Consider the following 56250-nt stretch of genomic DNA (forward strand, 5'->3'; position numbering starts at 1 on the left):
GCTCGCCCTCAGCGTAGAACAAAAAAAGCCGGCGCAAGGCCGGCTCTTTCAGCGCATCGCAGACCGCGATCAGGCAGCCGCTGCAGCGGCCACCGGCCGCGCGTTGATATAAGAAATGGGCAGCGCTTCGTCGTCCCGGTAAGAGACTGCCTCCCACGCGCGATCCTGAGCCAACAGGGCACGCACCAGCTTGTTGTTCAACGCGTGCCCCGACTTGTAGCCGGAATAGCTGCCGATCAGCCCACTGCCCAGAAGATAAAGATCGCCGATGGCGTCCAGGATCTTGTGGCGCACGAACTCGTTGTCGTAGCGCAGACCATCCGCATTGAGCACGCGATAATCATCGAGCACCACCGCGTTGTCCATCGAGCCGCCGCGCGCCAGATTGTTCGACCGCAGATATTCGATATCGCGCATAAAGCCAAACGTACGCGCACGGCTGACTTCACGCACGAACGATGTCGTCGAGAAATCGACGCTGGCCGACTGCATCTCCTCGGCGAACGCCGGGTGATCAAAGTCGATCGCAAAGCTGACTTTGAACCCATCGAAGGGATCGAATCGCGCCCATTTGTCGCCGTCGGTCACTTCGACCGCTCGCCTTACGCGGATGAAACGCTTAGGTGCGTTAAGCTCTTGAATACCGGCCGATTGGATCAGAAATACGAACGGGCCGGCGCTGCCGTCCATGATAGGCAATTCGTCCGCTGACAATTCGACGATGGCATTATCGATTCCGAGGCCCGCCATGGCTGATAGTAGATGCTCGACGGTCTTGACCCGAACACCGTCATCATTGACCAGCGTGGTAGCGAGCGTGGTATCGCCAACGGCAAAGGCATCGGCCTTGATGTCTACTGCCGGCTTGAGATCGACACGCCGGAACACGATGCCCTGATCGACCGCCGCCGGGCGCATTGTCATATAGACCTTCTGGCCTGTATGCAGCCCAACGCCAGTGGCGCGAATCGGGTTTTTGAGCGTACGCTGCTGCAGCATGGGCGTTTTCCCTGGCGGTTATACGGCGGGTTGCTCAGACGTGTCTGTCATCCGCCCGTCATAATGACTTGTTATAGTGCTAACAAGTATAGAAACAGTGCATTAACTCGGACTTAATCCGGCTGTTTCTGCTTACACGTTCTCGAAAAGCCGGCCAGTATAACACTCGGTAGCGCCGCCACCGATGTGACTCGGTGGCGGCGCTCTCTCCCTGGCAACGCAATAGAGTCCGACTGGAGGTGTGTCAGTCGGCCTGGTTGCGGAGAAACGCCGGCACGTCGAAGTAATCCATGTCGACGGCGGTGCTCTCTCGGTTGCCCTGACGCGGCGACTGCCGGATCACCGTCGGACGATCGAGATCTTCGTAGCGCATCTGGCCGGCCGCATCGCGCTTGATCGCCTGCGGCGCTTCACGCTGTTCGATCTGCTGCTGGCCCAGGCCGGTGGCGACCACAGTCACCGTGATCTCATCGCCAGCGTCCGGATCTTCGGCCATGCCGATGATGACTTCGGCATTGTCGCCGCCCATCTCGGCCACGACTTCGTTGACGATCTGGAATTCGTGGATGCCCAAGTTCTCATCGCCGGTCACGTTGACCAGCAGACCCTGTGCGCCATGGAGCGACAGATCGTCGAGCAACGGGCTGGCGAGCGCCGCTTCGGCGGCTTCACGCGCCCGATCTTCGCCCTTGGCCGAAGCCCGGCCCATCATCGCCATGCCCTGCACGCTCATGACCTTACGCACGTCGGCGAAGTCCACGTTGAGCATGCCCGGACGGGTGATCAGGTCGGAAATACCCTGAACGGCGTTGTGCAGCACATTGTTGGCGGCCTGGAACGCATTTTTGAGGGTGATCGACTTGCCCAGGGCGGTGAGCAGCTTCTCGTTGGGAATCACGATCAGCGAATCGACGAAGCCGCTCAACTCGTCGATGCCCTGCTGCGCGACTTCCATACGCTTGCCGCGTTCGAACGGAAACGGCTTGGTGACCACAGCCAGCGTGAGAATGCCCATTTCGCGCGCGATCTCGGCAACCACCGGGGCCGCGCCAGTGCCCGTACCGCCGCCCATGCCCGCGGTGATGAACAGCATATCCGCGCCTTCAATGGATTCGCGGATACGATCACGATCTTCCTCGGCAGCCTGCCGACCCACCGCCGGGTCGGCGCCTGCGCCCAGGCCACGCGTAACGTTCATGCCGAGCTGAACCAGCACATCGGCGTCACAGCGCTCGAGGTGCTGGGCGTCGGTGTTGGCGCAGATGAAATCCACGCCCTTGATGCCACCGGCCACCATCTGGTTGACCGTGTTGCCGCCACCGCCGCCGACGCCGATGACTTTGATGACGGCCTGTGTATTGGTCTGATCCGCGAACTCGAATACTTCTGGCATGTTGCACCTCTTGCGTTGCCCTGCTTTTCCTTGCGGAAAACTGTTTGCGTCCCTCGCGCCCCGAACGGATAGCCCCGGAATCGTGTGTCCTAAAAATTGCCCTGGAACCAGGCCTTCATGCGTTCCCAGACCTGGGCAAACGTATTGTCCTGTGTCGGCACCGACATGCCGGTGCTCTTGGATTGCGTGCGATGGCCGAATTCGAGCAGCCCGACCCCGGTCGCATGAATCGGATTACGCACGACATCGGACAGCCCCTGCACTTTCTGCGGGGTACCCAGCCGTACCGACATGTGGAAGACCTCTTCGGCCAGATCGGTCAGCCCTTCCATCTTGGACGAACCACCGGTAATCACGACCCCGCCGGCCAGTAGATCTTCGAAACCGGACCGTACCAGTTCCTTGTGAATCAGCATGAACAGTTCTTCGTAGCGCGGCTTGATCACCTCGGCCAACGTATAGCGCGACAGCCGCCGCGGCGGGCGCTCGCCGACGCTCGGCACCTCGATGGCGTCGTCATCGGTGATCAGTTCGGGCAGGGCGCAACCGTAACGGATCTTGATCTGCTCGGCGTGCTGGGTCGGGGTCCGCAGGGCGACCGCGATGTCGTTGGTGACTTGATCGCCGGCGATCGGGATAACGGCCGTATGACGGATCGAACCGTTGACGAATACCGCGATGTCCGAGGTGCCGCCGCCGATATCCACGAGCGCCACACCGAGATCCTTCTCGTCTTCGGTGAGCACGGCATACGACGACGCCAGCTGCTCGAGCGACAGCTTGGAGACTTCCAGCCCACAGCGCGCCACGCACTTCTGGATATTGTGCGCCGACGTCACCGCGCCGGTGACGATATGTACCTTGGCCTCAAGCCGCACGCCGGACATGCCGACGGGCTCCTGAATGCCTTCGTTGTCGTCGACCGCAAATTCCTGCGGCAGCACGTGCAGAATCTTCTGATCGGCCGGGATCGCGACCGCGCAGGCGGCGTCGATCACCCGTTCGATGTCGGACTCGGTGACTTCCTTGTTGCGTACCGCCACGATGCCGTGCGAGTTCAGCGAGCGTACGTGCGCGCCGGAAATGCCGCAGTGCACCGACTGGATACGGCAACCGGCCATCAGCTCGGCTTCCTCGACCGCGCGCCGAATCGAGTCGGTGGTCGACTCGATATTGACCACCATCCCCTTTTTCATGCCCTTGGAAGGGGCGCTGCCCAGACCGATGATCTCGAGTTCGCCGTCATTGGACTCGGCGACGATGCACGCCACCTTCGAGGTCCCGATATCCAGACCGACGATGAGATTCTGTTCGGGCCGTTTACTCATCCGACTGACTCCTCATGACTCGCCGAAGCGGTCTTCTGGCGACTGCCGCCCACCGCAAAACCGTCGCTGTAACGCAGGTCGACATAGCCGGCGTCGGCCAGCGCGCGGCGCGCCTGCGGACGCGTCAGCGCATATTGAACGAAACGCTGCATCCGGGCCGCCAGCTGGTCACGCCCGAGCCTGAGCTCGAGGCCATCGTCCAGCCGCGCCGTCCAATCGCCGCGCTTATTCAATTCAAGCGACGCAAGATGTACACCATGACCGGCGAGGATACCGGATAGATGGCGATATTGTGCATAGACTTTAGCGCTGTCCTTTGCGGGGCCGTTCAGCTGGATCAGCCCCTTGGGAAGCGTATCCGGCGTGAATACTTGGCCGTCGGCCGCCAGCACACTCTTGTTACCCCAGACGGCCACCGGCTTGTGATCGGCAACGTGTACCACCACGCCGTCCGGCCAATGCCGCGAAACGCGCACATCAGTCAGCCAGGGCTGGCGCCCTAACCGCGATTTGAGGGCATCGGTGTCGACATCGAAGAACGAAGCCTTGAGATAAGGCGCGGCGATTCGCGCGATTTCCTTATCCGAGACATGACTCGACTTGCCACTGATATACAGCCGTCGCGGCCCGGCGCTATCCGGCTTGATGCCCTGCCAAGTACAGGCGGCCACGCCGAGCAGCACGACCACACCAATGGCGCCATCCCGCAGGCGCCGCGCATTAATCCAGCTCATGTCGTTCCTCCCCGATCGTCTGTCCGAGACCGAGCACTTCAATCTCTACCGCAGCACGCACGGCCACGGCTGCTTGTTCATTCGGTCGGCGGCTCATCGCGCCGTCTCCCGGCCCCGTGCCACCAGGCCCTGGGCCACCGCGCCGATATCTCCGGCACCGAGCGTGAGTACGACATCGCCGTCTGCCACCACGCCGTCGAGCACCGTCGGCAGCGCCTTCACATCGTCGACGAATACCGGGTCGACCCGCCCGCGGGCGCGTACCGCACGCGCCAGCGCCCGGCCGTCGGCTCCGGTAATCGGGGCTTCGCCGGCGGGATAGACGTCGCACAGCACCAGCACGTCGAGATCGGCCAGCACCTTGGCGAAGTCGTCGAACAGGTCGCGCGTGCGGCTATAGCGATGCGGCTGAAAGACCACAACCAGACGCCGATCCGGCCAGGCGGTCCGCGCAGCGGCGATGGTGGACGACAGTTCGCGCGGGTGATGGCCGTAGTCGTCGACCAGAAGCGCCGACTTGCCGTTGAAGTCGATCTCGCCGTGGACTTCGCAGCGCCGACCAATGCCGGCGAAATTCGACAGGCTGGCCCCAATCGAGGCCATGTCCACACCGAGCTCGTGTGCGACCGCGGCCGCCGCGAGCGCGTTGAGCACGTTGTGCCGCCCGGGCAGGTTCAGATGCACCTCGAACCCGTCGTCGCCGTTGTGGCGCAGCGTAAAGCGCGTGCCCGTACCGTCGAAGCGCAGATTCTCGGCCCGGAAATCGGCGTCGTGATCGATGCCGTAAGTTGTAATCGGGCGGCCCACGTCGGGCAGGATCTGGCGCACGACGGGATCGTCGACACACAGCACCGCCAAGCCGTAAAACGGCAAGTGATGCAGAAACTCCACGAACGTCTCGGTGAGCTTCGAGAACTCGCCGCCGTAGGTTTCCAGATGATCGGCGTCGATATTAGTGACGATCGCCATCATCGGCGTCAGAAACAGGAACGAAGCATCCGATTCATCGGCCTCGGCCACCAGATACGGCCCCTCGCCCAGACGCGCGTTCGAACCCGCCCCCAGTACCTTGCCGCCGACGATGAAGGTCGGGTCCAAATGGCCGTCGGCCAGTAGCGAAGCCACCAAGCTGGTGGTCGTGGTCTTGCCGTGCGTGCCCGCCACCGCGATGCCGTAGCGAAAACGCATCAGCTCGGCCAGCATTTCGGCCCGGCGCACGACCGGCACCAGACGCTCGTGAGCCGCCACCACTTCGGGGTTGTCCTTGGCCACGGCGGTCGACACAACCACGACATCGGCCTTGGCGACGTTCTCGGCACTGTGGCCGAGATAGATGGTCGCGCCGAGCGCGGCCAGCGACTGCGTGGTCGCGCTGTCTTTCACGTCGCTGCCGGTCACGTCGTAACCGAGATTGATCAACACCCGGGCGATGCCGGCCATGCCGACGCCACCGATGCCGACCATATGGACCGTGCGCACGCGACGCATCGGCCGATGCATCAACGGCTCGAAATTCTGATTGATGCCGGGTCCGTCCAGCGCCATTACGCGGCCTCCAGCGTCTGATAACAGGCATCCACGATGTCGCGGGTCGAATTGCGCCACGCCACCGCGCGCGCCGCTTCCGCGCGCGCGAGCAAGCCGGCGCGGTCGGATGTGAGTTCGGTCAGTTCCTTGGCCAGGCGGTCGGCGGTCAGCTCGCTCTGAGCGATCAGCCGGGCCGCACCGGCCTTGACCAGATACTGGCCATTGGCCCGCTGGTGATCGTCGACCGCGTGCGGATACGGCACCAGCACTGCGCCCACGCCGGCCGCGGCCAGCTCGGCCACGGTCAGCGCACCGGAACGGCAGACCACCAGATCGGCCCAGCCGTACGCTTCGGCCATGTCGTCAATAAACGCTTCCACGCGTCCCGCCACCCCGTGCTCGGCATAGGCGGACTCGGCGGCCTCGAGCGTACGACCGGCCTGATGCCAGATCTGCGGCCGCCGGGCTTCGTCCAGCTGGGCTAGCGCTGCCGGCACGCGCTCGTTGATCGCCAGCGCACCGCCGCTGCCACCCAGCACGAGCAATCGCACCGGGCCGTCCCGGCCGGACCAGCGCTCGGCGGGCGCGGGCAGCGCGAGAATATTGGCGCGTACCGGATTGCCGACGGTGCGCGCATGCCGTGCGGCGTCGAAAGTGTTCGGAAACGCCTGCAGCACGGTACGCGCCATGCGCGCGAGCACGCGGTTGGTCAGCCCGGCCGCGGCGTTCTGTTCGTGGATGAGCAACGGCACGCCGGTCAACCGCGCCATCAGCCCGCCCGGGCCCGAGGCAAAGCCGCCCATGCCGATCACCAGCGCCGGGCGCACGGCCTTGAGCACGCGCCGCGCCTGCCACAGCGCGCGCGTCATGCTCGTCGGCGCGGCCAGCAACGTGGTGAGATGCTTGCCGCGAAGACCGCCGACATCGATGGTGTGCAGCGTCAGACCTTCGGCCGGCACCAGACGGGCCTCGATGCCCGCCGACGTACCCAGCCAGGACACGCTCGCACCGCGCGCGATCAGTTCGCGCGCCACGGCCAGCGCCGGAAACACGTGGCCCCCCGTACCGCCGGCCATGATCAGGATATGCGGGCTCGATGCGTTCATCGGCTCTGCTCCCGCACTGCGGCAGCGCTTTCCAGATCCACGCGCAGAATCAGCGCACAAAGCGCGCACATCATCACCAGCGAGGAGCCGCCATAGCTCATCAACGGCAGCGTCAAACCCTTGGTGGGCAGCAGCCCCATGTTCACCGCCATGTTCACGAAGGCCTGCAGCGAGAGCCAGCCGGACAGGCCATAGGCCAGAAAGCCGCCAAAGAACTGACCGACATCGATCGCCCGCCGCGCGACCACGAAGCCCCGCCAGACCACAATCGAGAACAGCCCGACCAGCACCAGCGAGCCCAGCAGCCCGAACTCCTCCGCATAGATGGCAAACAGGAAGTCGGTATGCGTTTCCGGGAGATAGGACAGTTTCTGGACCGAGTTGCCGAGGCCCACGCCAAACAGATGCCCACGGCCGATGGCGATCAACGACTGGGTGAGCTGGAAGCCACTGGCAAACGGATGCGCCCACGGATCCGAAAAGCTCACCAGCCGCTCCATACGGTACGGCGATGAAAACACCATCACGGCCAGCGCCACGGCGGCGACCGCGCCTAGCACGGCCAGATTGAACAGGCGGGCGCCGGCAATGAACAGAATGATGCCGGCCACCGCGACCAAGATCGCGCCGGCACCGAAGTCGGGCTCGAGCAGCATCAGAAAACAGGCGATGACCAGAAACACCATCGGCCGGAACAATCCCGCCCAGGTCGTCGCCAGCTCGATCTGGCGGCGCGAGGCATAGCCGGCGATATAGAGCACCAGACACAGACGCGCCGGCTCCGAGACCTGCATCGCCACTGGCCCGACATCGATCCAGCGCTGGGCGCCGTTGACCGAATGACCGATGCCGGGGAGAAGCACGACCACCAGCATGGCCAGGCCGGCCCCCAACATAGTGAAGGTATGAGCCGCGAGTACCCGCGTCGGGATATGCAGCACGACGAAGCCGACGATCAGCCCGATCAGCGCGTAAATGGCCTGACGGTAGAAGAAGTACATCGGATCACCGGACAGGCGATCGGCCACCGCCACCGAGGACGACCCCACCATCACCAGACCGAGACAACCGATGACGACCAGCGTCGACAGCAGCCAGACATCGGGCCGAACACGCGGCAAATAAGCGGCAGCCAGCAGATTCTTCATGCCGCGAGCTCCCGGACGGCGGCGCTGAACGCCTCGCCTCGTGCCATATAGTTGTCAAACTGATCGAAACTGGCGCAGCCCGGCGACAGCAAGACCACGTCGCCAGCCCGAGCGATATCGGCCGCGCGCCGCACGGCCGCCTCAAGAGTCGCAACGCGTTCGACCGGCACATAGGCCGAAACCGCGGCCGCGATCTTGTCGGCGTCCTCACCGAAAACGATCACCGCGCGGGCATGCTGTCCGGCGACCGGACCGAGTTCGGTGAAGTCCGCCCCCTTGCCCTGGCCGCCGGCCAGCAGCACCGCGGGCGCGTCCATCCCGTTCAGCGAGGCCAGCATCGCGCCCACGTTGGTGCCCTTGGAGTCATCGACCCAACGCACGTCGTCGATTTCGGCCACGAGCTGGCAGCGATGTGGCAGCCCCTTGAAGGACTGCAACCCCTCTCGAATCGTGGCGTCGTCGATGCCGAGCGTATCCGTCAGCGCCCAGACGGCGGCGGCGTTGGCGGCGTTATGGCGACCGGCCAGCGGCAACCGGCGCGTTTCTAGCCAGGGCTCGTCGCCACGCGCGAGCCACAGGCCGTCGTGGGCTTCGAGCAGGCGATAATCGGCCGTTTCGGCCGAGCCAAAGCTCGCCACGCGCGCGTTGTGGGTATTCATGGCCGCAACGCGCGCATCGTCGGCGTTGATGAGCGCGGTATCAGCGGCGCGGAAGATACGCGCCTTGAGTTCGGCATAATGCTCAAGACTGCCGTGGCGATCGATATGATCGGCACTGATGTTGAGCACGGTCGCGGCTACACAGGCCAGACGCTCGGTCAATTCCAGCTGGAAACTGGACAGCTCCAGCACATAGAGATCGACGTCGTCGGCCAGCAAGTCGAGCGCCGGCGTACCGAAATTGCCGCCCACGGCGACGCGCCGTCCGCTGGCGACCGCGATCTCGCCGGCCCAGGCCGTAACCGTGGATTTGCCGTTCGACCCGGTGATCGCGATCACCGGCGCGTTGGCTACCCGGGCGAACCATTCGATATCACCGATGATCTCGTGGCCGGCTTCGCGCGCCGCCTCGATCAGCGGCTCACGTAAATCCACGCCCGGCGAAACGACCACGTGGTCGATGCCCATGAGCGTCGCTGGATCCAACCCACCGACCACGATGCCGATTGATGGCCAGTCGCGGGCCAGCGCATCCGCCGCGGGCGGGTTCTCGCGGCTGTCGACCACGCGCACCTTGGCCCCCGCGGCCGCGGCAAAGCGCGCCGCCGACGCCCCGGTCGCGCCGCAGCCCACAACCAGTACGCGGGCATTCGCCAGTTGTGCTTTCCAGTCGCTCATCGGATCTTCAACGTCGACAGACCGATCAACACCAGCACCAGGGTGATGATCCAGAAACGCACGATAATCTTGGGTTCGGCCCAGCCCTTGAGCTCGAAGTGATGATGCAGCGGCGCCATGCGAAATATTCGACGGCCGGTCAGCTTGTAGCCGGCCACCTGGATCATCACGGAAACTGTTTCGGCGACGAAGATGCCGCCCATGACCACCAGAATGAGTTCCTGGCGCACGACCACCGCCACCACGCCGAGCGCAGCCCCCAATGCCAGCGCGCCGACATCGCCCATGAAGACCTGGGCTGGATAGGCATTGAACCAGAGGAACCCGAGCCCGGCACCGGCAATCGCGGTGCAGAAGATCAGCAGTTCGCCGGCGCCCTTGATATAGGTGAAACCGAGGTAGCGCGAGAACTCGGCATGCCCGGTCACGTAGGCGAATACGCCCAGCGCCGAGGCCACGAGCACGCAGGGCATGATGGCCAGACCGTCGAGCCCGTCGGTGAGATTGACCGCGTTGGATGAGCCCACGATGACCAGATAGGTCCAGATGATGTAGCCGGCGCCAAGCGGAATCGCCACGTTCTTGACCATCGGGATCAGCACGCTGGTTTCAGCGCTCGAACCAGCCACGAGATACAGCCAGAGCCCAGCCGCCAGCCCGATAATCGTCTGCGCACCGTACTTCTGTTTGGCGGACAACCCCTTGCTGTTGCCGAACTTGAGCTTCTTGTAGTCGTCGACGAAGCCCACCACGCCAAAGGCAGTGGTCACGAACATCACCAGCCAGACCCAGCCGTCGGTGAGATCGGCCCAGAGCAACGTCGATACCAGCACCGCGGCCAGAATCAGCGTGCCGCCCATGGTCGGCGTCCCCGCCTTGACCAGATGGCTCTGCGGCCCGTCGTCGCGCACGAACTGGCCGATCTGGTGGAACGTCAGCTTGCGGATCAGAATCGGGCCGAACACGAACGAGAACACCATGGCGGTGAGCACGCCGAGAATCGCGCGGAAAGTCAGGAACTGAAATACGCGAAAGCCCGAAAAGGCCGGCTCCAGCAAATGGGCGAGGTACATCAGCATGACGCGCCCACCTTGGTTGGACTGTTGGCACGCAGCGCATCGGCCACGCGATCCATGCGCGCGCTGCGCGAGCCTTTCACCAGCACGATCACATCGCCCGTCGCGGCCCCGAGCGCTTCGGACAGGGCGGCCGTCAGGCTATCGTGATCGGGATACCAGGCCCCGCCGTCACCGAAGGCCGAGACGGTCAGACGGCTGTGCTCGCCAGTGGCGAACAGCCGCTCGACGCCCGCCTCGCGTGCGGCGATACCGGCGTCGCGGTGCGCCGACTCGGTGTAATCGCCGAGCTCACCCATATCACCAAGCACCGCCCAGCGCGCCCCACTCTGCTGGCCGAGCCACGACAACGCCGCCGCGAGCGAACCGGGGTTGGCGTTGTAACTGTCGTCCACCAAGCGCGCGCCGTGGATCGCCGGCTTGATCGCGAGACGCCCGGCAACCGCGGCCGTACGCGCCAGCCCGGCGGCGATGGTCGCGCCTTTCAAACCCACCGCCACAGCAACGGCCGCCGCCGCGAGCGCGTTGGCCACGTTGTGGCGCCCGGCGAGGTCGAGCGCGACCGCGGTGGTCTCGCCCGGTGTGTGCAGGGCAAATCGGACGCCGTCGTGGTCCAGCTCGATATCGTCGGCGTAGACGTCGGCTCCCCGGCCGGGCTCCATCGAAAAAGTGAGCATGCGCCGGCCCTCGGCCAGCTCGCGCCACAGATCGGCGTAGTCGTCGTCGGCGTTGATCACCGCCGTGCCCGACTCAGGCAGACGGATGAACAATTCCCCTTTGGCTCGGGCGATACCTTCGCGAGAACCGAAACCCTCCAGATGCGCCCAGCCCGCGTTGGTAATCACGCCGACATCCGGACGCGCGATCGCCGCCAATTGACCGATCTCGCCGGGATGATTCGCGCCCATCTCGATCACGGCACGCTCGGCCGAGGCGTCGAGACGCATCAGGGTCAGCGGCACGCCGAGATGATTGTTCAGATTGCCTTCGGTGGCCATCGTCGGCCCGGCCACCGAAAAGATGGCCGCGATCATCTGCTTGACCGTGGTCTTGCCATTAGAGCCCGTCACGCCGACCACCGGCCCGGCAAAGCCGGCTCGCGCCAGGCGCGCCGCGCGACCGAGCGCCTCCATGACATCGTCGACCACCAGCTGCGACACGTCGGCGTCCACCGGATGATCGACCACCGCCGCCGCAGCACCGGCCGCGCCGGCCGCCGCCACGAATTCGTGCCCGTCGGCATGCTCGCCGGCCAACGCGAAGAACAAGGCCCCAGGCGTGATGCGACGCGTGTCGATGCTGGCGCCGTCGAACACGGCGTCATCGCCGATCAGACAAGCCCCGAGGGCGAGTGCAAATTCGGACAGCCGGCCCTTCACAGCGCCTCCAGTACGTGGCGGGCGGCCACGCGATCGTCGAAAGAAACCATCTCGGTGCCGTATTGCTGGGTCGTTTCATGACCCTTGCCGGCGATCAGCACCACATCGCCCGGCGCCCCATCCGCGATGGCCGCGGCGATGGCATCGGCGCGCGAATGCACAATTTCGTAGCGCGCCGCAGCCGTAACCGCCTCGGGAATGCCGTCAAGCACATCGGCGACGATCGCCGCCGGGTCCTCGCTGCGCGGGTTGTCGTCGGTGATCCAGAACCGATCCGCATGGCGCGCGGCCACCGCACCCATTAACGGTCGCTTGCCGCGATCGCGATTGCCGCCGCAACCAAAAACACACAGCAACCGGCCTTCGACATGCGCCGAGAGCGCGGACAATGCCGCCTCCAGCGCGCCGGGAGTGTGTGCATAGTCGACGATCACCAGAGGTTGATCGCCGGACACGTCGACGCGCTCCATGCGGCCCGGCACGGTTGGCACCGCGGCCAGCGCTTCGACGGCCTCGACCAGCGACACATCGCGGGCGAGGAGCACCGCCAGAGTGGCGGCGAGGTTCCACGCATTGAAAGTCCCGACCAGGCGACTGGCTAAGGTCGCCGATCCGAGATGCGTGGCGAAATCCACGACCAGACCATCGGCGCGGGCATCCACGCGTGAGATCCGGACGAATCGGGAATAATCAGAAACCGCCGGGCTTTCGCCGTAGGCGATGTACGACACGCCGCGGGATTCACGCGTCAACCAGTCATGGCCGGTGGCGTCGTCGGCGTTGAGTACGGCAACACGCAGATCCGGGCTGTCGAACAGACGTCGCTTGGCGGCGATATAGGCCGTCTCGTCGCCGTGGTAGTCCAAATGATCGCGGCCGATCTGCGTGAGCACCGCGACGTCGAAGGCCACGGCGTCAGTGCGTTGCTGTGCGAGCGCATGTGAGGAGACTTCCATTGCCACGGCTTCATGCTCGGCGGCTGCGAGGCGCGCCAGCCAGCGCTGCAGGCGCGCGGCGTCGGGCGTGGTATGCGTCGCCGCGGCCAGATCGTCGATAGCGCCGAAACCCAGCGTGCCGAGATAGCCACAGCGCGAGCCCAGTGCGGTCAGCGCGCGGGCGATCAGCCAGGCGCAGGAGGTCTTGCCGTCGGTGCCGGTCACACCCGCCACGAACAGCTGCCGCGAGGGGTCGCCGTAAAGCCGTGCCGCGATCGCGCCCACATGCTGCGACAAATTAGGCACCGCGACGGCAGGCAGATCGTCTCCCGGGTCGATACCGGTCGCCGGCTCCCAGAGCATGGCTGCCGCGCCGGCCTCGGCAGCCGCATGGGCATGCATCACGCCGTGCGCACGCGTGCCGGCACAAGCCGCGAACAGCGCGCCCGGCGTCACCTGGCGGCTGTCTAGCACGACGTCCGACACCGCGACATCCGGCACGTCCGAAACGTCGAAACCTGCCAGCAATTGCGGCAGGTTCTGTCTGACTTGCACATCGGCCAGCATCCTAGCCTCCCGCCGTCGACGATTCGGCGGCCGCGGTGAGCACGCTCGGATTGTCGGGTGGCACATGCAGGATGCGCAGCGCGCTCTGCATGATCTTGGAGAACACGGGCGCGGCCACGGTGCCGCCGTAGTAGGAGCCCTTCGTCGGCGCGTCGACCACCACGAGCGTGACCAGCCGCGGGTTCTTGGCCGGCGCCATGCCGACGAACAACGCGCGATGCTGATTGCGATGATAACCGTCGTCGCTGATCTTGCGTGCGGTGCCGGTCTTGCCCGCGACCGTATAACCCGGCACTTTCGCCCGCTCCGCGGTGCCTTCCGGGCTGATCACGCCGCGCAGGAGCTGGCGCATGGTCGCGGCCGTCGACGGCTTGATGGCCTGCTGCGGCGGCGGATGCATGTCGGCGCCCTTGCCCAGAATCAGACGCAGGCTACGCAGCTCGCCATTGTCGGCGATCGCGCCGTAGGCCCGTGCCAGCTGCAGCGGTGTGACCGCGAACCCGTAGCCGTAGGACGCGGTCGCGGTCTCGACGTTGTCCCAGGTGTAGTAGTCGCGCAGGACGCCGAAGCGCTCGCCGGGGAAGCCGCTCCCGGTGGTTTCACCGAAGCCAAAGTTGCGAAAATCCTGCCAGACGGCCTGTGGCCCCATCTTCAGGCCGACATGGGCGGCCCCGACGTTGGAGGATTTCTGCAGAATCTTGGCGAAATCCTCGTTTCCGTAGTTGAGTTCGTCCTTGACCGTGAGCCGGCCGACCTGGAACCAACCTTTGGTATGGATGATGCTCGAGGTGGTGTAGAGCCCTTTGTTGAGCGCGCCCGAGAGCACGATCGGCTTGGCCGTGGACCCCGGCTCCATGACGTCGGTCGCCGCCCGCAGCCGCATCCCGGCCTGATCGATCGTGGAACGATCGTTCGGGTTGAAGCTCGGATACGACGCCACCGCCAACAGCTGGCCGTTGTCCGGGTCGAGCATGACCACGATGCCGTCCTTGGCCTTGTGGCTGAGCACCGCCTCCTTGATATCGCGGTAGGCCAGATACTGCAGGCGCGAATCGATCGTCAGCTTCAGATCGTGGCCCGGGTGCGGGGCCTTGAACTCATCCAGATCGTCGACCACCCGGCCACGACCGTCCTTGACCACCTTGCGCTCGCCCGGCGAGCCCGAGAGGTAGCCGTTGCGCGCCAGCTCCATGCCGGACTGGCCCTTGCCGTCGATGTTGGTGAGCCCGATCAGCTGGGCGGCGGCTTCGCCGGCCGGGTAATACCGCTTGTACTCGCGTTGCAGGAAAATGCCCGGCGCGTCGACCGCCATCACCTGATGCGCGTCATAGGGCGACAGCTGGCGCTTGAGATAAAGAAACTGACGGCTCTTGTGGCGCTCGAGATCACGCTTCAGATCGTGGGTCGACATGCCCAATCGGGAAGCCAGCTTGGCGATCTTGTCCGGCGCCTTGAGCACCGCCGAGGGCACGGCCCAGACCGATTCGGTAGGCGCCGACAGCGCCAACGGCAGGCCGTTGCGATCGAGGATCGCGCCCCGATGCGCCGGCACCTTGACCGTACGCACGTGGCGAATATCGCCCTGATGGGTCAGAAACTGCTCGTCGAAAACCTGTAGATCGACGGCCCGCCAAACCAGCGTAGAACCGAACACGACGAACACGCCCAGAATAAACCACGCCCGCCATCGCGACGGCGTGAAATGCTGCGGCTCGTCGTCGCGGCTCATGGCTTGTTCCCGAGCACGACATAGTCGTGCGGCTGGATCATGCCAAGCTTGTTGCGGGCGACCTGCGATACCCGATCCGGGCTCGCCCAGGCGCTATCCTCGAGCTGAATCTGAGCCCATTCGGTGGTCAGCTGATCCCGGGTCAAGCGTGCGGACTGTAGTTGATGAAACAGCTCCCGCGTCTTCTGGGTGGACTGCACTACCGCGATCGCGCTGACGACGTTGAGCGCCAACAAACAAAGCAGCACCAGCACACGGCGAGTCACGGCGCCACCTCCTCGGCGGTGGTCCGCTCGGCCGCGCGCATGATCGCGCTGCGGGCCCGTGGGTTGGCCGCCAACTCCGACTCACTCGCGGTCACCGGCTTGCCGATCAGACGCAGCGCCGGCTCAACCGCCGGGGCCATCGGCAGCTCCGGCTGCGGCGGGCGCGCCTGATGCCGGAAAAAACGCTTGACGCGACGATCCTCCAGTGAATGAAAGCTGATCACGACGAGCCGCCCGCCGGGCGCCAGCGCCGACAAGCCGGCGGCCAGCCCGGCATCCAGCGCGCCGAGTTCGTCGTTGATGTGCATGCGAAACGCCTGAAACGTACGGGTCGCCGGATGGACGCGCTTGCCGGCGGCTACGCGGGCCGGAATCGCGCTTTTGATTAACGCGGCCAGCGCCGCGGTATCGGTAAGCCGGCCCGCTTCGCGCGCCTCCAGAATCGCGCCAGCGATACGCCCGGCCATCGGCTCTTCGCCGAGTGTCTTGATTACGCGTGCGATCTCGCCGTGCGATGCCGTGGCCAACCATTCCGACAACGGTGCGCCGGCGTCGGGGTTCATGCGCATATCGAGCGGCCCGGCATGCCGGAACGAAAATCCACGCTCGGCGACATCGAACTGCGGCGACGACACGCCCAGATCAAACAGCACGCCGTCCACATCACGGATATCGTGCTGCGCCAGCACGTCGGCCATATCGGCGAACGAGGCGCGCACGAAAACGAGCCGCTCGTCGGCGGCCGCGAGCGCCCGCGCATGACGCTCGGCGTCGGGATCCTGATCGAAAGCAATCACGCGGCCGGCCGGGCCCAGCCGATCCAGCATCGCCGCGGTATGCCCGCCGCGCCCGAAAGTGGCGTCGATATAGGTCCCGTCCGGGCGTACGGCCAGCGCGGCGAGCGCCGCCTCGAGCAGGACCGGTTGATGTTCGTCGGCCATGGCGGTGGCGAACCTCGGCGCGGTGTCGGTAGATGATGGGCGTGCGTTCATAGACTGATGTCCATCAGCACGTCGGGCAGGTCACCGTTGGCGGCGTCATCGGCCAGCGTGTCCGCCGTATCGGCGTTGCGCCGGTTGAAGGTGTCTTCATCCCAGAGCTCGAACAGATTGCCGATACCCGAGAGCACCGCCTTGCTGTCCAGCCCGGCTGCCGCACGCAGCGTGGCCGGCAGCAATAGCCGGCCCTGGCGATCCATGTCGATATCGCGTGCATTGCCAATAAAAAACCGCTGAATGTCGCGCACCTTCGGGTTCAAGCTGCCGCGGGACAGCAACTGCTGCTCGAAGGCCTGAAATTCGGGGCCGGGATAAATCAGCAAGCAGCCATCCCAGTGGCGGGTGATCACAAGACGGCCACTGCAGTCGTCGATCAACGACTGGCGATAAGACGCCGGGATCGCAATACGACCCTTCGCGTCAATCGTGACCGAATGAGACCCCTTGAACACTGAAGGTTCCTGCTCGCCGACTTAAACCACTTTACCCCACTTCTCGCCCCTCGACGCCACTATAGGCAGCGGCAAAACAGAGTGTCAAGTTTGTCGTCAGGGTAAAAAAGCCCGCCAATCAGCGAGTTCCAAGCCATTTCCAGCGTCCACGCGTCAAGCTAAAAAGCAATTCTTTCGACTTTGCGTTCAACCGCTTGGCGCATAGTCATGTACATACATACAGTATTTAAGGTGCAATATGGCGCGAAAGCGGGCCGACAAACACGTCAGCTCGACATTGGTGGGAGAAAGTGGATGGCGCCCGGTCGCGGTGGGTCGCTATCCCACAAGGCGCGCCCCACGCACACGTCATCGGGGCGCGCGAGGCAAAGAATCAAGAATCGGAGTCGGCCTGTAAGCCGGGTTCTGTCGCGCGCAGCCATTCATCTGGGACTGCCGTCACCGGCAGCCTCATGCGACCTACCCGAGGACTGTGCGGGCCGCACGTCGTCCTCCTATTTGGTCTTGCTCCGGACGGGGTTTACCGTGCCGCGAACCGTTGCCGGTCGCGCGGTGCGCTCTTACCGCACCGTTTCACCCTTGCCGGGTTCGCTCACGCGAACCTTAGGCGGTCTGCTCTCTGTTGCACTTTCCGTAGACTCACGCCTCCCAGGGGTTACCTGGCGTCCTGCCCTATGGAGCCCGGACTTTCCTCGACGTCGATGTTTCGACGCCGCGACTGCGTGGCCGACTCCGAGCGGCGGATTCTAGGCGCTTGGCGAGCTCGACGCGAGCCTTGCGTGACAATTGGCGCCCGAGGCGGGGCCTGGGCCGCTCAGCCCGCCAGCTCCAGCGCGCGCTGATAAGCGGCATTGCGCGCCGTGCCGGTTAAACGCGCCGCGATCGTGGCCGCTTTCTTGGTGCCGGCCAGCGGCAACAGTTCGGCAAGCAGCGCATCGAGCGAGATTTCACGCGGGCGGCTCTGCGGCTCGGGCGCGCCGGCAATCACCAGCACGAACTCGCCACGCCGGCGATTGTCATCAGCCGCCAGCCAGGCCGGCAGCTCGGCGGCGGCGAGCGCCACGCTCTGCTCATGCAACTTGGTCAGCTCGCGCGCCAACACCAACTGACGCATACCAAAGCGCTCGGCCAGATCGGCGGCAGTCGCCACGATCCGATGGCTGGACTCGTAGCAGACCACGGTGCGCGGCTCCTCCGCCAGCGCCTCGAGGCGGGCGCGGCGCGCCCCCGGCTTGCTGGGCAGAAACCCCTCGAAGACAAAACGATCCGTCGGCAGCCCGGCCACCGATAGCGCCGCAATGACCGCGCACGGCCCCGGCACCGCCACCACGGCATGGCCCGCCGCACGAACCGCGGCCACCAGTGCATACCCGGGGTCGCTGATGAGCGGGGTACCGGCATCGCTGATCAAAGCGACATGCTCGCCGGCCGCGAGACGTTCGATGATCTGATCGATTCGCGCCGACTCGTTGTGCTCATGCAATGAAATCAGCGGCGTGCCCACGCCCAGATGCGACATCAGCCGCCGGCTATGGCGCGTATCCTCCGCCGCAATGACGTCCGCCGCCGCCAATACCTCACGCGCACGCGCGGACATATCGTCGAGATTGCCGATCGGCGTAGCCACGATCGAGAGCGTTGCCGCTGACGATGGCATGATGACGTCCTTTCCTATGAAACCAGACTAACGGGACCGGAGCGCCGGCTCATCTTTCCACCCGCTTTCCCACGACGCCGCCGCTTTCCCGCTGATATTATGCGGGAACAGTCGCGCGGCGGGGGAAGCGCGTGATACGACGGTCTCTCGGGAGCAATAATTAATGACACTGTTCAAGGCAGGCCTGCGGGCCACAGCAATCGTGGCTGCCGCGCTGGCGATGGCCGGCTGCGCTTCTCAGATGGCCGGCGGGCCCTCTTCCAAGCCGTCCAACCCCGCCGATGCCGCGGCCCAGGCCGCCGAAACCAGCCATTACAAAACGGCGGTGCGCGAATACATGCGTGCAGCCAGCCAAGCCAGCCAGCCGGCCGCCCAGCGTCGCTACCGGCTCGAAGCCGGCCTCGCGGCCGCCCAGGGCGGGGATGCCCAGACAGCACAGCAGTTGCTCGGTGGGATCGATCCGAGCCAGCTCGACCCGACCAATCAAGCGCGCTACAACCTGGCCCAGCGCGAGATATCGATTGCGGGCATGTCGCCCGACCAGGCGCTGACGCATCTGCCAAAACCGGCACGCAATACCGCCCCCGCCGTGGCTCAGCGCGTCTGGGAGAAACGGGCCGATCTGCATTTCGCCAACGACGAGCCGGTTCAGGGCATCGAAGCACTGGTTCAACGCGACGTCTGGCTGATGAACGATCGCGCCATGCGGGCCAACGACAATCGCATCTACGACAAGTCGCTCGACGCGATCGGCCTTGGCATCGGCCCGAACAGCCGGGCCGCGAAAGACGCCGGCAAGACCACCCGCGGCTGGCTGGCGCTCGCCCAGATCGGCCAGCAACCGTTCGCCGACCGCACCGCGCGCGACAAGGCCATCGCGCAATGGCAGAAGCAGTACCCGGGGCATCCGGCAAACCGCACCATCCTCGCCGATCGTTTTCACTATAAGAACGCGACCCAGGTCACGCGTCAGAAGCCCGGCCAAATGCTCAACGGCCAGGCGCCGCAGCCGACGAGCGACCAGGTCGCGCTCGCCCTGCCCCTGACCGGGCAGTTCCAGAACGCGGCCCAGGCCATTCGCGACGGCTTCATGTTCGCCTATCAGAATAATCCGGCCGGCATGCCCCAGCCGCTGATCTACGACAGCAACACCATGTCGCCGCAAGCGTTGCTCTCGCGCGCCGAGAGCGACAACGTCGGCATCCTCGTCGGCCCGCTGGACAAGTCAAAAGTCCAGGCAATGTCCGATCTTTCGCTGCCGATGCCGGAGATCGCGCTCAATACCTCGAGCGACGCCGACCAACGCCCGGGCTTCTATCAGTTCGGGCTGGCCCCGGAAGACGAGGCCGCATCGGCCGCTGCCCATGCCGTACAGGCGGGCTACACCCACGCTCTGGCGCTGGTACCGAGCGGCGACTGGGGTGATCGCGTACTCGATGCGTTCCGCAGCGCCCTGGCCGCCCGCGGCGGTCAGCTCGTCGGCTACCAGACGTATGACGAGAGCAGCCACGACCACAGTCAGGCCATTCAACAAGTGCTGGCCAACCAGAACAACGCCGACTTCATCTTCGTGGCGGCGCAGCCTCTACAGGCGCGGCTGATCCGCAGCCAGCTGAAGTATTATCACGCGGCCGACCTGCCGATGGTCACGACCTCGCACGCGTTTTCCGGCACGGTTAATCCGGGCGAAGACATCGACCTCGACGATGTGCATTTCGTGGATATGCCCTGGTTGTTGGGGCACGGTGGCACGATCACCCGCCTGCGCAGCGAAGCCGCCGATGCGTACGGCGACGAGGCAAAATCCTATGCCCGGCTGTTCGCCATGGGCATGGACGCCTGGTTGCTGGCCCACAAGCTGGACCAGAGCGGTCTATCGACCGGGCAACCGATCGAAGGCATGAGCGGCGTGCTGTCGATACAGCCGGATGGCTACATCAAGCGCTATCTGGGCTGGGCCGTGTTCCATAACGGCCGCCCGCAGACCCTGTCCATGCCGTCGATCAGCCAGGCCAAGTCGGGCGACAGCTACGCGCAGCAACAGCAGAAGAACAACGCGGGCAACGGCAATTCGCTCTCCGCGCCGCGCAGCGGCAACAACGCCGTCGCGCCCACCGCCGCCGGGCCGTCGACGTCCAGCCAGTCGACGCCCGCCGCGCCCTCATCGAGCGGCAACGACGCGTCGTGGTCCTCGGGCGACTGAGTCGTCGCGATGTGGGTCGCGACGCCGAAAGCCGCGTGGATCGCGCGGCCCGGCGTCGCGGCTGGCGGCGCGTTGCGCGTAATTTCAACGTGCGAGGCGGCGAGCTGGATCTCGTCTATCGCACGGCCGACATGCTGGTGGTGGTGGAAGTCCGCTACCGCAGCCGCGACGATTACGGCGGCGCGGTTGCCAGCGTCACACCCGCTAAACAGCGTCGCATCGTGCACGCGACACGACATCTGCTCACCACCCACCCGGAATATGCCGAACTCGCGGTCCGCTTCGACGTGGTCGGCGTGAACGACAGCGATACGCTCAACTGGATCGAGAACGCTTTCTATGCCGAATGACGCTTTTGCAAGCCAGATCGTGACCGACCTGTTTGCCGCCAGCCGGCAAGCCAACGAAGCAACACGGGCGGCCGTCGCCGATAGCCTCCCGAGCGCGGCCGCGCGTATTCTGGCGTGTTGCGAGCGCGGCCACAAAATGCTGGCCTGCGGCAACGGTGGCTCAGCCGGCGATGCCCAGCACTTTGCCTCCGAACTGGTCAATCGCTTCGAGCGCAACCGCCGTGCACTGGCGGCCATTTCGCTGGTCACGGAAAGCTCGACGCTGACCGCCATCGCCAACGATGCGGGCTACGATCGTGTTTTTTCGCGCCAGATCGAGGCGCTGGGCCAGACCGGCGACGTGCTGCTGGCGATCTCGACCAGCGGTCACTCGCCGAACGTGGTCACGGCCATCGACGCCGCCCACGAACGCGGCCTGTCGGTGATCGCGCTGACCGGCCGCGACGGCGGCCGCATGGCCGAACAGCTCAACGGCGACGATATCGAGCTACGTGCCGCCTCGGATGTCACGGCACGCATCCAGGAGATGCATCTGCTGATCATCCATTGCATCTGCCGCCTGATTGAGGACGCGATCGCGGCCGAAGATTAGGGCCTGTTGCCGTTTCGTGCGGGCCCGCGTTGGCGTCCGCAAATCGTGTCCGGCAAGGCGCGAGTCGCAGCGTCGTGGCGTGCCACGACCCAGATTCGCAACGCCGCCGGGCGCGATTTGCGGCCCAACCCTTCGGGACAAGCGCTGTTTTGCGGCAATCCAGCGTTATAGCTCTCTCGCGTAGGGCCACTACGCCACGTTCGCTACGCCTCGTCTTGCCGCAAAACAGCGCTTGGCGCGGACTCGCACGAAACGGCAACAGGCCCTAAGCGCTCACCGAAGTACATCGGCGCAAGATCGTGATGCGCCAGTCCGTGGATGTACCGGCGCCAACCGGCAGCCGCGGCTCGTCCGTTGTTGCTATTTAACGACCTTCAGATGCGGATGCTTCTTGCGGGCCGGCGCATCGGAGTCGTCGGCGCCGCCCGTCTCGTCGCTGGTCTCGCTCGCATCCTGGGACGCGCCGGCGATGGTTTCCTCGCTGGCGGTCTCGTCTTCCTCGACCTCCCCGAACAGCATGCCCTCGCCGTTTTCGCGGGCATACAGCGCCAGCACCGCGCCCGGCGGAACGGCGACGTTGTAGTTGGCGCCGGAAAACCGTGCGGAGAAGCTGATCAGCTGATTCTCCAGCGCCAGGCCGCGTACGGCCGTCGGGCTGATGTTGATCGTGATCTTGCCATCGTCGGTCACGAACTGGCGCGGCACGTTCACGCCCGGCGCGTCCGCTGCCACCAGCAGATGCGGCGTCAGGTCGTTATCGAGCACCCAGTCGTAGAGCGCCCGGATGAGATAGGGGCGTCGCGAAGTCAATTCGGCCATTCGGGTTTCGCCTCGTCGTCTTTGGCTCAGTGAGCGGCCAGCGTCGGTCGCATGTCGGCTTCCTCGGCGGACAGGCTGGCCTCGAAGGCCGGGCGCGCGAACAGGCGCGCCGCATACTGGCCGAGCCGTTCGCCATGCTTGGCCGGCAGGCTCACCTGATAATGCTCCAGCCGCCACAATATGGGCGCCAGCGTACAATCCAACAGCGAGAATTCCTCGCCGATGTAATGCTTGGGCGCGAACTCGGCGGCCAGCGTGGTCAACAGTTCGGTCATGCGGGCCCGGGCCTTGCGCGCGACCGCGGGCGTCCCCTCCAGATCCTCGCAGAGATCGTAAAGATCGGACTCCATACGGAAGATGGCCAGCCGGTACTGGGCCCGTAACACCGGATCCACCGGCATCAGCGGCGGATGCGGATAACGCTCGTCGATGTATTCGATGATGATACGCGGGTCGTAGACCACCAGCTCTCGATCCACCAGCGTCGGTACCGTATTGTACGGATTCAGATCGATCAGATCCTCGCTCTGGTCATCCTCGCGCAGCTCGACAACGTCGTAATTCGCGACGCCCTTCTCTGCCATGACCAGTCGGACGCGATGACTGTGAACCGAGCTGGGATGGCTGTATAGAGTAATCGAGGAACGCCGGGCCATACTTGTATCCTGTTCGACAGCAGCGCGCCGCGCGGGCGCTTGCCCACGCGCATAAGGTCGCGCCGATGCCTGTGATCGTCCGCCGAACTATAGCATGCCGTCGCCGGCCCGAACGCCGCGAATCAACGGCGTTCGCTGGCTTGCGGTCGTGCCAACACCCGAGGCGGCGCCCCATATCGGCCGCCAGAGATCCGGCCGGGCGAGTGCCGCAACACATCTTGCAGCGTGGCCCGAGCCCAACCGCGAGCACGGCTCAGTCCGTCGAGCCGCCCCCGGCACGCGCCGCGGCCGACGCAGCATGCGCGTGCAGCCCCTCACCTTCGGCCAGACGCACCGCAATCGGCGCCAGTCGTCGGGCGCCGGCTTCGCTGGCCGACACCACGGAGATACGTTTCTGGAAGTCGTAGGCCCCGAGCGCCGAGGAAAACCGCGCGGTACGCCCGGTTGGCAACACGTGGTTCGGCCCGGCGCAGTAGTCGCCGAAGGCTTCCGGCGTGCGATGGCCCATGAAGATGGCGCCTGCATGGCGGATACCGTCCAGCAACGCGTCGGGATCGGCGACCGCCAACTCCAGATGCTCGGGCGCGATGGCGTTGACCAGCCGAAGAGCATCGTCCAGATCGGCGCAGCGGATCAGGGCGCCGTGGCCATCGAGGGCCGCCCGGATGATCGCCGCGCGCGGCTGATCGGCGATGAGACGCTCGACCGCAGCATCGACCGCATCCAGATAATCCGCGTCCGGGCTTACTAGCATCGCCCGCGCCATTTCATCGTGCTCGGCCTGGGCGAACAGATCGAGCGCCGCCCATTCCGGGTCGCCGGTGCCATCGGCCACGATCAACACCTCCGAGGGCCCGGCCACCGATTCGATGCCCACACGCCCGAAGACCTGGCGTTTGGCCGACGCGACGTAGGCATTGCCCGGCCCGACGATCTTGTCGACTTCGGGGATGTGCTCGGTGCCATAGGCCAAGGCTGCCACGGCCTGGGCGCCGCCGATGGTGAAGAAACGATCGACACCGGCCACCGCCGCCGCGGCGAGCACCCATTCGTTGAGCACACCCTCGGGCGCCGGCGACACCATCACGATTTCGCCCACGCCGGCCACTTTGGCCGGCACCGCGTTCATCAACACGCTTGAGGGGTAAGCCGCCTTGCCGCCCGGCGCATAGATGCCGGCCCGCTCGATCGGCCGAACGATCTGGCCGAGTTCGTTGCCGTCATCGTCGTGATAACGCACGGGTGCGATCTTTTGCGACTCGGCGAACGACGCGATGCGCTCGGCCGCGGCTTCGAGCGCGGCGCGATCATCGGCCGCCAACGCGTCGAGCGCACGCTGCATACGCTCGCGCGAAATCTCGAGGGCGTCGAAGGCGACGCCATCACGCCGGTCGAGTTCGCGCGTGTACTCGAGCACGGCCTCGTCACCGCGCTCACGCACATCGGCGATGATCGCCGCGACGCGGGCGTCGATCTCGGTCTGCTCTGGGCTGTCGCGATCGGTCAGTGCCGCAAACTGGGCATCGAACGCGGCGTCCGCGGTATCCAGACGACGCATGCTCATGCCACCTGCCCTGCCGCGCCCCGATCGAAAAGTTCGACCAGCTCGCTGATCGCCGCGTGCTTCATCTTCTGGGCGGCCTTGTTGACCACCAGACGCGCGCTGATGTCCTCGAGCACCTCGAACGGCTCCAGACCATTAGCGCGCAGCGTGTTGCCCGTATCCACCAGATCCACGATCACGTCGGCGAGACCGACCAGCGGCGCCAGTTCCATCGAGCCGTACAGCTTGATGATCTCGACCTGACGCCCGATGCGCGCGAAATGAGCGCGCGTGGTTTCGACGTATTTGGTGGCCACCCGCAGCGGGCGATGCTGGGCGGCGTCCATTGCGCCCGGCAGGCCGGCCGTCATCAGGCGACAGGTCGCGATCCCCAGATCCAGCGGCTCGTACAGATCGGCTCCGCCGTGCTCGATCAGCACGTCCTTGCCAGCGACGCCGACATCGGCGGCCCCATAGGCCACGAAAGTCGGCACGTCCGACGCCCGAATGACCAGCAACCGAAGGCCGGGCTTGTTGGTTTCGAACACCAGCTTGCGCGACTTACCCGGGTCGACCTCGGGCTCGATGCCCGCCGCCGCCAGCACCGGGAGCGTGTCTTCAAGAATACGGCCCTTAGACAAGGCCAGCGTGACCATGTCCGGATCCGAACTGCTCATACCGGAACCCCTTTGGCCGTGACCGGCGCCCGATCGGGCACGCGCTGAATCATGCCACCCAGTTGGGCCATCTTTTCCTCGATGCACTCGTAGCCGCGGTCGATGTGGTAGATACGCCGCACCTCGGTCGTGCCGTCGGCGATCAGCCCCGCGATCACCAGCGAAGCCGATGCCCGCAGGTCGGTCGCCATCACCGGCGCGCCGGTGAGTTTCTCCACACCGGTTACGCGGACCGTATGGCCTTCCTGGCGAATCTTCGCGCCCATACGCTCCAGCTCGGAGACATGCATGAAGCGATTTTCGAACACGGTTTCGGTGACCATGCCGACGCCATCGGCCACGGCATTGAGTACACAGAACTGTGCCTGCATGTCGGTCGGAAAGCCGGGGTGCGGCGAGGTCCGCACGTCCACCGGCTTGGGCCGCTTACCGTGCATGTCGACCGTCACCCAATCTTCGCCCTGGGTGACCTCGGCGCCGGCATCCGCCAGCTTTACCAGAACGGTATCGATGAGCAGCGGATCGGTATGGGTGACCGTGACCTTGCCGCGGCTGGCCACACCGGCCACGAGGAACGTGCCAGTCTCGATACGATCGGGCACCACGCGATGGGTTGCGCCGTGCAGCTTCTGCTTGCCGCGAATGGTAATGGTCGAGGTGCCCGCGCCTTCGATGTCCGCGCCCATGGCGATCAGACAGTTGGCCAGATCCACCACTTCCGGTTCGCGCGCGGCGTTTTCCAGCACGGTGACACCGTCGGCCAGCGTCGCCGCCATCATCAGGTTTTCGGTACCGGTCACGGTGACCGTGTCCATCGGGATACGCGCGCCTTTGAGGCGACTGCACTTGGCTTTCACGTAACCGGACTCGACCCGAATCTCGGCGCCCATGGCTTCCAGACCGCGCAGATGGATGTCCACCGGTCGTGCGCCGATCGCACAGCCTCCCGGCAGCGAGACTTCGGCCTCGCCCCGCTTGGCCAGCAACGGGCCGAGCACGAGAATCGACGCACGCATGGTCTTGACCAGATCGTACGGCGCACGACACGAGGTCATGGTCGATGCATCGGCTTCGATCACCATGTAATCGCCGACCGTGACCGATACGCCCATATGGGCCAGCAGCACGTTGGTCGTGGTGACGTCCTCCAGATGCGGGACGTTTTCGATGAACAACGGCTCGTCGATCAGAAGCGCGGCCGTCATGATCGGCAGCGTGGCGTTTTTCGCACCCGAAGCGCGCACGGTGCCGTTCAGGGGCGGCCCACCCTCGATACGCAGAAGATCCATATCGTCCCCGCCGTCAGGAGGCGGTGCCGGCTTGTTCCGGCGTCAGCGTCTTGAGCGACAGGGCGTGGATCTCTTCGCCCATCCGCTCGCCGAGCGTGGCGTACACCATGCGGTGCTGTTCCACGATGCCCTTGCCGGCAAAGCTCGGGCTGATCACGCGGGCGGCAAAATGAGTGCCGTCGTCACCGACGACCTGGACATCGGCGTCCGGCAGTCCGGCTTCGATGAGTTCGCGTATGGCGTCTGGGCTGTACATGACTCAAGCCTCCAATAATGGGCAAAAATGCTAGCACGCTAACATTGGTCTTCGTGCAGCGATCAACCGCGGATCTTGTAACCGCGCGCGAGCATGGTGATGGCGATCACCGACACCACCGTAAAGAACGCCGCTGCCACGATCAGGCTGACCAGCGGATTGGCATCGCCGACACCGAAGAAACCGTGTCGGAACCCGTCGATCATGTAGAAGAACGGGTTGAAGTACGACGCGTGCTGCCAGAACGACGGCAGATTATGAATGGAATAAAACACCCCCGAAAGGAAACTCATCGGGAGAATGAAGAAATTCTGAAACGCCGCCAGGTGATCGAATTTGTTGGCCAGTATGCCGGCGATCAGACCCATGACGGCGAGCGTGCCGCCGGAAAAGATCAGCATGGCCAGCATCAGCAGCGGATCGTGGACCGGCACGTGCACGAAAAACTGGGTGACGATATAAAGCACGATCGCGACCAGTACCGCACGCACCAGCGAGGCAGCGATATAGGCCAGATAGATCTCGAACGCCGACAATGGCGTCATCAAAAGAAACACCAGATTGCCCATGATCTTGGACTGGGTGATCGACGACGACGTATTGGCGAACGAGTTCTGGATGATGCTCATCATCATCAGCCCGGGCACCAGGAACTCGACCGCGCGCACGCCTTCGATGGTCTGGCCGGCCAGCACTTGGCCGAATACCGCCATGTACAGCAGCGCCGTGACCACCGGCGCACCGACGGTCTGCAGGATCACACTGTAGAAGCGCCGGACTTCCTTGATGAACAGGGTATAGCAGCCGCGCCAGTTCATGCGCTCACCTTCGAGTCTTCGGAATCCATGGTCAGCTCGACGAAAATGTTCTCCAGCGACGGCTCGCGCGTGTGCACGTCGGTGATGCGATAACCCGCACCGCGCACACCTTCGATCACGTCACCGATGAAGTCCTCGCCCTGCTTGAGCTTGAGATCGAGCGTATCGCCGCGCCGGTCTTCGACCAGGCGCTGGACCTCGGCGGGCAGCTCGCCGCCGTCACCCGTGAGTTCGATCGACAGGAAACGATAAGGGTGGCGATCCAGCAACGCCTCCTTGTCTTCCAGCACTTGCAGCTCGCCGTGGTTGAGGATGGCGATGCGATCGCACAGCTCCTCGGCCTCTTCCAGATAGTGCGTGGTCAGCACGATCGTGTGGCCGGCCTCGTTGAGCTCGCGCGTGAACTTCCATAGCGTGCGCCGCAGCTCGACATCGACGCCGGCGGTCGGCTCGTCGAGAATCACCACCTCGGGCTTGTGCACCAGCGCCTGCGCAATCAGCACGCGGCGCTTCATGCCGCCGGACAGCTGGCGGATGGAATCCGCGCCCTTGTCCTCGAGCTCGAGGCGTTCGAGCAATTCGTCGATCCAGGGCCAGACTTCCTTGCCACAGCCCTGGTAGCCGGCCTGCAGGCGCAGCATTTCGCGGACCGAGAAGAACGGATCGTAGACCAGCTCCTGCGGCACCACGCCGAGCGCGCGGCGGGCGGCGCGATAGTCGGACACGACATCGTGGCCGAGCACGGCGACCGAACCAGAGGTCGCCTGGGCCAGGCCGGCCGTGATGGAAATCAGCGTGGACTTGCCGGCGCCATTGGGCCCGAGCAGGCCGAAATATTCGCCGCGCCGGATATCGAAGGACACGCCCTTGAGCGCATGCGTGGTCGCATAACGCTTCTGGACATCCCGAAAGGATATCGCCGTATCAGTCATGACATGGATATGGGTCGGGGCAAGACGGCGCAGTATACGCGCCGCATGTCGGGGCCCCAAGCCGGACGGCCCAGTCGCCCCGGTTGGCCTTTGTACATCTTGCCTGCGATAGAATGCCGCCATGGAAGCCGACACCCTGATCGCCGCCGGACGGCGCACCGTTAATATCGAAGCCGCCGCCGCCGCGGCGCTGGAAGCCCGCATCGACGAGAACTTCGCTCGTGCAGCCGATCTCATCATGCACTGTACCGGCCGCGTGATCGTCACCGGGATGGGCAAATCCGGGCATATTGCCGGCAAGCTGGCCGCCACCCTGGCGTCGACCGGCACGCCGGCGTTTTTCGTGCATCCGGGCGAAGCCAGCCACGGCGATCTGGGCATGATCACCGCACACGACGTGGTCATCGCCCTGTCCTATTCCGGCGAGACCGGCGAGATTCTGACTATTTTGCCGTTGCTTGGACGGCTGGGCGTGCCGCTTATTGCGATGACGGGCAAGCCGGAGTCGACCTTGGCCAGCCGCTCGCATGTTCATCTGGATGTCTCGGTCGAAGTCGAGGCCTGCCCGCTCGAACTCGCGCCCACCTCATCGACCACCGCAGCCCTGGTCATGGGCGACGCGCTGGCCATCGCCCTGCTCGAAGCCCGCAACTTCACGGCCGAGGATTTCGCCCGCAGCCACCCCGGCGGCTCGCTCGGCCGGCGTCTGCTGCTAACCGTCGCCGACGTCATGCACACGGACGAGGCGCTACCGCTCGTGAACGAGCACGCCATGATGCGCGAAGCGCTGTTGGAGATGACCGCCAAGGGGCTCGGCATGACCGGCGTGACCGACGCCGAGGGTCGACTGATCGGGCTATTCACCGACGGCGACCTGCGCCGCGCGCTGGACCGCGACCTCGACATCAAGCGCGCCGTGATCGCCGACTACATGACCCACAGTCCGAAGACGGTCGGCCCCGACGTCCTGGCCGCGGAAGCCGTACGGCTACTGGAAACTCACCGCATCGGCGGTGGCGCGCTGATGGTGGTCGACGACGATACGCGCCCGATCGGCGCACTCAACATGCAGGATCTGCTACGGGCCGGTGTGATATGACGTTTCTGGATCGACCTGATGAGGCGCTGACACCGGCACAACGCGCGGCCGGTATTCGCTTGGCGGTGTTCGACGTCGACGGCGTGATGACCGACGGCCGGCTCTATCTCGGCCCGGATGGCGGCGAAACCAAGACCATGCACATCCGCGACGGCCTCGGCTTGAAACGCCTGAGCGCGGCCGGCGTCGAAATCGCGGTGATCAGCGGGCGTCCCTCGCCGCCAGTGGCCGCACGGCTGGCCGATCTCGGCGTGCAGGAAGTTCATATGGCATGTGACGACAAGACGGCCAAGCTGGCCGAGCTGCGCGAGGCGCGCTCACTGGCGGATGGTCAGATTGCGGTCATGGGGGACGACCTGCCGGATCTGGACATCATGCGTTCAGCCGGGCTCGCCCTGACCGTGGCCGACGCGGTGCCCGAAATCCGCGAGATCGCACACTGGGTGAGTGCCGCGCCCGGCGGCCACGGCGCGGTGCGCGAAGCCTGCGAACTGATCATCGCCGCGGTCGAGGCCGACTGACATGCTGCGTATCGGCGTGATACTGGCGGTGGTATGCGTGATTCTGCTCGGCGCCGGCAGCTGGCTGGGCTCGCTCAAGCATTCCGGCCCCAAACCGGGCGCCGTACATACCCCGGACGACAGCGACTACTACATGCAGGGCGCCACGGTGTACCAACTCTCCAAGCAGGGCCAGCTGACCTATCGCATGAAAGTCGGCCAAGTCCTGCACTTCGCGGACGACTCGGCTCGCCTTTCCGATATTGACGTACACTACCTTAAAGGCACGAAGACCTACTGGAACCTGCATGCCGCCAAGGGACGCGTCCCGGCGGGCCAGCGCGACCTGTACCTCTACGACGGCGTGGTGATTCATCATCCGCGCGTTAACGGGAACATGGTGAAGGTGACCACATCGCATGCCTGGGTCCGGCCCAAGGCCAACCGGGTCGACTCGGACGCACGGGTCACTGCCATCGAGCCCGGGCAGAAAGTCACCGGGGACGGCATGCTGATCAACCTGGATACGAACAAGCTGAAACTGTTGAATAATGTGCATGTCACCTACTCGCCCTGAGCACCGCGCGCCGCGGTCGACGTTGATCGCGCTGGCGCTGCTGGTCGCCGCGCTGACACCAGCGCTGACCCTGGCCGCCACCAGCGATTCGTCGAAGCAGAAGCTGCCGATCAACATCCAGGCCAATAACGCCGACTTCACCCAGAAATCGGGGGTGAGCACTTACACCGGCAACGTACACCTCACGCGCGGCGGACTGACGCTGACCGGCAACAAGCTCGTCGTCACGCAGATGAACGATAAGCATCAAATCAAGGCAGTACTCACCGGCGACCCGGCCCATATCGACAAACAGCCCGATTCGAGCGATAACGAAGTCGTGACCGGACATGCCCAACAGATCGAATACAGCAATGCCAGCTCGGTGATCACCCTGCGTGGCGACGCCGTAATCAATCGCAACGGCGATCAGATCCGCGGCGCGGTGATTACTCACAATGTCGATACTGGCGCCACGCACGCCGAGCGTGGCCAGGGCAAGGACGAGCGCGTGCACATCACGATCCAGCCCGCCAACCAAGACGGTTCCTGATGGCGGCCGCGGCATCCCAGACGCCTATGGCCGAGGACGCGGTGCTTACCGCGACCGGCCTGCGCAAGCGCTACAAAGGGCGCGACGTGGTACGCGATGTCGATCTGCGTGTGGCGCGAGGCGAAGTCGTCGGGCTGCTCGGGCCCAACGGGGCCGGCAAGACCACGTCGTTCTACATGATCGTGGGGCTGGTGACGCCGGACAGCGGCACCCTCGACCTGGGTGGGCACAATCTCGTCGGCCTGCCGATGCATCGACGGTCGCAGATGGGCATTGGCTATCTGCCCCAGGAAGCCTCGGTATTCCGCAAGCTGACCGTTGCCGACAATATCCGGGCCATTCTGCAGGTTCGGAAGGACCTGGACCGGGCCGGCATCGAACGCGAGCTTTCGGAGCTGCTCGATGAGCTTTCGATCGGCCATATCGCCGACTCCAAGGGCCTGAATCTGTCCGGCGGCGAACGGCGGCGGGTGGAAATCGCCCGCGCGCTGGCCGCTCGACCCACCTTCATGCTGCTGGACGAGCCGTTCGCGGGCATCGATCCGATCTCGATCGGCGATATCCGCAGCATCATCCGTCATCTACAGAATCGTGGCATCGGCGTGCTGATCACCGACCACAACGTTCGTGAGACCCTGTCGATCTGCGACCGGGCTTATATCCTGGCCGACGGCTCGGTCATTGCCGAAGGCCAGGGGGAGCATATCCTGGCCGATCAGAAGGTCCGCGACGTCTATCTCGGCGAGGACTTTCGGCTATGAAGCAGACGCTCGGTCTGAATCTGGGACAGACGCTGACGATGACGCCAGCGCTGCAGCAGGCCATTCGCATGCTGCAGCTGTCGACCCTGGATCTGAAAACCGAGATCCAGGATGCGCTCGAGTCCAACGTCATGCTCGAGGCCGACGACGGCCACGACGAAATCGATTCCAACGAGGCCGCCGAGGCGCGCAAGCGTGAACGCGAACAGGCCTCGGGCAAGGACAGCGAGATCCCCGAAAACCTCCCGGTGGATGCCGACTGGAACGATATCTACGCGGGCTCGGCGGCGCCGGCGTCACCCGCCCCGACCGCCGACGACGAAGACTACTGGGACTATCGCCAGGCCAATCTGTCGAGCACGCCCGATCTGCATGCGCACCTGACCTGGCAGGCGGACATGCACTCGTTCACGGCCGATCAGCGTGCGATCGCGGCGGTGATCATCGATGCCATCGACAATAATGGCCTGTTGCTCGACTGGGACGACGTCGGGGCGCGCATCGCCGACGAGTTCGAGATCGCGCCCGAGCGCGTCGAGGCCGTGCTGCTCGCGATCCAGGACTTCGATCCGCCCGGCGTGGCCGGTCGCAGCCTGGCCGAATGCCTGGCCATCCAGCTGCGCGGCCTGCCCGCAGACGCGCCCGGCCGCGATCTGGCGCTGACCCTGGTCCGGCGCGAGTCGCTGGAACAGCTGGCAACCCCGAATCGCGACGCGCTGGCACGCCGTCTGTCGGTGTCACGCGACGATCTCGAAGTGGCCGTCGCGCTGATCCAGACCTTGCAGCCCCATCCCGGCGAGGCTTTCACCCAGCACGAGTCCGATTACGTCATTCCTGAGGTGTTCGTCACCCGAAGCGCTGAGGGCTGGCACGTCGCGCTCAACGCCGACATCGCGCCCAAGCTGCGTATCAACAGCCAGTACCTGGCATTGATCAAGCGAGCGGACAAATCCGCCGACCAGACCACGCTGAAATCCCATCTGCAGGAGGCGCGGTTCTTCCTCAACAGCCTGAAATCGCGTAACGATACCCTGCTGGAAGTGGCGCATTGCATAGTTGAAGCCCAGCGTGCTTTTCTGGAATATGGCGAAGAGGCAATGAAACCGCTGGTGTTGCGCGACGTGGCCGAACAACTCGATATACACGAATCGACCGTATCGCGGGCGACGGCCAACAAGTACATGCAGACGCCGCGCGGCATCTTCGAACTCAAGTATTTCTTTTCCAGCCACGTTTCCACCACCGACGGCGGCTCGGCCTCGGCCACGGCGATCCAGGCCATGATCAAACGCATGGTCGCCACTGAGGCCCCGAACAAGCCCTTGTCCGACAGCAAGCTTGCCGAAGCCCTGCTCGACAACGGCATTCGTGTCGCCCGCCGTACGGTCGCCAAATATCGTGAGGCCCTGTCCATTCCGCCGTCGCACGAGCGCCGGCGTAAGGCGGGGTGACCCCGAACGCATGTTAATCCTTGTTCGTCCACACACGCTGCCAAGGAGTACGCGATGAACCTGAACATCTCCGGCCACCACGTCGATATGACCAATGCCCTGCATCAGTACGTGGCCTCAAAGATGGAACGCATCGAGCGCCATTTCGATCATGTGCTCGACGCCGAAGTGGTTCTCGAAGTCGAAAAACTACGGCACAAGGCCGAGGTGACCATGCAACTCCGGGGTGCGACGCTGCACGCCGAGGCCACCAAGGAAGATATGTACGCCGCCATCGACTGCATGGTCGACAAGCTCGATCGCCAGACGCTGCGGCACAAGGAAAAAGCCTGCGATCATCACAATCGCCAGGCGCGTCACATCGATATGAGCACGGACTAGCCGTTCGACGCCCATCATCATGAATATCGCCGATATCGTCGCGCCCGATCGGGTCCAGCTCGCCGCCGACGTGCAGTCCAAGAAACGTGCCCTGGAACAGCTGGCCGATATCCTGGCCGAGGGCACGCCTTACCTGACCGCCGCCGACGTATTCAACGGGCTGATCGGCCGTGAAAAACTCGGCAGTACCGGCGTGGGGGATGGCGTGGCCATTCCCCACGCGCGCCTCAAAGGCATCGACGACTGCATTGGCGCCTTTATTCGTTTGCCGCAGGGCGTGGATTTCGAAGCCACCGACGACCAGCCGGTGGATCTGATCTTCGGTCTTCTGGTGCCCGAAGACGCGACCGACGAGCACTTGAAACTGCTGCGCCAACTCGCCGAGATCTTCTCCGAAGCCGACACGCTCTCCGATCTGCGTGAAGCTGGCGACGACCGCAGCCTCTATCGCGCCCTGCTCGATCACGACACGATCGTCATATAGCCCCGCGCCCCACGCGATCACGGACCGCCCGCCTATGGACAACCCCCGCGCCGAGGCCCGCGAGGACGCTGATCGACGGGTCGACATCGAAACGCTGTACGAGCGGCTGGCCGACTCGCTGCAGCTGCGCTGGCCGGAACCGACGATCGGCGCGGCCGGCACGCTGGGGGCCACCCAGCACGGCGGTTGGCGCGTGCCGACCGTGGGCTATCTCAATTTCATTCACCCACCGCAGGTGCAGATCGTCGGCCATCCGGAAATCGCTTATCTGGCCGGGCTGTCCGATGAACTCGCTGTGCATCTGCGGCACCAGCTGACCGAAGGCGCCACCCGGCTGGTCGTGGTCGCCGACGCGCAAACCCTGCCGGCTTATCTTCACGACGCCCTGCGCGCAGCCGGCATCGCCGTGTTTACAACCCCGACCAGCGGCCATCACGTCGCCTATCGACTGCGCCATTTTCTCGGCGAGACCCTGGCCCGCCAGATCACCCTGCACGGCGTGTTCCTGGAAGTGCTGTCGATCGGCCTGCTGCTGGTGGGCGACCCCGGCGTGGGCAAATCCGAACTCGCGCTGGAACTCATCAACCGCGGCCATCGACTGGTGGCCGATGACGCCCCCGAATTCGTGCTGCTCGGCCCCGACGATCTCAACGGCGGCTGCCCGCCCTTGTTGCAGGATTTTCTGGAAGTTCGCGGGCTCGGCATTCTGAACATCCGGGCCATGTTCGGCGAGGCCGCCATCAAACGCCGTAAGCAGCTTGGCCTGATCATCCGTCTCGTGCGCGGTGATACCGGCGACGCCACGCCGCCGGATCGCTTGACCGGCGCCCGCGCCACGCGCGAAATTCTGGATACCTCTATACCCGAGATCACATTGCCCGTGGCCGTCGGACATAACCTGTCGGTGCTAGTGGAAGCCGCCGCACGCGATCATCTGCTGCGCATGCAGGGCCAATACAGTGACGAACAGTTCGCCGCACGCCAGGCCCAGGTCATCGGCGCAGACCCGACAGGAGTAAGTTCATGCGACTGATCGTCGTCAGCGGGCTGGCCGGCGCCGGTAAATCCGTGGCGCTGAACATGCTCGAAGACCTGGGCTATTACTGCATCGACAACCTGCCGCTGGGCCTGCTGCGTGAAGTCTCGGCGGACACGCTGCGCCGCCAGGGGCTGGATTTCGATCGGCTCGCGATCGGCGTGGACTCACGCGCCCGGCAAACTGAGATCGCCGAATTCAGCGAACGCATCGATGCGCTTCGCAGTGACGATCTCGATATCGAGATCATCTATCTCTATGCCGACGAAGACACCATCCTGCGGCGCTACTCCGAGACCCGGCGCAAGCACCCGCTATCCAACGATCAGCGCTCGCTGATTGATGCGGTCGCGCTCGACACCGAACTCACGCAGCCCATCGCCTCCAAGGCCGATATCTCGATCGATACCAGCCGACTGAACATCCATCAGCTGCGCGACATCATCCGCAACCGCGTCGAAGGCTCGTCCAGCGGCGAATTGTCGATCCTCGTCCAGTCGTTCGGTTTCAAGTACGGCCTGCCGCCCGCGGTCGATTTCGTGTTCGACGTGCGCTGCCTGCCCAATCCGCACTGGGTTCCGGAGTTGCGCGCGCTGACCGGTCAGGACGCGGCCGTAGCCGAGCATCTGGCCGCGCAACCGGCGACCCACGAAATGCGCGACGATATCGTGCGCTTTCTTACCCGCTGGCTACCCGACTTCGCGCGTGAGGACCGAACCTATATTACGGTCGCGATCGGCTGTACCGGCGGCAAGCATCGCTCGGTCTACCTTGCCGAGCAGATCACCGAACATTTACGGCGCCAGTACGCGAACGTCCTGGTCCGCCATAACGAACTGCACTGATTGCGACGGACGCCCGGCATCACGTTCGCTGTCGCGAGATCGAGCCGCCGGCCTCGCCGGGTTGAGTGCCGCGCCGGCAGGCATGAACGGAACACGACAACGCCCATTCAAGGCGTATCGATCATCGCGGTATGGGCTTGGCCGCAACCCAGCACGGTAGCGCAGGACGGACGCGTTTTCCGGGGTTATCGTCGTCCGGCGTCGCGCGGGCGCCGTTTCGTCTACCGTCACAACCGCACGCTTGGCGGGCACCGAACCTCAGCGCGCCAGCGTCTGAGCTCCAAGTGCGTCGCGCCTGGCCTGTCGTAAGCGAAATGCTGTGCGATAGTCGATGTCGAATCTGCCGCCGACACGGTTGGCCCACGCCGGGCCGTGTTCAAACCCGCGATAATCCATGACCACTGACATGCCCTCTGCGACCCCGGAACCGATGCCCGGCCTGATCCTGGTCGGCCATGCCGGCCTGCCGGAGGCGCTGCTGGCGGCCGCGCGCCACGTAATCGGCGCGCTGGTTCGGCCGACCCGCATCATCAGTGTTTCAGCCAAAGACGATCCCGAAGGCGTCGAGCGCGATGTGGCCGCGGCCATCGATGCGCTGGACAGCGGCGCGGGCGTGCTGATACTCATCGATGTCATGGGGGCGACGCCGTATCGGATTGCGCATGCCGCAGCACAGAACCGTGACCGGGTCGCGCTCGTTACCGGAGCGAATCTGGCCATGCTGATCCGCAGCTACAACTATCCGGGCATGAGCCTGGCTGAACTGGCCGAATCCGCGGTGGCAGCGGGCCAGCGCAGCGTGGCGCGCGTGCATTGATCATCCACTGGTTACCACAACAAACAAGAGCCAACTCATGCCAACTCGCGATTTGTCGATCGTCAACAAGCTGGGCCTCCATGCACGCGCGGCCAGTAAATTCGTCACGGTCGCCTCGCAGTTCGAATCGCGCATCACCGTGACCAAGGACGGCCGCGAGGTATCGGGGAAATCGATCATGGGCGTGATGATGCTCGCAGCCGCACGCGGCAGCACCATTCATGTGAGTGCCGAGGGAGACGACGCCAACGAAGCGCTGGATGCCCTCGATGCCCTGGTTGCCGATCGCTTCGGCGAGGCCCAGTGATCGTGCCGCGGCGCACGCCGACACCGGGCGGTTTCCGATGAGTCTTTGGCTGTCGGCCATTGGCGCCTCGCGCGGGGTCGCGATCGGGCCCGTGCATCGCATGCATGGCACCGATCTGGATATTCCCGAGTACCATATCGGCGCCGAGGCGATCGAGGACGAGATCGCGCGCTTCAACGCCGCCGCGCGCGAAGCGCGTGAACAGCTGGCCGCGGTGCGCGATCAGATTCCGGCCAACGCCCCATCCGAAATCGGCGCTTTCATCGAGACTCATCTGTTGATGATGGACGATGCGGCACTGATCGAGACGGTGACCGCGCGAATCCGCGATGATCGGGTCAACGCTGAATGGGCGCTCAAACTGCAGGCCGAGGAACTGATCGACGTCTTCGAGCAGATGGACGACAGTTATCTACGCACCCGGCGCGACGATATCGCTCACGTGACCGCGCGGCTGCAGCGTGTCTTGCTCAATCAGGAACACCCGATCGGCGGCTGCCCCACCGACGAGGCCGGCCCACGGCCGGTCATCGTCGCCGACGAACTCACGCCGGCCGATATCATCCTGTTGCACCAGCAGGGCGTGGCTGCGGTGGTCACCGAACACGGCGGGCCGCTGTCGCACAGCGCGATTCTGGCGCGCAGCCTGCGTATCCCGGCGTTGATGGGCGCCGTGGGCGCGCGTCGCATCCTCGCCGACGAAGAAAACGTCATCGTCGACGGCGAGGCCGGCCATCTGCTGGCTGATCCCGACGAAGCGGCGCTTGCCTTCTACCGGCATCGACAACAGCGCGACGCACGCTACCAGCGCATGCTCGCCGTGCTGCGCGACGAAGACGCGGTCTCCGCTGACGGCGTGCGTGTGACCATGCTCGCCAACGTCGAACTGCCCGGCGATGCGATCGAGGCCGGCAAGGTCGGCGCCGAGGGGGTCGGACTGTATCGCACCGAGTTCCTGTTCATGAATCGCGACGATTCGCCGAGCGAGGACGAGCAGTTCGAGGTCTACCGCCAGGTGGTGGCCGCGATCGACGGCCCGGTCACCATTCGTACGCTGGACGCCGGGGCCGACAAGAGTCTCGGCCGGCCGGACAAGGTCTCGCCGAACCCGGCCCTCGGCCTGCGCGCGATCCGACTCTGTCTCAAGGAAACCGCGCTGTTTCGCACCCAGCTCCGGGCGTTGCTGCGGGCCTCGGCCGAGGGGCGCATGCGCATCATGCTGCCCATGATCTCTACCGTGTCCGAAATACGCCAGGCGCGTCATCTCATCGGCGAGGTCGCCGCGGAACTGGATGACGAGGGCATCGCCTACGATCGCGATCTGCCGGTGGGCGCCATGATCGAAGTCCCGGCAGCGGCGCTGGCCGCGCCGACGCTCGCGCGCTACTGCGACTTCTTCTCGCTGGGTACCAACGACCTGATCCAGTACACCCTGGCCATCGATCGTATCGACGACGAGATCAATTATCTCTACGACCCGCTGCATCCGGCCGTACTGGGGTTGATCCGCATGACGATCGACGCCGGGCGCGCGGCCGGCATCGGCGTATCGATGTGCGGCGAAATGGCCTCGGACAAGCGCTATACCCCACTGTTGCTGGGGCTCGGTCTGACCGAATTCTCCATGCATCCGGCCAGCGTGCTCGAAGTCAAACGCGCGGTCATGGGGGCGGATGTAGATCGGTTGCGCCGGCGCACGGCCGAAATTCTTTCCCTGACCGACGCCAATACCTACCGCGAGGCGCTCGACGGGCTCACGCGCGAGAGCATCGACTAATCCATGGCGGGTTTGCTTTCATACCGGCCGCGGGCCCGGCCACGGGTATGAGCGGCTGAAAAAAAGCCCGGTTTTCGCTATGTTGTAACTCTGCCCGCCCCACTGCCAAGGCCGTCGCATGAGCGAGCCCGCCGTCAAGACCGATGTGCTCGAAGAGCGCCTGGCCTCGCTGGATGCGGCCCTGCAATCGGGCCGCATGCGTCGGCTCAAACCGATGCTGGCCTCGCTGTCGCCAGCCGAAATCGCCCTCTTCCTGGAGTCCATCCCGCGCGCCAAGCGTGAAGTGGTCTGGGCACTCGTACCCGACGAGGATCACGGCGAAACGCTGCTGCACGTCAACGACGAGGTGCGCGCCGAACTGATCGATTCGCTCGACCGCGAGACACTGCTCGCGGCGACCGAGGGCATGCCGATCGACGATCTGGCGGATCTGGTCGAAGACCTGCCCGAGCAGGTCACGCGCGAAATGCTGCGCTCGATGGACGTGCAGAATCGCGAGCGGCTCAAGGTCGTGATGTCCTACGCGCCGGATTCAGCCGGCGGCCTGATGAACAACGACACCATCACGGTCCGTCCGGACGTCTCACTGGACGTGGTGTCGCGTTATCTCAAGCAGCGCGCCTCGCTGCCCGACGATACCGATGCGTTGTTCGTGGTCTCGCGCTATGGCCGCTACCTCGGCATGCTGCCGCTGGCCAAGCTGGTCACGCTCGATCCCGAGCGCGATGTTTCGGAGGTGATGAACACCGATATCGACGCGCTGGCGGTGGACATGCCGGCCGCACAGGTCGCCAAACGGTTTCAGGACCTGGACTTGATCTCGGCGCCGGTCGTGGACCCGGAAGGCGGCCTGGTCGGCCGGATCACGATCGACGACGTGGTGGACGTGATTCGGGACGAAGCCGAGCACAGCATCATGAGCCTGGCCGGTCTCGACGAGGAAGAAGACGTGTTCGCACCGATCGGACGCAGCGCGCGCCGGCGCGCGATCTGGCTCGGCACCAATCTCGCCACGGCGTTCCTGGCGTCGGAAGTGGTGGGGCTGTTCTCGGACGCCTTGTCCAAGATCGTGGCGCTGGCCGTGCTGATGCCGATCGTCGCCAGCATGGGCGGCATCGGCGGCTCGCAAACACTCACGCTGATGATTCGCGGCCTGTCGCTCGGCCAGATCGGCTTTGCCAACGCTCGCGCCCTGCTGGTCAAGGAGCTGGCCGTCGCACTCATCAACGGCATTCTGTGGGGCGTGGTGGTCGGCGGCATCGCCTTCGTCTGGTTCCACCAGCTCGGTCTCGCCGTGATCATGGCGGCCGCGCTGGTCATCAACCATCTCAACGCGGCCGTGACTGGTGTCGCCATCCCGCTGGCGATGAAGAAGATGGGCATCGATCCGGCGCTGGCCGGCTCGGTCGTGCTGACGACCTTTACCGACGTCATCGGCTTCGCGTCCTTCCTCGGCCTGGGCACCCTGTTTCTGTTGCACTGATCCGGCGTATCACCCGCGGCCGGGCGCCCACCCCATCACTGCCCGGCGATGGTCATCCGATCGATCACCACCGAGGGCGTGCGCAGCGCGCTCTGATATTCGACGTCATTGCCCAGGGCGGCGATGCCGTTGTACATCTCGGCCAGATTACCGGCGACGGTCGCATTCTCGACTGGATAGGCCAGCTCGCCGTTTTCTACCCACCAGCCGGCCGCCCCGCGCGAATAATCGCCGTTGACCAGATTCACGCCCTGGCCCATCAGCTCGGTGACGACCAGCCCGCGGCCCATGGCCGAAACCAACGTCTCGAAGTCATCCTGCCCCGGCGCCACATCGACGTTGAATACGCCGCCGGCATTACCTGTGGTCGTGAGCCCCAGTCGGCGCGCGGAATAGGCCGAGAGCAAATAGGATCGCAGCACGCCGCCGGCGACCAGGTCGCGTTCGGTGGTCGCCACGCCGTCGTCATCAAACCCGGTGCTGGCCAGACCGTGACGACGATGCGGCACCTGACGCAAGGTCAGCGTGGGCACGGCGATACGTTGATCGATGCGGTCTTTGAGAAAACTGGCATTGCGATACAGCGAGCCACCGCTGATCGCGCCAAACAGATGCCCCCAGAGGCTGCGCGCGACGCGCGGCGTGAACAGTACCGGCGCGGTCGTGGTCGGCACAGCGCGCGCGCCCAACCGGGCCAGCGCACGATCGGCCGCTAGCCGTCCGATCTCGGCGGGCGCCAACAATTCCTCGGCGCGTCGAGCCTGGGAGAACGCGATCTCGCGCTGCATCCGGCCGTTGCTGTCGCGCGCAATCGCGGTACAGGACGCCGCATGACGACTGGCGCGCTCGATACCGATAAAACCATGGCTGTTGCCATAGGCGCTGATCGCGTCCTGGGTGGCCACTGTCGCGCCCTCGGTCTGGGCGATGCGCGCGTCGGCATCCAGCGCCGCGGCTTCCACGGCCAACGCCATATCCTGGGCGGCGTCCGGGGTCAGCGACCACGGGTTGTAGAGCGCCAGATCCGGCCAGTCGCGCGCCATCAGATGCGCCTCGGCTAGGCCGGCGTATTCGTCGGGCTCGGTGAAGCGCGCAATGGTCAGGGCCTGATCGAGCGCCGCCGCCAGGCCGGCGGGCGTGAGGTCAGTGGTCGAAGCGCTGCCGCTGGCTTGGCCCCGATAGACGGTGACTGCCGCGCTTCGATCGCCTTCGTATTCGAGCGTTTCCCGCGCCCGATCACGTACCGAGACCGACAAGCTGCGCGAGGCCGACAGACTGGCCTCGGCGGCATCCGCGCCTGCCCGGGCGGCCCGTGCCAGCATCGAGTTCAACGACTCGCGCAAGGCGTCCGATGTCGGCAGTTCGCGGGTATCGGCAGAGACGACGGCAGGCTCGGTCATGCAGGATTGTCCGGACAGTCAAACCGCCAAAATAGCCGTCTCGCCGTGGCCCGCGCAATACGCGTGCGCGCCGCCTAGCGGTTATGCTGGCGCCATGCCGCGACACGACCCTCACAACAAGACTTCGGCACACCGCCGCCTGCTTGGCGTTCTACTGCGGCCGCGCTCGATCAACGGCCTGGTCCTGGCCAGCTTCGCGGTCGTGGCGACACCCCTGATGGTCGCGATCGTGGCCAGCGTGGTGTACGTGAACCGTCTCAATACACAGAGCGAGCGCCTGGTGATGCAAGGCGTCGCCGTCACCCGCGACAGCAAGCGGCTCAATAGCCTGCTGATCGGCATGGAACGCAGCGCTCGCCAGTATCGCGTGCTCGGCAGCGACGATTTGCTGCAACGCTTTGCGAGCCAGGCCAAGGATTTCGAAACCGAATTGAAGTCCCTGGCGAGTTTGCATTTGGACACGGTGCCGAGCTGGAATCTATCGAAACTGCGCACGCAGGTGGCCTCGCTGGCGACGCAACTCGGCACCGGCGATCAACAGACCAACAATGTGATCGCGACGTTGAACAGCATCCGCGATGCCACCGACGCGATCGCCGATCAAGGCACGCAGTTCGTCGACCAGGAACTCGATCGCCTGCAGAGCACCGCCCGTCATGCCCGACTATTTCTACTGGTCTGCGTGTTCGCCCTGATTCCCGCGGCAATCGCACTTGGGTTATTTTTAACCTTCGTGATAACGCGGCCGTTACGCCAGATCCTGGATGCGGTCGCGCACTTGGGAACGGGTGATTTTTCGCGGCCGGTTTCGATCGTCGCTCCGGCGTCGGAGCTCGATCGGCTGGGCGAACGCCTGGACTGGATGCGCCAGCGGCTGGCCACGCTCGATGAGGAGAAACAGCAGTTCATCCGACATATGTCGCACGAACTGAAGACGCCGCTCGCCAGTATTCGCGAAGGAACGGAACTACTCGCGGACGGCTCGGTTGGGCGGTTGAGCCAGGAACAACATGAAGTCGCCACGATTCTGCAGAGCAACAGTCAGGATCTGGCGACGCTGATCGACAATCTTTTGAATTCCGCGGCGTGGCAGCAGCAGCGGTCCCGGTTGGAGTACGCGGAATGCGATCTGGCCGCGCTGATCGCACGCATGATCGAACGCCAGAAGCTGGCCATCGAGGCACGTGGCCTAAACGTCGAGCGCCCACGCTCGTCCGTTTGGCTGACAGCGGATGCGGATCGCCTGCATTTGATCGTCGATAATCTGCTGGCCAACGCGGTCAAGTATTCGCCGGCCGGCGGCACCATCCGTATCGAGGTCGAGCACGACACGCGAGGGGGGACGGATTTATATGTATCGGATGATGGGCCAGGCGTGGCGCCGGCCGAACGCGAACGTATCTTCGAGGCTTTCGTGCGCGGCAGCAGCACGCCCGGCACCGCCTCGGCCGTCAAGGGCACGGGCATTGGACTCTCGGTGGTTCGCGATTGTGCTCAAGCACATGGCGGACATGCCGACGTGGTCGAGCGTGGCGGCTGCCGCAGTGTTTTTCATGTCTATATTCCGCCCCAGAATGCGCTGGCCTGAGAAGCGCAGCGGGCACGCACTTCTTGCTGCGCTGGGGCTCGCCCTGAGCCTGGCGACGACCGGCTGCGCACACGAGGAGGCCCGCCCCCCGCATGCGTCGCAACAAACCTCGACGGAACTGTCGGCCCCGGCCCTGACCCTACTCGGCTATGCACGCCGTCTGGCCCGGACCACGCCGGCCGGTCGCGAAGCCGCCGTGCGCGCCGCGCGGCGCCAGGTCCGCACGGCCCCTGGCGCGGTATCCTATGCCTATCTCGCACTGGCGCTCGGCTCGCCGCATCAACGGCTCTACACACCCGACGAGGCGGCGCGGTATGCGCGCCTGGCGCTCGATACCAAGCCGGCCCCTTGGGACCCGGATGCGCGCCAATACTTAAGCGACTACGCCCGCTTGTATGGCGAACTCACTCAGGATGACGAGACCGACGAGGCCGACCGCCAAATCGCGGACCTCAAGTCCCGCTTGTCCAACGCGCAGAACAAACTCAAGGCGCTATCGCATATCGAAGATCGCCTGGATACCGTCGAGAATCGTCCGTGACCGAACACCGCAAAGGCCGCCTGCTACTGGTCGACGACGACCCCAGCCTTCGTCGACTGATGACCATTCGACTCGAGGGCGTCGGCCACACCGTGGCCAGCGTCGAAAGTGCCGACCGGGCGCTCGAAGTGCTGGGCGAATTCGGTGCCGAATGCGTCATCACCGACCTGCGCATGGACGGCATGGACGGGCTCGATCTGTTGCAGCGCCTGTCGATCAATCATCCCAACGTCCCGGTGATCGTCATCACCGCGCACGGCACCATCCCGGATGCAGTCTCGGCCACTCAGGCCGGCGCGCTCGACTTCCTGGCCAAGCCCGTCGACAAAGAAACGCTTCTGGCACGCGTCGACCAGGCGCTGGCCCAGGGCGGCATGCCGGCGCGTGATTGGGACAGTATCTGGCAAGCACGCATCGTCACCCGCTCGCCCATGATGCGGGAACGCCTGGCCGAAGCCCGCATGGTGGCCGAAACCGACAGCAGCATTCTGATTACCGGCGAATCCGGCACCGGCAAGGAAGTCATGGCGCGGGTCATGCACGAAGCCAGTCCGCGCGCGGAACATTCGTTCGTGGCACTGAACTGCGGGGCCATGCCCGAACAATTGCTCGAGTCCGAGTTGTTCGGCCATGAAAAAGGCGCATTCACCGACGCTAAGAGCGCGCAACCCGGGCTGTTTCGCTCGGCCGAAGGCGGCACCATATTTCTGGACGAAATCGGCGACATGCCGATCGCGCTTCAAGTCAAACTCTTGCGCGTATTACAGGAACGCGAAGTCCGGCCGGTCGGCGGTCGCCACAGTATCCCGGTGGATGTGCGTGTCATATCGGCCACCCATCGCAATTTGGATGAGGCAATCGCCGAAGGCGCGTTCCGGGAGGATCTGTACTATCGTCTCGCCGTCGTGAGCCTCGCCCTGCCCTCGCTGGCGCAGCGTCCTGAGGATATTGCGCCGTTAGTGCGTCATTTCCTCGACCGCCTCGCCCGCCGCGCCGGCCAGCGGCCAAAGGTTTATGCGCCCGATGCCATGGAGCGACTGACGGCATACACCTGGCCGGGCAATATCCGTCAGTTGTCGAATGTGGTCGAACATAACGTCGCTCTCACCCGCGGCCCCGTGATCGGACGTGCGGCCGTGGACAAGGCCCTGGCCCAACACGGCGACCCCGACGCCTCGACCTCCAGCATCCGCCCTCTGGCCCAGGCTCGCGACGAGTTCGTCCACGATTATCTCGTCCAGCTGCTGCGGATTACGGAAGGCAACGTCGCGCGTAGTGCCCGACTGGCACAGCGCAACCGTACCGAGTTCTACAAGCTGTTGAACCGTCACGCCATCGACCCGGCGCAATTCAAACATTGAATCGCCTGTTGCCTGTAGACGACAACGACCTGCGCTGTTCCCGTCTCAAGCGTTGCTTTTTGACGACAACATTTTTCTTTTTATAACAGACACTTAAAAACATTCCGCCGCAACCGTCTCCAATTGGCGACGGTTTTTGCCATCACGTGACGCGGTACGGCGACGCCCAGTTCGCGAACCTCCCGAAACACCACGTAAGATCATGATTTTAAAAAACATTAAAATCATGGCACAGGGGTTGCTATACAGAGACTTAGATTCGGACAAAAAACGGCACCTGACGCACTGATGACGAACTTCCTCGCGGTCCTGACGGCGGCTCTATTACTCGCTGGCCCCTGGGTCGCGGGATATGCCGGCACCCAGGACGGCGCGGCCCATGCCCCGGCGGCTTGGGCGTCCATGGACGCCAATAGCGATGGGGCGTTGACTCGCGACGAAGTCGCGACGACGCCATGGGCTCAGAAGTTCGACCAGATGGATGCGAACGGTGACGGCAAAGTGACGAAAAAGGAGTTCAAGCAGTACGAACGACACATGAAACGCCGGCAGGCTGAAAGCCAAAACGGCGGTTCGTGATTCGTTGCAAAGTGTTCGCGTGATTACGCGATACGGTTTCGCCTGGTCGGGCCGGTTCCCCCGGTCCCCCCTCGTGCCTCGGCGTTAACGGCCCGGCCAGTGCGATTTAAACCGCCATCCACGTAATCATGCACCCGTTTCGCCGGTCGGGTCGGAGTTTCTCCCGGTCCCCCCCTCGTGCCTCGGCGTAGCCCGGCCCGACGCGGCGAATTAACGATAAGAAATAGCTCAGGCTGTTATCAGCCCCTCGAGGCCGCCTTGCGCGGCCTTTTTTTATGCACGACGTTCCGGCCCAGTGCTTCATCGGCACCAGCCGGCACCTCGCCCCGGACGGTTCGTAACCACGAGGCGCGGCATCTGTCGAAGTGTGATGGAAGTACGCCGAACGCGTCCCGGCAAACGAAGACGCCGATCATGCGGTACCACGCGGACCGCTACGCTCGCGGATCAGGACGCCCGATACAACGCTCAGTCGCGATCGGCCAATGCCGCAAGCAGCTTGTCGTGAATCCCGCCGAACCCGCCATTGCTCATCACGATCACGACATCATCGGGCCGTGCATCCGCGGCGATCGCAGCCACCAGGGCGTCGACATCGTCGATCGCCTGGAAGCGGTCACCGAGCGGCGCCATGGCATGCGCCAGATCCCAGGTGATGCCGGCGTCGTAGCCGTAAACCCGGTCGGCGTATTCGAAACTGGCAGCCAGGGTAGCCTCATGGACACCGGCACGCATGGTGTTCGAACGTGGCTCGAACGCCACGAGTATCCGGCCACGCTCGCGGCTCGCGGCCACGCCCTCGAGCGTGGTCCGAATAGCCGTTGGGTGATGAGCGAAATCGTCATAGACCGCGACGCCGCCTGGCGTGCCGCGCAGCTCCAGACGCCGTTTGACGCCGTGGAAGCGGCCGAGCGCTGCGATCGCCGCCGTGGGCTCGATACCCGCATGCTCCGCCGCCGCGATCGCCGCACAGGCGTTGGCCGCGTTATGTGCGCCTTTGAGTGCCCAGTTCAATTCGCCGACCGTCGCGTCGCCCTGGCGAATGCGCAGCTGACCGTAATCCGGGCTCAGCGGCTCAACATGCCAGCCAGCCGCGCCGTTGAACGCGACCCGCGGAGTCCAGCAGCCTTGCGCAATCACCGCATCGAGCGCCGTATCGGCCGCGTTATGCACGATGCATCCCGAGCCGGGCACGGTCCGCAGCAGGTGATGGAACTGCCGTTGAATCGCCGCGAGATCGTCGAATATATCGGCGTGATCGAATTCGAGATTGTTGAGAATGAGCGTCCGCGGGCGGTAATGGACGAATTTCGATCGCTTGTCGAAGAAGGCCGTATCGTATTCGTCGGCTTCGACCACGAAGAACTTCGAGTCGCCCAGCGCCGCCGACGTACCGAGATCGGCCGCAATCCCGCCGATCAACCAGCCCGGTGCCAACCCCTGATCAATCAGGATATGGGCCAGCATGCTCGCCGTCGTGGTCTTGCCATGGGTGCCGGCCACCGCCAGCACCCAGCGGCCCGCGAGGACGTTGTCGGCCAACCACTGCGGCCCGGAGGTATAAGCCAGGCCTCGATCGAGCATGGCTTCTACCGCCGGGTTGCCGCGCGCCATGGCGTTGCCCACCACCACCTGGTCCGGCGCCGGCTCGAGATGCGCCGGGTCGTACCCTTCCATCACGTCGATACCGGCTTCAGCCAGCTGGGTGCTCATGGGCGGATACAGGCCCTGGTCGGACCCGGTCACCTCGTGCCCGGCAGCGCGTGCCAGCAACGCCACCCCGGCCATGAAGGTGCCGCCGATTCCCAGAATATGGATATGCATGACGAGCTCTCGTAGCGGTGCAGCGTGTGCGGGTCAGCCGAGTACCGAAAAGACCAGCATCAGCAGAACCTCGAAACCGAGGGTCACGGCAACGCCCAGCACGATCGGCACGCCAAGCGCGTTGCGATAGATATGGGTATAGATCGCCAGGCCCCAGATGCCCACCACCAGATACACCAGCGCGAACAACGGCGACGGCATCGGCACCTGCGACGGATCGGTCGCGCTCCGCAGGGCGTCAAGATACGGCCGCAGGGCGTGCGTGGGCGCCAACATGATCAGCGTCAGCACCGCCCCCGACGAAAACAACGAAGTCGCCGTCTGGTTGAAGCGATTCGACAGGCCACGCAGGCGCAGAATAGTCGCGGCGTAAAGACCGAGCATGAGCGTCGCCAGCCCGGCTTGCACCAGCGCACCGGCCAATGACCCGACCAAGGCGACCTGAATGAACAGAACGATACAATAAGCCGCTATGCTGACCACCAGCGACGACTGATCGCCGGGCATGTCCTGCGGCCCGCGGCGAAACAACATGAGGTCGGCGAGTCGGCGGGCAAATTCCATGGTCAACGCGAGATCCTATGAACGAAAAGCTCGATGAAGCCAAGCGCATGATACCGAAGGCGCCCGGCGGCGTCGTCACGATAGACGACGACCTCGCGCTGGCCGACCTTGTGGCAGAACTGGCCTCGCGCGAGTGGATCGCCGTCGATACGGAGTTCCTGCGCGAACGGACGTACTATCCGAAGCTCTGTCTAGTCCAGATCGCCGATACCGATCGCGTCGCGCTAATCGACGTGCTTGCGCTATCCGACCTGCGCCCGCTGGCGGATTTGCTCACGGCAAGCGACGTGCGCAAGGTGTTTCATTCCGCCGAGCAGGATCTGGAGGTGCTCTACCATACCTTCGGAGCCATGCCGGCTTCGATATTCGATACGCAGGTCGCCGCACCGCTGCTCGGCTTCGATGACCAAATGGGCTATGCCCGGCTGGTCGACGCCCTGCTCGACAAAAAACTGCCCAAGGGCCATACGCGCACCGACTGGAGCAAGCGTCCGCTGCCGGAGGGCGCCCTCGATTACGCAGCGGACGATGTCCGCTATCTGTCCGTGGCTTATCAGGTCCTGTGTCAGGCGCTGGCCGCCGCCGGCCGACTCGACTGGCTGGCCGACGATTTCGAACGCATGGTCGAGCCAGATCGGTTCGATGTCGATCCAAGTGCGGCATGGCGACGCATCAAGGCCTGGAACCGGCTCGCGCCGAGCGCACAACAGGTCCTGGCCGAACTCGCCGACTGGCGGGAACGCCAGGCCATGGCCAGCGATCGGCCGCGGCGCTGGATTCTCGCCGACGCCCCACTGATCGCGATCGCCGAGAACCAACCCGAGACAGATCTCGAACTGGCCGATACCCCGGACCTGCCATCCAGGACGCTGGAACGCTACGGGGACGAACTACTGGCCTGTGTAGAACGCGGCCGGGCACGCCCATCGGAGGTACTGGACCCAAACGCGGGACCGCCAGACGAGATCACGCGTCGTCGGATCAAGACCGGGATGCGGGCGCTCACCCGGGCGGCCGAGGCGGCCGATATTCCGCCAGCGGCAGTCGCCAGCCGGGCCGATATCGCTGCCATCGTGGCCGGTCGGCGCGACGGGCGTCTTCTGCGCGGATGGCGCGCGGAAGTCGCCGGCCATGCCGTCGTCGACGCCATCGAGACGGCCCAGGCCGACGCGGCCCAATCGTAGCTACAGCAATCGTTGCGCTGCCGGCCGGCGGCCGGCAGCGCAACGGGAATCAGACGTCGGCGAGCGCGGCCTTGATTCGGGCGTAGATCTCGTCGACCGTGCCGACGCCGGCGACCGGCTTGAGCAGACCTTGCTGCTCGTAATAGGCCACCAGCGGCTGCGTCTGTTCCTGATAGACCGACAACCGGTTCCGAATCGTTTCTTCGTTGTCGTCGGCCCGACCGCGTGCCATCAGACGCTGGACGATCTCTTCGTTGTCGACTTTCAGATGCACGACGCACTGCAACGGGCGATCGAGCTCGCCGAGCAGTTCGTCAAGCGTCTCCGCCTGCGCTTCGCTGCGCGGGAAACCGTCGAGAATGAAGCCGTTTTCGGTATCCGGCTGGTTCAGACGCTCCCGGATCATGCCGACCACGATATCGTCGGATACCAGCTCGCCGGCATCCATCGCTGTCTTGGCCTTGAGGCCAAGCTCGGTCTGGTCGGCCACCGCTGTGCGCAGCAGATCCCCCGTCGAGATCTGCGGCACGCCGTACTCCTCGACAAGCTTGGCGCTTTGCGTTCCCTTGCCCGAGCCGGGCGCGCCCAGCAGCACGATTTTCAGCATGATATCTCCGCCAAAAGACCTTGGATTTCTTGGGTGGTGGCCGCCGCGCAAACTGAATGTGCCCGAGTCGCTGGCCGACGCTCGACGTTACTGGCTGCCCCCCGCTAAGTCAATTGTCGCGAGCTCGCGCGCTCACGTATGCTGGGCGCCAGACGCTTGCGGCCACAGGGTTTCACGACGCCGTCGCCGTACGATCACCGGCTGTTCAGCCCGAGACCGCTAAAACGCACGACCGGCCGACTCATCAAGGGAAAAACGGATGACGAAGAAGAACGCCTTCTATGCTCAAAGCGGTGGGGTCACGGCAGTAATCAACGCATCGGCCGCCGGCGTTATCGAGGCGGCACGCGAAAACAGCGACACCATCGGCGCGCTCTATGCCGGGCGCGACGGCATCGTCGGCGCGCTGACCGAGGACTTGATCGATACGTCGGCGGAGGACGCGGCCACCGTCGCCGCCCTGCGTCATACCCCGGCCGGCGCATTCGGCTCGGCCCGCTACAAGCTCAAGGGGCTGGATGAAAATCGCGTCGAATACGAACGGCTGATCGAGGTATTCAAAGCCCACAACATCGGCTATTTCTTCTATAACGGCGGCGGCGACTCAGCCGATACCTGCGAAAAGATCAGCCATCTGTCGGACGAGATGGGCTATCCCATTCAGGCGATCCATATCCCCAAGACCATGGACAACGACCTGCCGCATACCGACTGTTCCCCCGGGTTCGGTAGCGTAGCCAAATACACCGCCGTATCGATCCGCGAGGCCGGCTACGACCTGCACAGCATGTGCAAGACCTCGACCAAGGTCTTCATCCTCGAGGTCATGGGCCGGCATGCGGGCTGGACGGCGGCGGCCGGCGGGCTCGCTGCCGAGTTCGAGGGCGATGCCCCGCATATTCTGTTGTTCCCGGAGATCGAGTTCGATCGCGCGAAATTTCTCGCGAAGGTCGACGACACGGTCAAGCAATACGGTTTCTGCACCATCGTGGCGTCCGAAGGCGTGGAGATCGGCACCGATTTCACCCGCGGCGACGGGCGCGAGGCGGACGCCTTCGGCCATGTGCAGCTGGGCGGCGTGGCACCGAAAATAGCCGAGCTGATCAAATCGCATCTGGGGTACAAATACCACTACGCCATCGCCGATTACCTGATGCGCGCCGCGCGTCACATCGCTTCGGCGACCGACGTCGAACAGGCCTATGCCGTCGGCCGGGCCGCAGTGGAGTACGCGGTCGCCGGCAAGTCTGGCGTGATGGTGACTATCGAACGCGAGTCCGACGAACCATACCGGTGGTCGATCGGCGAGGCCTCGCTGCAGGAGGTCGCGAACGTCGAGAAATTCATGCCGCGTGATTTCATCAGCGAGGACGGCTTCCACATCACCGACACCGCGCGTCGCTATCTCAAGCCGCTGATCGCTGGCGAGAGCTACCCGCCGTATGTCGACGGCCTGCCCGACTACGCGCGGCTGAAGAATCAGGCCGTGCCCAAGAAGCTGGAAACCGGCTTCGAGATTTGAGCCACGGCTTCGTTACACTACGCGGCACCTGACTCGTTAACTCTTCCATTCCCTTCAACGACACCACAAGAGGCGCATATGGGCTACGAAGCACTGACGCCGGGCAAGAACCCGCCCGAGGAAATCAACGTCATCATCGAAATCGTCGAGGGCTCGTCCTCGGTGAAATACGAAGTGGACAAGGACACCAACTGCCTGATGGTGGACCGCTTCATGAACGTGTCGATGCACTATCCGGCCAACTACGGCTTCGTGCCGAAGACGCTGTACGACGACGGCGATCCGGTGGATGTGCTGGTCCTCACCCCCGAGCCGATCGTGCCGGGTGCGGTGATCAAGTGCCGTCCCGTGGCCGTGCTGGGCACCGAAGACGAATCGGGCCTGGACGCCAAGATTCTGGCCGTCCCGACCGACAAGATCAGCACCGACTACTACAAGGACGTGCGCGATCTGGATGACGTCGACGAGCGTCTGCGCAACAAGATTTCCCACTTCTTCGAGAACTACAAGGCCCACGAGAAGGGCAAGTGGTCGAAGATCACCGGCTGGGAAAACGCCGCCAAGGCCAAGGCCGAGATCGAGAAATCCATCGAGGCCTACAACAAGGGCTGAACGGGCAGCCGGCGCTCGCCGGCGTCCACACAAAAAAGCCCCCGCCGAGCGATCGGCGGGGGCTTTTTTCGTATCCGGCGAAGTCGCCGTTAGAACACGATCTGCGTCCGGGCGCTGACCGTATTGCCATTGTCGACACCGGTGTAAGAACCGCTGCGGTTATCCGTCTGCCACAGCGTGTCGTCCAGCAGCACACGCATGTAGTCGTTCAGATACCAGCTCAGACCCACGGTCGTACCATGGCCGGTCCCACCGCCGTAGATGGCACTGTGGTGGGCATTAACCGCCTGGTAACGCGCCATGAGCTGCCACGCACCGATACCGCCCTGGGTGACCGGATGCGCAACGTCCGGATGCGTCCACACACCTTGCTTGGTGGAGTAGCCGAACTTCTCGCCGGTGAGCGACACACCGACCTGGGCCGAGTAGGCATCGATATGGGTATCCGTACCGCCGTTGCGGGCGTTGACATCCAGACGACCATATTCGGCGCCGGCGGCGAACGGACCGGTCAGCCCAGCCAGCTCGAAACCGTACGACGTGCTGCTGTCGGCATTGAGTTCAGGCCCCTCCACGCGGAGGTTACCGTTGTAGTGATCAGCAATGATCGTCCGGTCGGAGAAGCCCGAGTGACCCGAGCTATAGTCTTCATAATAGCCGTTGGCACCCAGGTGCACGATGGTGTTGCCGGTATTGATCGGATCCCAGTGCGCACGAGAGCGAATCAGGACGTTGTCCGACGACTTATTACTGTCGTTGGTCGAGCCATTGGTCACAGCGAACGAGATATGGTCGTCATGCTTGCCATAGAACGCAGTGCTGACGCCCACGTTGTAGGCGCCCGGCGCCAGTGAGATCGCGTTGGCGACGGTGTTGCGCTCGGTGAACCAGGTGTATTTCGAAGACGTCCGGCCATCGAGACCGCTGTCCGAGAACTTGCTGCCGAGATACACCACGCCCTTGCCGAGCTCGAAGTTCTTCTGGGCCGCCAGGTACATGTCGCGAATGCCCACGCTGTTGCCAGCGAAGTCCAGCTCGGACTTGTACATCAGCCAGCCGGCGACCTTGCCGTGCGCATCGAGACGGATGCGACGGAATTCGGAGCCGGTGATGTTGCGGCTGTTGTAGTCGGATCCCGTCGTGCCCGAAAAATCGTACTGAATACGACCGCCGATGCCGAACGTATAGTCGCCGTTCGGGCTCGACAGCTCGGGCGCGCCGTCCGACCAGTCCACCTTGACGCTGTCCTTCTCCAACTTGGACACGCGCTGTTCCAGACTGGCGTTACTCTGACCGTTGCTGGCGTAAGTGGCTTTTTCGGCCGCCTTGCCAGACGGCACCGAAGGCTGGGTTTGACGCGGCGCGCCACCGTTGGCGGCGTTGGCGCTCATGCCCGAAGACGCCGTCTGTGAGGCGCCCTGGCCGCTACGCTGCTGTTCGAGTTGATCGATCCGCGCGTTCAGGCGCTGGATCTGCGCGGCCTGCTGCTTGACCAGATTGGCTAGCTCGGCATTGGACGGCGCCGATTGCGCCATCGCGGCCGGCACGTACACGGACGCGCTGGCCACGACGGCGGTCATGACGCTGGCCCGCCATAGTCTCCCTGAATCCATTATTTTCCCCTGAATAATTTGAGCTGAATGTCCGGTCGTCCCCAGCTGATGGTAAGCACAACTGGGCGCGGCTGATATTCGCCTTTTTGACAATTCTGTGACAGCACGATCGTTCTGATTTATAAGACAGATCGCCTTGGAGAGGCGCTGACGAGGCGAATTGCGTTCGATTGTATACAGGGGTCGACAATCCCGAATCAACGCTCCATTAGTCGAGGGCGCAGCTCCTGCAGATTGCATGGACGCGTGCGGGAATCGATCTGGGCGGCAATCAGCTTGTCCCAACCGTCGGCTACGGCGCCCGACGAACCGGGCAGACAGAACACGAACGTCGCCTTGGCCACCCCGGCGATGGCGCGCGACTGCAGCGTGGACGTGCCGATGGATTCGTAGGACAGCATGCGGAACATCTCGCCGAAGCCGTCGATGCGCCGATCGAACAGCACTTCGATGGCCTGCGGCGTGACATCCCGTCCGGTCAGGCCGGTGCCCCCGGTGGTAATCACCACATCCGGTGCGTCGTCGGCGATCCAGCGCGCCACAATCGCGCGCAGCTCGTAAACATCGTCCGGACAGATCCGTTTTTCATGCAGTACGTGCCCGGCCGCCTGCAGGCGTTCGACCAGCACGCGCCCGGACTTGTCGGTGGTCTCGGTACGGGTATCGGAGACAGTGAGCACTGCAATGTGCAGCGGCACGAATTCTTCGCTCATGGCGGGCAAGGCAATGGACGGACGATGCCGGTCAAGATGCCATAAAAACGTGGGGACGCCGCGATGACGCGCTGCTGACTCCCAGGTATACTAGCCACTTGGCCGCTTCCAGCGCCCGGCATCGCTCGGGCCCGGCCACAACGTGCGGCGGTGCTTTCCGCCCGGCCGCCGAAGATCGACACGGACACTGCATAACAATCCAGGTCGGTCTGCTATTCACACCACCAGGACAATGCATGTCATTCGATTCCCTCGGCTTGTCGCCGCATCTGCTGGCGTCAATTGCCGACGCGGGCTATACCTCGCCCACCCCGATTCAATCCCAGGCTATTCCGGCCATCATCGACGGCGCCGACGTACTCGGCGCGGCCCAGACCGGCACCGGCAAGACCGCAGCGTTCGTGCTGCCGATCCTCGAGCGCCTCGGCCAGTCCCATGAAAAGAAACCGCGCGTGCTCGTGCTTGCACCGACGCGCGAGCTGGCCGCCCAGGTCGCCGAATCGGTGACCACCTACGGCGCCAACACTCAGCTCAAGCGCACCGTCGTGTTCGGCGGCGTCGGCTATCAGCCGCAGATCTCGGCCTTCAAGAAAGGCGTCGATATCGTCGTCGCCACGCCGGGGCGTCTGCTCGACCACTTGCAGAACGGCAATATCGATCTGTCGAATCTGAACACGCTGGTGCTCGACGAAGCCGATCGCATGCTCGACATGGGCTTCATCCACGACATCAAGCGCGTGCTCAAGTACGTGCCGAGCCAGCGCCAGACGCTGTTGTTCTCGGCGACGTTCTCCAACGATATCCGCAAGCTGGCGAACTCGCTGCTGACCAACCCGGTCGAGATCGATGTCGCCCCGCGCAACTCCACCGCGGAGCGCGTGGCCCAGCGCGTGATCATGGTCGAGAAGGCCCGCAAGCGCGCGGTGCTGAGCCATCTGATCGGTTCCAAAAACTGGTCGCAGGTGCTCGTATTCACCCGAACCAAGCACGGCGCCAACCGACTGGTGAAACAGCTCGAAACCGACGGTCTCACCGCCGCCGCGCTGCACGGCAACAAGTCGCAGAACGCGCGAACCAAGGCGCTCGACGGCTTCAAGAACGGCACGGTTCGTGTGCTCGTGGCCACCGACATTGCCGCACGCGGTATCGATATCGATGCCCTGCCGCACGTCGTGAACTACGAGCTGCCGACCGTCCCCGAGGACTACGTACATCGTATCGGCCGCACCGGCCGCGCCGGCGCCGAGGGCGAGGCGTTGTCGCTGGTCGGTCCCGACGAACGCAAGAACCTCAAGGGCATCGAGAAGCTCATCGGCCAGCAGATCG

The 56250-nt window shown here is 64.4% G+C and carries 55 protein-coding genes and 1 other RNA gene (1 of these 56 running past the window's edge); 25 read left to right on the forward strand and 31 right to left on the reverse strand.

From position 1 onward, the window contains the following. Positions 1–69: 69 nt before the first annotated feature. The 17 genes from lpxC to rsmI all read right to left on the reverse strand — a co-directional run bounded on the left by lpxC (position 70) and on the right by rsmI (position 18631). Complete coding sequence (lpxC, locus tag C41B8_RS04700) at positions 70–999, reverse strand: UDP-3-O-acyl-N-acetylglucosamine deacetylase (RefSeq protein WP_037334759.1); 930 nt, start codon at positions 997–999, stop codon at positions 70–72. Between the two features lie 244 nt (positions 1000–1243). Then, positions 1244–2392 carry a cell division protein FtsZ gene (gene ftsZ, locus C41B8_RS04705; protein WP_037334761.1) on the reverse strand — a complete coding sequence of 383 codons (1149 nt, stop codon included), beginning with the start codon at positions 2390–2392 and terminating at the stop codon, positions 1244–1246. Positions 2393–2481: 89 nt separating this feature from the next. Then, entirely contained in the window at positions 2482–3720 is a 1239-nt protein-coding gene (ftsA, locus tag C41B8_RS04710) for a cell division protein FtsA (RefSeq protein WP_037334763.1), read from the reverse strand. Then, positions 3717–4454 carry a cell division protein FtsQ/DivIB gene (locus C41B8_RS04715; RefSeq protein WP_037334766.1) on the reverse strand — a complete coding sequence of 246 codons (738 nt, stop codon included), beginning with the start codon at positions 4452–4454 and terminating at the stop codon, positions 3717–3719. The genes ftsA and C41B8_RS04715 overlap by 4 nt, the downstream gene beginning before the upstream one ends. A 93-nt stretch (positions 4455–4547) precedes the next feature. Beyond that, complete coding sequence (gene murC / locus C41B8_RS04720; protein WP_198025048.1) at positions 4548–5999, reverse strand: UDP-N-acetylmuramate--L-alanine ligase; 1452 nt, start codon at positions 5997–5999, stop codon at positions 4548–4550. Then, complete coding sequence (gene murG / locus C41B8_RS04725) at positions 5999–7087, reverse strand: undecaprenyldiphospho-muramoylpentapeptide beta-N-acetylglucosaminyltransferase (RefSeq protein WP_037334768.1); 1089 nt, start codon at positions 7085–7087, stop codon at positions 5999–6001. The genes murC and murG overlap by 1 nt, the downstream gene beginning before the upstream one ends. Next, positions 7084–8235, reverse strand: coding sequence for a putative lipid II flippase FtsW (gene ftsW / locus C41B8_RS04730; protein ID WP_051883079.1), 1152 nt, complete (start codon positions 8233–8235; stop codon positions 7084–7086). Before ftsW ends, murG begins: the two co-directional genes overlap by 4 nt. Continuing rightward, positions 8232–9572 (reverse strand): UDP-N-acetylmuramoyl-L-alanine--D-glutamate ligase, encoded by a 1341-nt coding sequence (murD, locus tag C41B8_RS04735; protein ID WP_037334772.1) that lies wholly within the window; start codon positions 9570–9572, stop codon positions 8232–8234. Before murD ends, ftsW begins: the two co-directional genes overlap by 4 nt. Continuing rightward, positions 9569–10651 (reverse strand): phospho-N-acetylmuramoyl-pentapeptide-transferase, encoded by a 1083-nt coding sequence (gene mraY, locus C41B8_RS04740; protein WP_037334776.1) that lies wholly within the window; start codon positions 10649–10651, stop codon positions 9569–9571. The genes murD and mraY overlap by 4 nt, the downstream gene beginning before the upstream one ends. Further along, positions 10645–12027 (reverse strand): UDP-N-acetylmuramoyl-tripeptide--D-alanyl-D-alanine ligase, encoded by a 1383-nt coding sequence (locus C41B8_RS04745; protein ID WP_037334779.1) that lies wholly within the window; start codon positions 12025–12027, stop codon positions 10645–10647. The genes mraY and C41B8_RS04745 overlap by 7 nt, the downstream gene beginning before the upstream one ends. Beyond that, positions 12024–13529, reverse strand: coding sequence for a UDP-N-acetylmuramoyl-L-alanyl-D-glutamate--2,6-diaminopimelate ligase (locus C41B8_RS04750; protein ID WP_051883081.1), 1506 nt, complete (start codon positions 13527–13529; stop codon positions 12024–12026). Before C41B8_RS04750 ends, C41B8_RS04745 begins: the two co-directional genes overlap by 4 nt. 1 nt (position 13530) lies before the next feature. Beyond that, complete coding sequence (locus tag C41B8_RS04755) at positions 13531–15258, reverse strand: peptidoglycan D,D-transpeptidase FtsI family protein (RefSeq protein WP_037334781.1); 1728 nt, start codon at positions 15256–15258, stop codon at positions 13531–13533. Then, a complete protein-coding gene (gene ftsL / locus C41B8_RS04760; protein WP_051883083.1) occupies positions 15255–15524 on the reverse strand; it encodes a cell division protein FtsL in 270 nt (89 codons plus the stop codon). Before ftsL ends, C41B8_RS04755 begins: the two co-directional genes overlap by 4 nt. Beyond that, positions 15521–16465, reverse strand: a complete 945-nt coding sequence (rsmH, locus tag C41B8_RS04765; protein ID WP_037334787.1) for a 16S rRNA (cytosine(1402)-N(4))-methyltransferase RsmH — start codon at positions 16463–16465, stop codon at positions 15521–15523. The genes ftsL and rsmH overlap by 4 nt, the downstream gene beginning before the upstream one ends. 47 nt (positions 16466–16512) lie before the next feature. Beyond that, the gene (mraZ, locus tag C41B8_RS04770; RefSeq protein ID WP_037334791.1) at positions 16513–16974 is read right to left on the reverse strand and encodes a division/cell wall cluster transcriptional repressor MraZ; all 462 of its coding nucleotides are present in this window, start codon (positions 16972–16974) and stop codon (positions 16513–16515) included. Positions 16975–17352: 378 nt separating this feature from the next. Next, an RNA gene (gene rnpB / locus C41B8_RS19370) (RNase P RNA component class A) lies at positions 17353–17708 on the reverse strand. A gap of 80 nt (positions 17709–17788) precedes the next feature. Continuing rightward, complete coding sequence (rsmI, locus tag C41B8_RS04775) at positions 17789–18631, reverse strand: 16S rRNA (cytidine(1402)-2'-O)-methyltransferase (protein ID WP_037334794.1); 843 nt, start codon at positions 18629–18631, stop codon at positions 17789–17791. Positions 18632–18794: 163 nt separating this feature from the next. On the opposite strand from rsmI, the gene C41B8_RS19365 reads away from it, so the two are divergent. The 3 genes from C41B8_RS19365 to C41B8_RS04790 are packed head-to-tail and all read left to right on the forward strand — an operon-like array spanning position 18795 to position 21776. Then, the gene (locus C41B8_RS19365) at positions 18795–20834 is read left to right on the forward strand and encodes a penicillin-binding protein activator (protein WP_051883085.1); all 2040 of its coding nucleotides are present in this window, start codon (positions 18795–18797) and stop codon (positions 20832–20834) included. A gap of 11 nt (positions 20835–20845) precedes the next feature. Next, positions 20846–21184: a YraN family protein gene (locus tag C41B8_RS04785; protein ID WP_198025049.1), complete on the forward strand. Its 339-nt coding sequence runs from the start codon at positions 20846–20848 to the stop codon at positions 21182–21184. Then, the gene (locus C41B8_RS04790; protein ID WP_037334801.1) at positions 21174–21776 is read left to right on the forward strand and encodes a D-sedoheptulose-7-phosphate isomerase; all 603 of its coding nucleotides are present in this window, start codon (positions 21174–21176) and stop codon (positions 21774–21776) included. The genes C41B8_RS04785 and C41B8_RS04790 overlap by 11 nt, the downstream gene beginning before the upstream one ends. A gap of 360 nt (positions 21777–22136) precedes the next feature. Here C41B8_RS04790 and C41B8_RS04795 read toward each other — a convergent pair whose 3' ends face one another. From C41B8_RS04795 to C41B8_RS04830, 8 genes are all read right to left on the reverse strand, one after another. Continuing rightward, a complete protein-coding gene (locus C41B8_RS04795) occupies positions 22137–22595 on the reverse strand; it encodes a ClpXP protease specificity-enhancing factor (protein ID WP_198025050.1) in 459 nt (152 codons plus the stop codon). 26 nt (positions 22596–22621) lie between these two features. Beyond that, on the reverse strand, positions 22622–23251 hold the full coding sequence (locus C41B8_RS04800) for a glutathione S-transferase N-terminal domain-containing protein (protein WP_037334803.1): 630 nt from the start codon (positions 23249–23251) through the stop codon (positions 22622–22624). Positions 23252–23504: 253 nt separating this feature from the next. After that, on the reverse strand, positions 23505–24809 hold the full coding sequence (hisD, locus tag C41B8_RS04805; protein ID WP_084188502.1) for a histidinol dehydrogenase: 1305 nt from the start codon (positions 24807–24809) through the stop codon (positions 23505–23507). A gap of 2 nt (positions 24810–24811) precedes the next feature. Further along, positions 24812–25471: an ATP phosphoribosyltransferase gene (hisG, locus tag C41B8_RS04810; protein ID WP_037334810.1), complete on the reverse strand. Its 660-nt coding sequence runs from the start codon at positions 25469–25471 to the stop codon at positions 24812–24814. Then, on the reverse strand, positions 25468–26760 hold the full coding sequence (murA, locus tag C41B8_RS04815; protein WP_037334813.1) for a UDP-N-acetylglucosamine 1-carboxyvinyltransferase: 1293 nt from the start codon (positions 26758–26760) through the stop codon (positions 25468–25470). The genes hisG and murA overlap by 4 nt, the downstream gene beginning before the upstream one ends. A 13-nt stretch (positions 26761–26773) precedes the next feature. Beyond that, positions 26774–27016 (reverse strand): BolA family protein, encoded by a 243-nt coding sequence (locus C41B8_RS04820; protein ID WP_037334816.1) that lies wholly within the window; start codon positions 27014–27016, stop codon positions 26774–26776. A gap of 62 nt (positions 27017–27078) precedes the next feature. Beyond that, positions 27079–27834: an ABC transporter permease gene (locus C41B8_RS04825; protein ID WP_037334819.1), complete on the reverse strand. Its 756-nt coding sequence runs from the start codon at positions 27832–27834 to the stop codon at positions 27079–27081. Then, entirely contained in the window at positions 27831–28766 is a 936-nt protein-coding gene (locus C41B8_RS04830) for an ABC transporter ATP-binding protein (RefSeq protein ID WP_037334822.1), read from the reverse strand. The genes C41B8_RS04825 and C41B8_RS04830 overlap by 4 nt, the downstream gene beginning before the upstream one ends. 121 nt (positions 28767–28887) lie before the next feature. Between C41B8_RS04830 and C41B8_RS04835 the strand changes: the two genes are divergently transcribed. From C41B8_RS04835 to mgtE, 14 genes are all read left to right on the forward strand, one after another. Further along, positions 28888–29865 (forward strand): KpsF/GutQ family sugar-phosphate isomerase, encoded by a 978-nt coding sequence (locus tag C41B8_RS04835; protein ID WP_037334825.1) that lies wholly within the window; start codon positions 28888–28890, stop codon positions 29863–29865. Continuing rightward, a complete protein-coding gene (locus tag C41B8_RS04840; protein WP_037334828.1) occupies positions 29862–30386 on the forward strand; it encodes a KdsC family phosphatase in 525 nt (174 codons plus the stop codon). The genes C41B8_RS04835 and C41B8_RS04840 overlap by 4 nt, the downstream gene beginning before the upstream one ends. A 1-nt stretch (position 30387) precedes the next feature. Continuing rightward, a complete protein-coding gene (gene lptC / locus C41B8_RS04845; RefSeq protein ID WP_037334830.1) occupies positions 30388–30942 on the forward strand; it encodes an LPS export ABC transporter periplasmic protein LptC in 555 nt (184 codons plus the stop codon). Then, a complete protein-coding gene (gene lptA, locus C41B8_RS04850) occupies positions 30923–31474 on the forward strand; it encodes a lipopolysaccharide transport periplasmic protein LptA (protein ID WP_198025051.1) in 552 nt (183 codons plus the stop codon). Before lptC ends, lptA begins: the two co-directional genes overlap by 20 nt. A gap of 41 nt (positions 31475–31515) precedes the next feature. Then, complete coding sequence (gene lptB, locus C41B8_RS04855; RefSeq protein WP_037335001.1) at positions 31516–32235, forward strand: LPS export ABC transporter ATP-binding protein; 720 nt, start codon at positions 31516–31518, stop codon at positions 32233–32235. Next, entirely contained in the window at positions 32232–33686 is a 1455-nt protein-coding gene (locus C41B8_RS04860; RefSeq protein ID WP_037334836.1) for an RNA polymerase factor sigma-54, read from the forward strand. Before lptB ends, C41B8_RS04860 begins: the two co-directional genes overlap by 4 nt. Positions 33687–33740: 54 nt before the next feature. Next, positions 33741–34067, forward strand: a complete 327-nt coding sequence (gene hpf / locus C41B8_RS04865; RefSeq protein WP_037334838.1) for a ribosome hibernation-promoting factor, HPF/YfiA family — start codon at positions 33741–33743, stop codon at positions 34065–34067. Positions 34068–34086: 19 nt separating this feature from the next. Next, a complete protein-coding gene (locus C41B8_RS04870) occupies positions 34087–34551 on the forward strand; it encodes a PTS sugar transporter subunit IIA (RefSeq protein ID WP_037334841.1) in 465 nt (154 codons plus the stop codon). Positions 34552–34585: 34 nt separating this feature from the next. Beyond that, positions 34586–35584, forward strand: a complete 999-nt coding sequence (gene hprK / locus C41B8_RS04875) for an HPr(Ser) kinase/phosphatase (protein WP_051883087.1) — start codon at positions 34586–34588, stop codon at positions 35582–35584. After that, positions 35575–36432 carry an RNase adapter RapZ gene (gene rapZ / locus C41B8_RS04880; protein WP_037334844.1) on the forward strand — a complete coding sequence of 286 codons (858 nt, stop codon included), beginning with the start codon at positions 35575–35577 and terminating at the stop codon, positions 36430–36432. Before hprK ends, rapZ begins: the two co-directional genes overlap by 10 nt. A gap of 406 nt (positions 36433–36838) precedes the next feature. After that, positions 36839–37249 (forward strand): PTS sugar transporter subunit IIA, encoded by a 411-nt coding sequence (locus C41B8_RS04885; RefSeq protein ID WP_232225994.1) that lies wholly within the window; start codon positions 36839–36841, stop codon positions 37247–37249. Between the two features lie 37 nt (positions 37250–37286). Next, on the forward strand, positions 37287–37556 hold the full coding sequence (locus C41B8_RS04890; RefSeq protein WP_037334847.1) for an HPr family phosphocarrier protein: 270 nt from the start codon (positions 37287–37289) through the stop codon (positions 37554–37556). A gap of 37 nt (positions 37557–37593) precedes the next feature. Next, positions 37594–39333 (forward strand): phosphoenolpyruvate--protein phosphotransferase, encoded by a 1740-nt coding sequence (gene ptsP / locus C41B8_RS04895; RefSeq protein WP_037334850.1) that lies wholly within the window; start codon positions 37594–37596, stop codon positions 39331–39333. Positions 39334–39451: 118 nt separating this feature from the next. Beyond that, positions 39452–40816 carry a magnesium transporter gene (gene mgtE / locus C41B8_RS04900; protein ID WP_037334853.1) on the forward strand — a complete coding sequence of 455 codons (1365 nt, stop codon included), beginning with the start codon at positions 39452–39454 and terminating at the stop codon, positions 40814–40816. 35 nt (positions 40817–40851) lie between these two features. Here the strand turns inward: mgtE and pmbA are convergent, their stop codons facing one another. Further along, positions 40852–42216 carry a metalloprotease PmbA gene (gene pmbA / locus C41B8_RS04905; RefSeq protein ID WP_037334855.1) on the reverse strand — a complete coding sequence of 455 codons (1365 nt, stop codon included), beginning with the start codon at positions 42214–42216 and terminating at the stop codon, positions 40852–40854. 94 nt (positions 42217–42310) lie between these two features. Between pmbA and C41B8_RS04910 the strand changes: the two genes are divergently transcribed. The 4 genes from C41B8_RS04910 (at position 42311) to C41B8_RS04925 (ending at position 46285) form a co-directional block, all read left to right on the forward strand. Continuing rightward, positions 42311–43804: a sensor histidine kinase gene (locus tag C41B8_RS04910; RefSeq protein ID WP_037334857.1), complete on the forward strand. Its 1494-nt coding sequence runs from the start codon at positions 42311–42313 to the stop codon at positions 43802–43804. Next, positions 43791–44345 carry a hypothetical protein gene (locus C41B8_RS04915; RefSeq protein WP_037334860.1) on the forward strand — a complete coding sequence of 185 codons (555 nt, stop codon included), beginning with the start codon at positions 43791–43793 and terminating at the stop codon, positions 44343–44345. The genes C41B8_RS04910 and C41B8_RS04915 overlap by 14 nt, the downstream gene beginning before the upstream one ends. Next, positions 44342–45706, forward strand: a complete 1365-nt coding sequence (locus tag C41B8_RS04920; protein ID WP_037334862.1) for a sigma 54-interacting transcriptional regulator — start codon at positions 44342–44344, stop codon at positions 45704–45706. Before C41B8_RS04915 ends, C41B8_RS04920 begins: the two co-directional genes overlap by 4 nt. Before the next feature lie 288 nt (positions 45707–45994). Continuing rightward, a complete protein-coding gene (locus tag C41B8_RS04925; protein ID WP_037334865.1) occupies positions 45995–46285 on the forward strand; it encodes an EF-hand domain-containing protein in 291 nt (96 codons plus the stop codon). 468 nt (positions 46286–46753) lie between these two features. Here C41B8_RS04925 and mpl read toward each other — a convergent pair whose 3' ends face one another. Together mpl and C41B8_RS04935 are read right to left on the reverse strand one after the other, a co-directional pair. Further along, positions 46754–48109: a UDP-N-acetylmuramate:L-alanyl-gamma-D-glutamyl-meso-diaminopimelate ligase gene (mpl, locus tag C41B8_RS04930; RefSeq protein WP_037334868.1), complete on the reverse strand. Its 1356-nt coding sequence runs from the start codon at positions 48107–48109 to the stop codon at positions 46754–46756. 33 nt (positions 48110–48142) lie between these two features. Then, entirely contained in the window at positions 48143–48673 is a 531-nt protein-coding gene (locus C41B8_RS04935; protein ID WP_037334871.1) for a hypothetical protein, read from the reverse strand. Between the two features lie 17 nt (positions 48674–48690). Between C41B8_RS04935 and rnd the strand changes: the two genes are divergently transcribed. Beyond that, on the forward strand, positions 48691–49857 hold the full coding sequence (rnd, locus tag C41B8_RS04940) for a ribonuclease D (RefSeq protein ID WP_051883089.1): 1167 nt from the start codon (positions 48691–48693) through the stop codon (positions 49855–49857). Positions 49858–49906: 49 nt separating this feature from the next. On the opposite strand, the gene C41B8_RS04945 is transcribed toward rnd, so the two are convergent. Next, complete coding sequence (locus C41B8_RS04945) at positions 49907–50464, reverse strand: adenylate kinase (RefSeq protein WP_037334874.1); 558 nt, start codon at positions 50462–50464, stop codon at positions 49907–49909. A gap of 259 nt (positions 50465–50723) precedes the next feature. Between C41B8_RS04945 and C41B8_RS04950 the strand changes: the two genes are divergently transcribed. Next, positions 50724–51986, forward strand: a complete 1263-nt coding sequence (locus C41B8_RS04950; RefSeq protein ID WP_037334878.1) for a 6-phosphofructokinase — start codon at positions 50724–50726, stop codon at positions 51984–51986. 78 nt (positions 51987–52064) lie between these two features. Beyond that, a complete protein-coding gene (gene ppa / locus C41B8_RS04955; RefSeq protein WP_037334881.1) occupies positions 52065–52598 on the forward strand; it encodes an inorganic diphosphatase in 534 nt (177 codons plus the stop codon). Positions 52599–52687: 89 nt separating this feature from the next. On the opposite strand, the gene C41B8_RS04960 is transcribed toward ppa, so the two are convergent. Both C41B8_RS04960 and moaB read right to left on the reverse strand, forming a co-directional pair. Continuing rightward, positions 52688–54178 (reverse strand): porin, encoded by a 1491-nt coding sequence (locus C41B8_RS04960; protein WP_037334884.1) that lies wholly within the window; start codon positions 54176–54178, stop codon positions 52688–52690. Positions 54179–54408: 230 nt separating this feature from the next. Beyond that, a complete protein-coding gene (gene moaB / locus C41B8_RS04965) occupies positions 54409–54924 on the reverse strand; it encodes a molybdenum cofactor biosynthesis protein B (protein ID WP_037334886.1) in 516 nt (171 codons plus the stop codon). Positions 54925–55160: 236 nt separating this feature from the next. Between moaB and C41B8_RS04970 the strand changes: the two genes are divergently transcribed. Continuing rightward, a protein-coding gene (locus C41B8_RS04970) for a DEAD/DEAH box helicase (protein WP_084188512.1) crosses the window boundary here: on the forward strand, positions 55161–56250 show its 5' portion. The gene runs 320 nt beyond the window's last position; 1090 of the gene's 1410 nt are visible here — the first part of the coding sequence; its start codon is at positions 55161–55163; its stop codon lies beyond the right edge, outside the window.

The sequence above is a fragment of the Salinisphaera hydrothermalis C41B8 genome, assembly GCF_000732535.1.
GTDB lineage: Bacteria > Pseudomonadota > Gammaproteobacteria > Nevskiales > Salinisphaeraceae > Salinisphaera > Salinisphaera hydrothermalis.

What these genes read in the sequence shown, in the direction of transcription:
- lpxC (WP_037334759.1), bottom strand. Translation starts at nt 999, where the DNA reads ATGCTGCAGCAGCGTACGCTCAAAAACCCGATTCGCGCCACTGGCGTT.
- ftsZ (WP_037334761.1), bottom strand. Translation starts at nt 2,392, where the DNA reads ATGCCAGAAGTATTCGAGTTCGCGGATCAGACCAATACACAGGCCGTC.
- ftsA (WP_037334763.1), bottom strand. Translation starts at nt 3,720, where the DNA reads ATGAGTAAACGGCCCGAACAGAATCTCATCGTCGGTCTGGATATCGGG.
- C41B8_RS04715 (WP_037334766.1), bottom strand. Translation starts at nt 4,454, where the DNA reads ATGAGCTGGATTAATGCGCGGCGCCTGCGGGATGGCGCCATTGGTGTG.
- murC (WP_198025048.1), bottom strand. Translation starts at nt 5,999, where the DNA reads ATGGCGCTGGACGGACCCGGCATCAATCAGAATTTCGAGCCGTTGATG.
- murG (WP_037334768.1), bottom strand. Translation starts at nt 7,087, where the DNA reads ATGAACGCATCGAGCCCGCATATCCTGATCATGGCCGGCGGTACGGGG.
- ftsW (WP_051883079.1), bottom strand. Translation starts at nt 8,235, where the DNA reads ATGAAGAATCTGCTGGCTGCCGCTTATTTGCCGCGTGTTCGGCCCGAT.
- murD (WP_037334772.1), bottom strand. Translation starts at nt 9,572, where the DNA reads ATGAGCGACTGGAAAGCACAACTGGCGAATGCCCGCGTACTGGTTGTG.
- mraY (WP_037334776.1), bottom strand. Translation starts at nt 10,651, where the DNA reads ATGCTGATGTACCTCGCCCATTTGCTGGAGCCGGCCTTTTCGGGCTTT.
- C41B8_RS04750 (WP_051883081.1), bottom strand. Translation starts at nt 13,529, where the DNA reads ATGCTGGCCGATGTGCAAGTCAGACAGAACCTGCCGCAATTGCTGGCA.
- C41B8_RS04755 (WP_037334781.1), bottom strand. Translation starts at nt 15,258, where the DNA reads ATGAGCCGCGACGACGAGCCGCAGCATTTCACGCCGTCGCGATGGCGG.
- rsmH (WP_037334787.1), bottom strand. Translation starts at nt 16,465, where the DNA reads ATGGCCGACGAACATCAACCGGTCCTGCTCGAGGCGGCGCTCGCCGCG.
- rsmI (WP_037334794.1), bottom strand. Translation starts at nt 18,631, where the DNA reads ATGCCATCGTCAGCGGCAACGCTCTCGATCGTGGCTACGCCGATCGGC.
- C41B8_RS19365 (WP_051883085.1), top strand. Translation starts at nt 18,795, where the DNA reads ATGACACTGTTCAAGGCAGGCCTGCGGGCCACAGCAATCGTGGCTGCC.
- C41B8_RS04790 (WP_037334801.1), top strand. Translation starts at nt 21,174, where the DNA reads ATGCCGAATGACGCTTTTGCAAGCCAGATCGTGACCGACCTGTTTGCC.
- C41B8_RS04795 (WP_198025050.1), bottom strand. Translation starts at nt 22,595, where the DNA reads ATGGCCGAATTGACTTCGCGACGCCCCTATCTCATCCGGGCGCTCTAC.
- C41B8_RS04800 (WP_037334803.1), bottom strand. Translation starts at nt 23,251, where the DNA reads ATGGCCCGGCGTTCCTCGATTACTCTATACAGCCATCCCAGCTCGGTT.
- hisD (WP_084188502.1), bottom strand. Translation starts at nt 24,809, where the DNA reads ATGCGTCGTCTGGATACCGCGGACGCCGCGTTCGATGCCCAGTTTGCG.
- hisG (WP_037334810.1), bottom strand. Translation starts at nt 25,471, where the DNA reads ATGAGCAGTTCGGATCCGGACATGGTCACGCTGGCCTTGTCTAAGGGC.
- murA (WP_037334813.1), bottom strand. Translation starts at nt 26,760, where the DNA reads ATGGATCTTCTGCGTATCGAGGGTGGGCCGCCCCTGAACGGCACCGTG.
- C41B8_RS04820 (WP_037334816.1), bottom strand. Translation starts at nt 27,016, where the DNA reads ATGTACAGCCCAGACGCCATACGCGAACTCATCGAAGCCGGACTGCCG.
- C41B8_RS04825 (WP_037334819.1), bottom strand. Translation starts at nt 27,834, where the DNA reads ATGAACTGGCGCGGCTGCTATACCCTGTTCATCAAGGAAGTCCGGCGC.
- C41B8_RS04830 (WP_037334822.1), bottom strand. Translation starts at nt 28,766, where the DNA reads ATGACTGATACGGCGATATCCTTTCGGGATGTCCAGAAGCGTTATGCG.
- C41B8_RS04835 (WP_037334825.1), top strand. Translation starts at nt 28,888, where the DNA reads ATGGAAGCCGACACCCTGATCGCCGCCGGACGGCGCACCGTTAATATC.
- C41B8_RS04840 (WP_037334828.1), top strand. Translation starts at nt 29,862, where the DNA reads ATGACGTTTCTGGATCGACCTGATGAGGCGCTGACACCGGCACAACGC.
- lptC (WP_037334830.1), top strand. Translation starts at nt 30,388, where the DNA reads ATGCTGCGTATCGGCGTGATACTGGCGGTGGTATGCGTGATTCTGCTC.
- lptA (WP_198025051.1), top strand. Translation starts at nt 30,923, where the DNA reads ATGTCACCTACTCGCCCTGAGCACCGCGCGCCGCGGTCGACGTTGATC.
- C41B8_RS04860 (WP_037334836.1), top strand. Translation starts at nt 32,232, where the DNA reads ATGAAGCAGACGCTCGGTCTGAATCTGGGACAGACGCTGACGATGACG.
- hpf (WP_037334838.1), top strand. Translation starts at nt 33,741, where the DNA reads ATGAACCTGAACATCTCCGGCCACCACGTCGATATGACCAATGCCCTG.
- C41B8_RS04870 (WP_037334841.1), top strand. Translation starts at nt 34,087, where the DNA reads ATGAATATCGCCGATATCGTCGCGCCCGATCGGGTCCAGCTCGCCGCC.
- hprK (WP_051883087.1), top strand. Translation starts at nt 34,586, where the DNA reads ATGGACAACCCCCGCGCCGAGGCCCGCGAGGACGCTGATCGACGGGTC.
- rapZ (WP_037334844.1), top strand. Translation starts at nt 35,575, where the DNA reads ATGCGACTGATCGTCGTCAGCGGGCTGGCCGGCGCCGGTAAATCCGTG.
- C41B8_RS04885 (WP_232225994.1), top strand. Translation starts at nt 36,839, where the DNA reads ATGCCCTCTGCGACCCCGGAACCGATGCCCGGCCTGATCCTGGTCGGC.
- C41B8_RS04890 (WP_037334847.1), top strand. Translation starts at nt 37,287, where the DNA reads ATGCCAACTCGCGATTTGTCGATCGTCAACAAGCTGGGCCTCCATGCA.
- ptsP (WP_037334850.1), top strand. Translation starts at nt 37,594, where the DNA reads ATGAGTCTTTGGCTGTCGGCCATTGGCGCCTCGCGCGGGGTCGCGATC.
- mgtE (WP_037334853.1), top strand. Translation starts at nt 39,452, where the DNA reads ATGAGCGAGCCCGCCGTCAAGACCGATGTGCTCGAAGAGCGCCTGGCC.
- pmbA (WP_037334855.1), bottom strand. Translation starts at nt 42,216, where the DNA reads ATGACCGAGCCTGCCGTCGTCTCTGCCGATACCCGCGAACTGCCGACA.
- C41B8_RS04910 (WP_037334857.1), top strand. Translation starts at nt 42,311, where the DNA reads ATGCCGCGACACGACCCTCACAACAAGACTTCGGCACACCGCCGCCTG.
- C41B8_RS04915 (WP_037334860.1), top strand. Translation starts at nt 43,791, where the DNA reads ATGCGCTGGCCTGAGAAGCGCAGCGGGCACGCACTTCTTGCTGCGCTG.
- C41B8_RS04925 (WP_037334865.1), top strand. Translation starts at nt 45,995, where the DNA reads ATGACGAACTTCCTCGCGGTCCTGACGGCGGCTCTATTACTCGCTGGC.
- mpl (WP_037334868.1), bottom strand. Translation starts at nt 48,109, where the DNA reads ATGCATATCCATATTCTGGGAATCGGCGGCACCTTCATGGCCGGGGTG.
- C41B8_RS04935 (WP_037334871.1), bottom strand. Translation starts at nt 48,673, where the DNA reads ATGGAATTTGCCCGCCGACTCGCCGACCTCATGTTGTTTCGCCGCGGG.
- rnd (WP_051883089.1), top strand. Translation starts at nt 48,691, where the DNA reads ATGAACGAAAAGCTCGATGAAGCCAAGCGCATGATACCGAAGGCGCCC.
- C41B8_RS04945 (WP_037334874.1), bottom strand. Translation starts at nt 50,464, where the DNA reads ATGCTGAAAATCGTGCTGCTGGGCGCGCCCGGCTCGGGCAAGGGAACG.
- C41B8_RS04950 (WP_037334878.1), top strand. Translation starts at nt 50,724, where the DNA reads ATGACGAAGAAGAACGCCTTCTATGCTCAAAGCGGTGGGGTCACGGCA.
- ppa (WP_037334881.1), top strand. Translation starts at nt 52,065, where the DNA reads ATGGGCTACGAAGCACTGACGCCGGGCAAGAACCCGCCCGAGGAAATC.
- C41B8_RS04960 (WP_037334884.1), bottom strand. Translation starts at nt 54,178, where the DNA reads ATGACCGCCGTCGTGGCCAGCGCGTCCGTGTACGTGCCGGCCGCGATG.
- moaB (WP_037334886.1), bottom strand. Translation starts at nt 54,924, where the DNA reads ATGAGCGAAGAATTCGTGCCGCTGCACATTGCAGTGCTCACTGTCTCC.